At 57.2% G+C, this 57,358-nt stretch carries 53 protein-coding genes, 1 tRNA gene and 1 pseudogene (1 of these 55 cut by a window edge); 24 read left to right on the top strand and 31 right to left on the bottom strand.

What is annotated here, in order from left to right:
• The 5 genes from dptF to rraB form a co-directional block, all read right to left on the bottom strand.
• Window positions 1-407, bottom strand: a 407-nt coding sequence (gene dptF / locus INF86_RS09700; RefSeq protein ID WP_193543464.1) for a DNA phosphorothioation-dependent restriction protein DptF, incomplete at its 3' end; no start/stop codon positions are given.
• A gap of 98 nt (window positions 408-505) precedes the next feature.
• Window positions 506-590: transfer RNA gene (locus tag INF86_RS09705), tRNA-Leu, on the bottom strand.
• Between the two features lie 106 nt (window positions 591-696).
• The gene (locus INF86_RS09710; RefSeq protein WP_193543465.1) at window positions 697-1,419 is read right to left on the bottom strand and encodes a topoisomerase II; all 723 of its coding nucleotides are present in this window, start codon (window positions 1,417-1,419) and stop codon (window positions 697-699) included.
• Between the two features lie 30 nt (window positions 1,420-1,449).
• Window positions 1,450-2,208 (bottom strand): tRNA isopentenyl-2-thiomethyl-A-37 hydroxylase MiaE, encoded by a 759-nt coding sequence (gene miaE / locus INF86_RS09715; protein WP_193543466.1) that lies wholly within the window; start codon window positions 2,206-2,208, stop codon window positions 1,450-1,452.
• Window positions 2,209-2,254: 46 nt separating this feature from the next.
• Entirely contained in the window at window positions 2,255-2,680 is a 426-nt protein-coding gene (rraB, locus tag INF86_RS09720; protein ID WP_017694625.1) for a ribonuclease E inhibitor RraB, read from the bottom strand.
• A 99-nt stretch (window positions 2,681-2,779) separates the two neighbouring features.
• Between rraB and INF86_RS22415 the strand changes: the two genes are divergently transcribed.
• From INF86_RS22415 to xynR, 3 genes are all read left to right on the top strand, one after another.
• On the top strand, window positions 2,780-2,875 hold the full coding sequence (locus INF86_RS22415; protein ID WP_213083700.1) for a hypothetical protein: 96 nt from the start codon (window positions 2,780-2,782) through the stop codon (window positions 2,873-2,875).
• Window positions 2,845-3,849, top strand: a complete 1,005-nt coding sequence (gene argF, locus INF86_RS09725; protein ID WP_032625248.1) for an ornithine carbamoyltransferase — start codon at window positions 2,845-2,847, stop codon at window positions 3,847-3,849. Before INF86_RS22415 ends, argF (INF86_RS09725) begins: the two co-directional genes overlap by 31 nt.
• 450 nt (window positions 3,850-4,299) lie before the next feature.
• Window positions 4,300-5,061, top strand: coding sequence for a DNA-binding transcriptional repressor XynR (gene xynR / locus INF86_RS09730; protein ID WP_038415186.1), 762 nt, complete (start codon window positions 4,300-4,302; stop codon window positions 5,059-5,061).
• Here the strand turns inward: xynR and INF86_RS09735 are convergent.
• From INF86_RS09735 to INF86_RS09755, 5 genes are all read right to left on the bottom strand, one after another.
• Window positions 5,046-6,656 carry a glycoside hydrolase family 43 protein gene (locus INF86_RS09735; RefSeq protein ID WP_193543467.1) on the bottom strand — a complete coding sequence of 537 codons (1,611 nt, stop codon included), beginning with the start codon at window positions 6,654-6,656 and terminating at the stop codon, window positions 5,046-5,048. The two genes, xynR and INF86_RS09735, sit on opposite strands and share 16 nt — an antisense overlap.
• An 11-nt stretch (window positions 6,657-6,667) precedes the next feature.
• Window positions 6,668-8,050, bottom strand: coding sequence for an MFS transporter (locus INF86_RS09740; RefSeq protein WP_193543468.1), 1,383 nt, complete (start codon window positions 8,048-8,050; stop codon window positions 6,668-6,670).
• 226 nt (window positions 8,051-8,276) lie between these two features.
• The gene (gene yagF / locus INF86_RS09745) at window positions 8,277-10,244 is read right to left on the bottom strand and encodes a xylonate dehydratase YagF (protein ID WP_193543469.1); all 1,968 of its coding nucleotides are present in this window, start codon (window positions 10,242-10,244) and stop codon (window positions 8,277-8,279) included.
• Between the two features lie 14 nt (window positions 10,245-10,258).
• Window positions 10,259-11,167: a 2-keto-3-deoxygluconate aldolase gene (gene yagE / locus INF86_RS09750; RefSeq protein ID WP_126314525.1), complete on the bottom strand. Its 909-nt coding sequence runs from the start codon at window positions 11,165-11,167 to the stop codon at window positions 10,259-10,261.
• Window positions 11,168-11,398: 231 nt separating this feature from the next.
• Entirely contained in the window at window positions 11,399-11,851 is a 453-nt protein-coding gene (locus INF86_RS09755) for a YhcH/YjgK/YiaL family protein (RefSeq protein WP_023305334.1), read from the bottom strand.
• Window positions 11,852-12,526: 675 nt separating this feature from the next.
• Between INF86_RS09755 and arcA the strand changes: the two genes are divergently transcribed.
• From arcA to INF86_RS09780, 5 genes are all read left to right on the top strand, one after another.
• Window positions 12,527-13,747 carry an arginine deiminase gene (gene arcA / locus INF86_RS09760; RefSeq protein WP_045620964.1) on the top strand — a complete coding sequence of 407 codons (1,221 nt, stop codon included), beginning with the start codon at window positions 12,527-12,529 and terminating at the stop codon, window positions 13,745-13,747.
• 10 nt (window positions 13,748-13,757) lie between these two features.
• Window positions 13,758-14,669 carry a carbamate kinase gene (gene arcC / locus INF86_RS09765; RefSeq protein WP_022646884.1) on the top strand — a complete coding sequence of 304 codons (912 nt, stop codon included), beginning with the start codon at window positions 13,758-13,760 and terminating at the stop codon, window positions 14,667-14,669.
• Window positions 14,670-14,798: 129 nt separating this feature from the next.
• Window positions 14,799-15,803: an ornithine carbamoyltransferase gene (argF, locus tag INF86_RS09770; RefSeq protein WP_003863360.1), complete on the top strand. Its 1,005-nt coding sequence runs from the start codon at window positions 14,799-14,801 to the stop codon at window positions 15,801-15,803.
• 46 nt (window positions 15,804-15,849) lie between these two features.
• Entirely contained in the window at window positions 15,850-17,253 is a 1,404-nt protein-coding gene (locus INF86_RS09775) for a YfcC family protein (protein ID WP_022646882.1), read from the top strand.
• An 80-nt stretch (window positions 17,254-17,333) separates the two neighbouring features.
• Entirely contained in the window at window positions 17,334-17,813 is a 480-nt protein-coding gene (locus INF86_RS09780; RefSeq protein WP_003863366.1) for an arginine repressor, read from the top strand.
• A 3-nt stretch (window positions 17,814-17,816) separates the two neighbouring features.
• Here the strand turns inward: INF86_RS09780 and INF86_RS09785 are convergent.
• Window positions 17,817-17,934: pseudogene (locus tag INF86_RS09785) on the bottom strand (hypothetical protein).
• Here INF86_RS09785 and INF86_RS09790 point away from each other — a divergent pair.
• The 5 genes from INF86_RS09790 to gbpA all read left to right on the top strand — a co-directional run bounded on the left by INF86_RS09790 (window position 17,914) and on the right by gbpA (window position 21,507).
• Window positions 17,914-18,018, top strand: a complete 105-nt coding sequence (locus INF86_RS09790) for a pyrBI operon leader peptide (protein ID WP_022646880.1) — start codon at window positions 17,914-17,916, stop codon at window positions 18,016-18,018. The pseudogene INF86_RS09785 and the gene INF86_RS09790 overlap by 21 nt on opposite strands.
• Before the next feature lie 34 nt (window positions 18,019-18,052).
• Entirely contained in the window at window positions 18,053-18,985 is a 933-nt protein-coding gene (gene pyrB, locus INF86_RS09795) for an aspartate carbamoyltransferase (protein WP_003863368.1), read from the top strand.
• Window positions 18,986-18,997: 12 nt separating this feature from the next.
• Window positions 18,998-19,459: an aspartate carbamoyltransferase regulatory subunit gene (gene pyrI / locus INF86_RS09800; RefSeq protein ID WP_003863370.1), complete on the top strand. Its 462-nt coding sequence runs from the start codon at window positions 18,998-19,000 to the stop codon at window positions 19,457-19,459.
• Between the two features lie 73 nt (window positions 19,460-19,532).
• Window positions 19,533-19,919, top strand: a complete 387-nt coding sequence (ridA, locus tag INF86_RS09805; protein ID WP_003863373.1) for a 2-iminobutanoate/2-iminopropanoate deaminase — start codon at window positions 19,533-19,535, stop codon at window positions 19,917-19,919.
• 136 nt (window positions 19,920-20,055) lie between these two features.
• Window positions 20,056-21,507, top strand: coding sequence for an N-acetylglucosamine-binding protein GbpA (gbpA, locus tag INF86_RS09810; RefSeq protein ID WP_048966074.1), 1,452 nt, complete (start codon window positions 20,056-20,058; stop codon window positions 21,505-21,507).
• Between the two features lie 108 nt (window positions 21,508-21,615).
• On the opposite strand, the gene INF86_RS09815 is transcribed toward gbpA, so the two are convergent.
• Together INF86_RS09815 and mgtA are read right to left on the bottom strand one after the other, a co-directional pair.
• Entirely contained in the window at window positions 21,616-24,000 is a 2,385-nt protein-coding gene (locus tag INF86_RS09815) for a beta-N-acetylhexosaminidase (RefSeq protein WP_193543470.1), read from the bottom strand.
• 210 nt (window positions 24,001-24,210) lie between these two features.
• On the bottom strand, window positions 24,211-26,919 hold the full coding sequence (gene mgtA / locus INF86_RS09820; RefSeq protein WP_022646877.1) for a magnesium-translocating P-type ATPase: 2,709 nt from the start codon (window positions 26,917-26,919) through the stop codon (window positions 24,211-24,213).
• Window positions 26,920-27,305: 386 nt separating this feature from the next.
• Between mgtA and treR the strand changes: the two genes are divergently transcribed.
• Window positions 27,306-28,253, top strand: coding sequence for a trehalose operon repressor TreR (treR, locus tag INF86_RS09825; RefSeq protein ID WP_022646876.1), 948 nt, complete (start codon window positions 27,306-27,308; stop codon window positions 28,251-28,253).
• An 81-nt stretch (window positions 28,254-28,334) separates the two neighbouring features.
• Here treR and INF86_RS09830 read toward each other — a convergent pair whose 3' ends face one another.
• From INF86_RS09830 to INF86_RS09840, 3 genes are read right to left on the bottom strand one after another with little or no spacing between them, the layout of a single operon-like run.
• On the bottom strand, window positions 28,335-28,814 hold the full coding sequence (locus tag INF86_RS09830; protein WP_023305327.1) for a type VI secretion system tube protein TssD: 480 nt from the start codon (window positions 28,812-28,814) through the stop codon (window positions 28,335-28,337).
• Window positions 28,815-28,851: 37 nt separating this feature from the next.
• On the bottom strand, window positions 28,852-29,040 hold the full coding sequence (locus tag INF86_RS09835; RefSeq protein ID WP_032670905.1) for a hypothetical protein: 189 nt from the start codon (window positions 29,038-29,040) through the stop codon (window positions 28,852-28,854).
• 2 nt (window positions 29,041-29,042) lie between these two features.
• Window positions 29,043-29,735: a hypothetical protein gene (locus INF86_RS09840; RefSeq protein WP_045307830.1), complete on the bottom strand. Its 693-nt coding sequence runs from the start codon at window positions 29,733-29,735 to the stop codon at window positions 29,043-29,045.
• Window positions 29,736-30,119: 384 nt separating this feature from the next.
• On the opposite strand from INF86_RS09840, the gene treB reads away from it, so the two are divergent.
• The 3 genes from treB (at window position 30,120) to INF86_RS09855 (ending at window position 34,126) form a co-directional block, all read left to right on the top strand.
• The gene (gene treB / locus INF86_RS09845; RefSeq protein ID WP_022646875.1) at window positions 30,120-31,538 is read left to right on the top strand and encodes a PTS trehalose transporter subunit IIBC; all 1,419 of its coding nucleotides are present in this window, start codon (window positions 30,120-30,122) and stop codon (window positions 31,536-31,538) included.
• 51 nt (window positions 31,539-31,589) lie between these two features.
• A complete protein-coding gene (treC, locus tag INF86_RS09850; protein WP_193543471.1) occupies window positions 31,590-33,245 on the top strand; it encodes an alpha,alpha-phosphotrehalase in 1,656 nt (551 codons plus the stop codon).
• A gap of 134 nt (window positions 33,246-33,379) precedes the next feature.
• Window positions 33,380-34,126, top strand: coding sequence for an oligogalacturonate-specific porin KdgM family protein (locus INF86_RS09855; RefSeq protein ID WP_048966078.1), 747 nt, complete (start codon window positions 33,380-33,382; stop codon window positions 34,124-34,126).
• A gap of 8 nt (window positions 34,127-34,134) precedes the next feature.
• Here the strand turns inward: INF86_RS09855 and INF86_RS09860 are convergent, their stop codons facing one another.
• A complete protein-coding gene (locus tag INF86_RS09860; protein WP_193543472.1) occupies window positions 34,135-34,794 on the bottom strand; it encodes a MurR/RpiR family transcriptional regulator in 660 nt (219 codons plus the stop codon).
• Window positions 34,795-34,973: 179 nt separating this feature from the next.
• Between INF86_RS09860 and INF86_RS09865 the strand changes: the two genes are divergently transcribed.
• From INF86_RS09865 to nrdG, 5 genes are all read left to right on the top strand, one after another.
• Window positions 34,974-36,371, top strand: coding sequence for a PTS fructose transporter subunit IIC (locus tag INF86_RS09865; protein WP_163347062.1), 1,398 nt, complete (start codon window positions 34,974-34,976; stop codon window positions 36,369-36,371).
• Between the two features lie 10 nt (window positions 36,372-36,381).
• Entirely contained in the window at window positions 36,382-38,979 is a 2,598-nt protein-coding gene (locus INF86_RS09870; RefSeq protein WP_193543473.1) for a glycoside hydrolase family 38 C-terminal domain-containing protein, read from the top strand.
• Between the two features lies 1 nt (window position 38,980).
• A complete protein-coding gene (locus INF86_RS09875; RefSeq protein ID WP_193543474.1) occupies window positions 38,981-39,553 on the top strand; it encodes a PTS sugar transporter subunit IIA in 573 nt (190 codons plus the stop codon).
• Window positions 39,554-39,921: 368 nt separating this feature from the next.
• A complete protein-coding gene (gene nrdD, locus INF86_RS09880) occupies window positions 39,922-42,060 on the top strand; it encodes an anaerobic ribonucleoside-triphosphate reductase (RefSeq protein ID WP_022646868.1) in 2,139 nt (712 codons plus the stop codon).
• Between the two features lie 105 nt (window positions 42,061-42,165).
• Window positions 42,166-42,630 (top strand): anaerobic ribonucleoside-triphosphate reductase-activating protein, encoded by a 465-nt coding sequence (nrdG, locus tag INF86_RS09885; RefSeq protein ID WP_022646867.1) that lies wholly within the window; start codon window positions 42,166-42,168, stop codon window positions 42,628-42,630.
• Window positions 42,631-42,662: 32 nt separating this feature from the next.
• On the opposite strand, the gene INF86_RS09890 is transcribed toward nrdG, so the two are convergent.
• From INF86_RS09890 to pmbA, 12 genes are all read right to left on the bottom strand, one after another.
• Window positions 42,663-44,573 carry a transcription antiterminator gene (locus INF86_RS09890; protein WP_023305322.1) on the bottom strand — a complete coding sequence of 637 codons (1,911 nt, stop codon included), beginning with the start codon at window positions 44,571-44,573 and terminating at the stop codon, window positions 42,663-42,665.
• A gap of 19 nt (window positions 44,574-44,592) precedes the next feature.
• Entirely contained in the window at window positions 44,593-45,729 is a 1,137-nt protein-coding gene (locus INF86_RS09895) for a lactonase family protein (protein ID WP_063163214.1), read from the bottom strand.
• Between the two features lie 118 nt (window positions 45,730-45,847).
• The gene (locus tag INF86_RS09900; protein WP_022646864.1) at window positions 45,848-46,588 is read right to left on the bottom strand and encodes a KDGP aldolase family protein; all 741 of its coding nucleotides are present in this window, start codon (window positions 46,586-46,588) and stop codon (window positions 45,848-45,850) included.
• Window positions 46,585-47,703: a DgaE family pyridoxal phosphate-dependent ammonia lyase gene (locus INF86_RS09905; RefSeq protein WP_045307826.1), complete on the bottom strand. Its 1,119-nt coding sequence runs from the start codon at window positions 47,701-47,703 to the stop codon at window positions 46,585-46,587. The genes INF86_RS09900 and INF86_RS09905 overlap by 4 nt, the downstream gene beginning before the upstream one ends.
• Window positions 47,687-48,820: an amidohydrolase/deacetylase family metallohydrolase gene (locus INF86_RS09910; protein WP_193543475.1), complete on the bottom strand. Its 1,134-nt coding sequence runs from the start codon at window positions 48,818-48,820 to the stop codon at window positions 47,687-47,689. Before INF86_RS09910 ends, INF86_RS09905 begins: the two co-directional genes overlap by 17 nt.
• Window positions 48,821-48,862: 42 nt before the next feature.
• On the bottom strand, window positions 48,863-49,504 hold the full coding sequence (locus INF86_RS09915; RefSeq protein ID WP_003856081.1) for a DUF4310 family protein: 642 nt from the start codon (window positions 49,502-49,504) through the stop codon (window positions 48,863-48,865).
• Between the two features lie 13 nt (window positions 49,505-49,517).
• Window positions 49,518-50,294, bottom strand: coding sequence for a DUF4311 domain-containing protein (locus INF86_RS09920; RefSeq protein WP_006810337.1), 777 nt, complete (start codon window positions 50,292-50,294; stop codon window positions 49,518-49,520).
• Between the two features lie 22 nt (window positions 50,295-50,316).
• On the bottom strand, window positions 50,317-50,616 hold the full coding sequence (locus INF86_RS09925; protein ID WP_006810338.1) for a DUF4312 family protein: 300 nt from the start codon (window positions 50,614-50,616) through the stop codon (window positions 50,317-50,319).
• 2 nt (window positions 50,617-50,618) lie between these two features.
• Window positions 50,619-50,981, bottom strand: coding sequence for an SFCGS family glycine-rich protein (locus INF86_RS09930; protein WP_006810339.1), 363 nt, complete (start codon window positions 50,979-50,981; stop codon window positions 50,619-50,621).
• Between the two features lie 10 nt (window positions 50,982-50,991).
• Complete coding sequence (locus INF86_RS09935; RefSeq protein ID WP_026080657.1) at window positions 50,992-51,330, bottom strand: PRD domain-containing protein; 339 nt, start codon at window positions 51,328-51,330, stop codon at window positions 50,992-50,994.
• A 310-nt stretch (window positions 51,331-51,640) separates the two neighbouring features.
• A complete protein-coding gene (gene cybC, locus INF86_RS09940; protein WP_022646861.1) occupies window positions 51,641-52,027 on the bottom strand; it encodes a cytochrome b562 in 387 nt (128 codons plus the stop codon).
• 42 nt (window positions 52,028-52,069) lie between these two features.
• Window positions 52,070-53,422 (bottom strand): metalloprotease PmbA, encoded by a 1,353-nt coding sequence (gene pmbA / locus INF86_RS09945; protein ID WP_193543476.1) that lies wholly within the window; start codon window positions 53,420-53,422, stop codon window positions 52,070-52,072.
• Between the two features lie 95 nt (window positions 53,423-53,517).
• Between pmbA and yjgA the strand changes: the two genes are divergently transcribed.
• Window positions 53,518-54,069 carry a ribosome biogenesis factor YjgA gene (gene yjgA / locus INF86_RS09950; RefSeq protein WP_003856072.1) on the top strand — a complete coding sequence of 184 codons (552 nt, stop codon included), beginning with the start codon at window positions 53,518-53,520 and terminating at the stop codon, window positions 54,067-54,069.
• Between the two features lie 85 nt (window positions 54,070-54,154).
• Here the strand turns inward: yjgA and mpl are convergent, their stop codons facing one another.
• Window positions 54,155-55,528: a UDP-N-acetylmuramate:L-alanyl-gamma-D-glutamyl-meso-diaminopimelate ligase gene (gene mpl / locus INF86_RS09955; protein ID WP_022646859.1), complete on the bottom strand. Its 1,374-nt coding sequence runs from the start codon at window positions 55,526-55,528 to the stop codon at window positions 54,155-54,157.
• Window positions 55,529-55,707: 179 nt separating this feature from the next.
• Here mpl and fbp point away from each other — a divergent pair, with 179 nt between their 5' ends.
• Window positions 55,708-56,706 carry a class 1 fructose-bisphosphatase gene (gene fbp, locus INF86_RS09960; protein WP_022646858.1) on the top strand — a complete coding sequence of 333 codons (999 nt, stop codon included), beginning with the start codon at window positions 55,708-55,710 and terminating at the stop codon, window positions 56,704-56,706.
• A 39-nt stretch (window positions 56,707-56,745) separates the two neighbouring features.
• Here fbp and INF86_RS09965 read toward each other — a convergent pair whose 3' ends face one another.
• Window positions 56,746-57,358 carry the 3' end of a methyl-accepting chemotaxis protein gene (locus INF86_RS09965; protein ID WP_045307825.1) on the bottom strand. The gene runs 956 nt beyond the window's last position, so only the last 613 of its 1,569 coding nucleotides appear in the window; its start codon lies off the right edge, out of view; its stop codon occupies window positions 56,746-56,748.

Consider the following 57,358-nt stretch of genomic DNA (forward strand, 5'->3'; position numbering starts at 1 on the left):
TCTTTGCCTTTTTCAATATAGTTAGCAATCATACCAATATTGATACCTATAACCAAAGCAATGTAATGATTAGAGTAATTTTGAAATAAATTATCAAGTGTTGCTATAGCATCATATTGTGGCGTTAAAGCATGAGTTGCGTCGAGATGGAACTTTATATTTTTGAATTCTTCTTTTTGGCTATATTTAGTCAGAATAGCCGATTTCCCATCGCCACTACTACCACAAACAAATATAATTTTCCCATCCGGAGAATGGGTTATAATTTTTTCGAAATCTTTTTCCAAGTCTGTTGGAATGTACAGATAATCTTTGAACTTGTTTACATTTCGCTGAGAATGTTCTATCTCAACTGCCTGAGGTGAGGACTTAGACAAAACGCTAAGCGCACTTAAGAAAGCACCCATACAATTTCCACATAGTTAGTATGTCATGTTCGAATAGTATTCGAATGAAAACCAAGTTTCAATTGTTTGCATTGATACTGCAATAGAGGGGATGTACTTGGTGCCGAAGGCCGGACTCGAACCGGCACGTATTTCTACGGTTGATTTTGAATCAACTGCGTCTACCGATTTCGCCACTTCGGCACTGAAGGGGATGCGGAAACGTTGTGGATTATACCTGTCGCGCGCCGCCATGCAAGCGACGACGCGCTAAACCCGCGCTAAGTGCCCAAAAAACCAGCGCCCTTCGTCACTCCAGCTCAGTCACCGCCAGCCGAATCACCCCTGCCGCCTTCTGCTCCGGCAGCGCCAGCACCTTGGCCCACATCTCCTGCACCATATCGCAGGAGAGCTTCTCTTTGCCCGCCGCCTTCTCCGGCATCTGCAGCAGTTGGATGTCCTCGCCGTACTGATCGGCAAGTTGCTTCATAATCGGTCGGACATCCTCGACGGCCGCCTCACGCTCGGCCTGGGTCACGGTGTGGCGGTTTTTGCCGTAGGCCGCGCGCATCATGTCCGCATCGGCCTGCATGCGCCGCGCCATCAAATCTTTATCCAGCATGCGCATCGGGTTGATGCCGCCCTTCACCATCGGGTAGAGGAAGCGGAAACAGGCGTCGTCGCTCGCTTTCTGGATGGCGGCGGTCTGCTCCATGTTGATGGTCATGTAGTTCACCACGTTGGCGTCCGGGGCGTTTTGCAGGCGCGTCATCTGCAGATGCAGGATCTGCGGCTGGATGGTGTCGATAATCTGCTGCTCCGGCTCGCCCGCTTTTTGCAGGGCGGCCATCTGGTCGAGGATGCGCTGATGCAGCGCGGGCTCCTGCTCCTTAATCACCTGCCAGGCGGGCATCGCGTTGAGGGCGTTATCCATCTGCCGTTCCGGGGCGCGCTGCCTGTCGAAAAACACCCAGAACGCCACGGCGGCAGCCGCAATGACGACAATCACAATACGGGTCCACGTTTTATTCATCTCGCATCCTTATCCTTGAGTTATGCCGGTTTACACCGGCACGCCGCTGTGGAAGCGAAACTCGTGGTCCGGTGTCGAGATAAGTGTGGCTTCAATTTCGCCAAAAAGCTGTATGCGCGGTGAGATATCGTCGTCGCTCACCTGCTGAGCCAGCGTCAGGTAGTCCTGATAATGGCGCGCTTCCGAGCGCAGCAGCGAGAGATAGAACTTCTGCAGGTCGTCGTCGAGGAACGGGGCCAGCGCGGCGAAGCGTTCGCAGGAGCGGGCTTCGATGTAGGCGCCGCAGATGAGCTTGTCGATCAGCGTCAGCGGTTCGTGGGTGCGCACGTCCTTCAGCATCCCTTTGGCGTAGCGGCTGGCGGTGATTTTGACGTACGGAATGTCGCGGGCCAGCATCGCCTCGCGCACCTGCCAGAAGTGGTGCAGCTCCTCTTTAATCAGCAGCACCATGCTGTCGATGAGCGCCTGGCCCCACGGGTCGTCGGTTTTGGGCATCACGCTTTTGCCAATCTGCTTGTGCAGGGCGATGAAGTCTGGCTCCGGGCCGTCGCGGAAGGTGAACTGTTCGTAGGGCTTGAGCCAGTCGAGCAGCGCATCGGCACCGCTTTCGTCGGCGACGTATTTACGCACGAGTAATAGCGCAGTCTGGGCGGCCTTGAGCTCGCACACCATGTGGTCGGTGAGCAGCAACGGCAGGTTCGCCGGGTCGCGGGCTTTATCAATCCATGCTTGCGGGGTCGGGCACTGGAGGAAGTTGAGTACGGGGGCGAGTATCTGCGGGTAATCCATGGTTCTGCCTTGAAAAAGCGGTGGCGCGCGCCACCGCCTGAAACGCTTAGTGACGCACGCCGTCGTCGTCTTCGTCGACGTAATCTTCGTCGTCGCCTTCTTCGCCGTCTTCACCGTTCGGATCTTCGAAGTAGGTTCCCCAGCCGTCGTATTCCACTTCAAACTTCTCGGCCAGGTTCATCAGCTGTTCTACCTGCGCGTCGATCAGCTCCGCCTTCAGCGCGCCTTCGCTCAGGATATCGCAGCAGATGACGGTGTCGCCCTCTTCCACTTCCAGCTCTTCCGGCTCGGTCACTTCGTAACCCAGCTTGAAGGCTTCCACGGCCATTTTTTCCAGCGCTTCAAAGTCGTCCGCAGAGAAATGGTGTTCGATGGTGTACAGCGCGTCCGGATCGCTACCGTCTTCCAGCAGTTCTTCAATAATCAGACGCGTCTCTTCGCGTTGCTCTTCCAGTAATTCCGGGTTTGCCATGGGTCAATCCTCTTTAAAGTGCGGCAGATACTTCTATTTTCACACACGGACGGGTTTGCCTCCACCTTTGTTGGAAAGATTTGTGAAACGGGGTTGCAAATGAATAATTACACATATAAAGTGAATTTTAATTCAATAAGTGGCGTCCGCCATGCGAGGATAAAATGTCTGATCTGTACAAGAAACACTTTCTGAAATTGCTCGACTTTACCCCTGCACAGTTCACTTCTCTGCTGACCCTTGCCGCACAGCTCAAAGCCGATAAAAAAAATGGCAAGGAAGTACAAAAGCTTACTGGCAAAAACATCGCGCTCATCTTCGAAAAAGACTCGACCCGTACCCGTTGCTCTTTCGAAGTTGCCGCATTTGACCAGGGCGCGCGCGTTACCTGGTTAGGGCCGAGCGGCAGCCAGATTGGGCATAAAGAGTCAATTAAGGATACCGCACGCGTGCTCGGGCGGATGTACGACGGCATTCAGTATCGCGGCCACGGCCAGGAAGTCGTCGAAACGCTGGCGCAGTATGCGGGCGTGCCGGTGTGGAACGGGCTGACCAACGAGTTCCACCCAACGCAGCTGCTGGCGGACCTGCTGACCATGCAGGAGCACCTGCCGGGCAAGGCGTTTAACGAGATGACGCTGGTCTACGCGGGCGACGCGCGCAACAACATGGGCAACTCGATGCTGGAAGCGGCGGCACTGACCGGGCTGGATCTGCGTCTGGTGGCCCCGAAAGCCTGCTGGCCGGAAGAGAGCCTGGTGGCGGAGTGCAGTGCGCTAGCGGAAAAGCACGGCGGGAAAATCACCCTGACGGAAGACGTGGCGGCGGGCGTGAAGGGCGCGGACTTTATCTATACCGACGTCTGGGTGTCGATGGGCGAAGCCAAGGAGAAGTGGGCGGAGCGGATAGCGCTGCTGCGCGGGTATCAGGTGAACGCGCAGATGATGGCGCTGACCGGCAACCCGAACGTGAAGTTCCTGCACTGTCTGCCGGCGTTCCATGACGACCAGACCACGCTCGGCAAGCAGATGGCGAAGGAGTTCGACCTGCACGGCGGGATGGAAGTGACGGACGAGGTGTTTGAGTCGGCGGCGAGTATCGTCTTCGACCAGGCGGAAAACCGGATGCATACGATTAAGGCGGTGATGGTGGCGACGCTTGGGGAGTGATTGACTCCTCTGCGGTCTGGTGCCCTCACCCCGGCCCTCTTCCACGGGGAGAGGGAGAACACCTAGCCCGTAGGCCCGTGCAAGCGCAGCGCCGCCGGGCGAATCAGGCGACGATGCGGCCTGATGCCCTCACCCCGGCCCTCTCCCACGGGGAGAGGGAGAACACCCAGCCCGTAGGCCCGTGCAAGCGCAGCGCCGCCGGGCGAATCAGGCGACGATGCGGCCTGGTGCCCTCACCCCGGCCCTCTCCCACGGGGAGAGGGAGAACACACAACCCGTAGGCCCGTGCAAGCGTAGCGCCGCCGGGCGAATCAGGCAACGATGCGGCCTTATGCCCTCACCCCGGCCCTCTCCCACGGGGAGAGGGAGAACACCGGCGCCATTTCATTGATTTTTCACCCCGAAAAAGGTACGTTTTCGCCTTCATTCCAGCGTGGACATGCCAGCATTATGCCGATTATTCAGTCTGTTGAACGTGCGTTGCAGATCCTCGACCTGTTCAACGAGCAGGCCACCGAGCTTAAGATCACCGACATCAGCAAACTGATGGGGCTGAGCAAGAGTACCCTCCACTCGCTGCTGAAAACCCTCCAGCTTCACGGCTATATCGATCAGAACCCGGAGAACGGCAAATATCGCCTCGGCATGAAGCTGGTTGAGCGCGGTCATTTTGTCGTGGGCTCCATCGATATTCGCCAGAAGGCGAAAGGCTGGCTGACGGAGCTGTCCCAGCGGACCGGGCAGACCACCCATCTGGGGATCCTGGACGGGCGTGAAGGGGTCTATATCGAGAAGATTGAAGGCAAGCTGGCCGCCATAGCCTATTCGCGCATTGGCCGCCGCCTGCCGGTGCACGCCACCGCCATCGGCAAGGTGTTGATTGCCTGGCTGGGCGAGGCCGAGCTGAACACCCTGCTGGAGGGCTATCAGTACACCACCTTTACACCCGCTACCCTCGCCTCCCGCGAAGCATTAATGGCCGCTCTGGCGCAGACCCGCGAGCAGGGCTACGCCCTGGACAGCGAAGAGAACGAGCAGGGCGTGCGCTGCGTGGCGGTGCCGGTGTGGAACCACGAATCCCGCGTGATTGCCGCCCTGAGCCTGTCGACCTTGACCTCGCGCGTGGACGACGCCGAGCTGGCTAATTTCCGCGAGCAGCTTCAGCAGGCCGGGCTCGCGCTCTCACGCGCACTGGGCTATGCCGGCTCGTAGGTGAAGTAGTCGAAGTCCGCGTGGCAGCCGTCGCCGCTGATGTCCTCGCAGTGCAGTCCCACAAACGCACCAGTGAAGAAACCGCGCCCGCCGATATAGTCGTCCGACAGCTTCCACGCCTCATACGTCACCGGAACGGTGTGCCACGTCTCGTCGTCGAACGAGTAGCTGTAGCGGTAGACCAGTTTATCCACGTCCACCCGCAGCCAGACGCTCTCGGCCTGTTCCGGCACCGGAATCGGCTGCTCGTGCAGCGGCCATGACGGCACGTTGTGGTCGAGTTGGATCACCTTGATGGTTCTCCCCTGCCCCTCCTCGTAGTCCACAAAGCAGTAGCTCCAGTTTTTGCTGTTGTAGTAGCAGGTCAGCCCCGCGCTCTGCTGGAAGTGGACCGGCGAGAACTGCATCCGCGTCTCGGCCCGGAAGGTGAAATGCTGCCAGCGGCGCGCCACGGTCGACTGGGTAAAGGTTGAGTTGAGCGAGTCGTTGCCGTAGAGCCGTAAGTAGCCCGGGCGGGCGGTAAGCGAGCCGAGGGTATCGTCGAACGGAATGCGCAGGGTCTGCAGTTCCGGGTCAAGCGAACTGGCGTCGAAATCGTCCCGCCAGATGCCCGGAACGGCTGCAGGCTGCTCCGCCATCTGCGGGCCTTTCACGGTCAGTTGCGCGTGCCTGCCGCCTTCCACGTAAGGCCAGCCGTCGCGCCATTCAATGCGGGCGATGCCGGTCTCGCGCCCCAGCGGGCAGTATCCGCGCCCGCCGGAGGCCAGCAGCGGCACGCCGGGCAGGCGCAGCGGGCGGCTGGTAAGGTAGGCCATGTACCACTCCCCAGTGTGGGTCTGCAGCAGCGAGCCGTGGCCGCTCTTTTGCAGCGGGTTCTCCGGCAGGTGCCAGCTGGTCATCATCGTCACGTCCGGGTGCAGCTCGTACGGCCCGTCGATATTTTTGGAACGCAGCACCACGACGGCGTGCTCGTAGCTGGTGCCGCCTTCGGCAACCATCAGGTAGTACCATCCCGCGTGGCGATAAAGATGCGCCCCTTCGGTGTAGCAGAGCGGCGTGCCGGTAAACAGCGTTTTGCGCTCGGGCGAGAGCGTGCCAGTCTGCGAATCAAACTCCTGCATCACGATGGTGTTGTGCGGGTTGCTGTGGTGGCGCGGCCCCCACGGGCGGTAGAGGTAGTATTTGCGGCCATCGTCGTCGTGGAACAGGGACGGATCGAACCCGCCGTTGCCCATCGGGATCGGCTCGCTCCACGGTCCCTCAATGGACGGCGCGGTGACGAGGAAGTTGCGGCCGTTTTTCCACGGCGAGTCGACAATCTTCACGTCGGTGTAGAGCAGCCAGAATTTGCCGTCGGCGTAGCTCAGGCACGGCGCCCAGATGCCGCCGGAGTCCGGGTTGCCCTTCATGTCCAGCATCGACACGCGGTCCAGCGGGGTGCTGACCAGCGACCAGTTTTTCAGATCGCGGGAGTGGTAGATGCGCACGCCCGGGAACCACTCGAAGGTCGAGGTGGCGATGTAGTAGTCCTCGCCCTGACGGCACAGGGACGGGTCCGGGTTGAAGCCGGTGAGTATCGGGTTAGTAATTTCCATGTTGCCTCCGGTTATTGGGATGCGGCTGTCGCGGCGTCGGGAACGGCCTCGCCCTGCGACGCGCGGTGCTTGATCAGCTGCTGGCTGATGGCCTCCACGCGGGCGTCGGTGAGCTTGTAGAACGACAGCATGATGAACATGCCCGCGTAGAGCACCACCGGCACCACGCAGAACAGAATTTTGATGGTGGTCAGCACCTCGACCGGCTGCACGCTGCTGCTGGCGGAGTAGTTGACGTACGCCAGGATCCAGCCCACCACCGCCCCGCCAATTGCCAGGCCAATCTTCAGGCTGAACAGGTAGGTGGAGAACACCAGCCCGTCGAGGCGGCGACCGCTACGGCTCTCCTCGTAATCCACCACGTCAGAGGCCATCAGCCACTGCAGCGGCGTGGTGGTGTTAAAGACGAACAGGAACAGAATGTTGAGGGCAAAAATCAGCGCGATGTGCTCCGCCGGGGTGACGAAAATCAGCAGGCTAATCAGCGAGTAAGCGACGATGATCCACTTGAAGGCGGTAACGCGGTCGAAGCGGCCCAGCAGGCGGGAGGAGCAGAGCGAGCCGAACATGGTGGCGAGGCTGCCGTAGAGTAAAAACTGGGTCGCCATCTCCGGGTGATCCATCACGTATTTCACGAAGTAGAGCGTCGCCCCGCCGCGCACCACGTTGGAGCAGGTCGCCATCATCTTGAAGGCACACATGATGCGCCACTGGCTGTTGCCCAGCAGCAGCTTAAGGTCTTTCGCCACCGACGAACCCGGCTGCACCTCAAAGGTGTAGCGCTCTTTGGTGGTAAAGAAGCAGACGTAGAGCAGCACCACGCCGCTCAGGCCCAGTACGCACATGGCGCCGAAATAACCCACCTGCTCGTTGCCTTTGCCAATGATGCTGACCAGCGGCAGCGCGATGCCGCTGATGGCGAGCGACCCCGCGGCGGCGAGGAAGAAACGCCAGGACTGCAGGGCGTGACGCTCTTTCGGGTCGGCGGTAATGACGCCCGGCATGGCGCAGTACGGGACGTTAACGAAGGTGTAGACCAGAGTCAGCAGAATATAGGTCACGCAGGCGTAGATGATTTTGCCCTGCGCGGAGAAGTCCGGCGTGTAGAAGGTCAGCATGCAGACGATGCCGAACGGGATGGCGCCCCACAGCAGGAACGGGCGAAACTGGCCATGCCGCGTGCGGGTGCGGTCTACCAGCAGCCCCATCAGCGGGTCGGTCACGGCGTCGAGCACGCGGGAGACTAAAAACAGCGTCCCCATAATGCCCGCGGAGAGGCCGAAGACGTCGGTGTAGAAATAGGCCAGCAGGAACATCGTGGCCTGCCAGACGAAGCCGCAGGCGGTGTCACCCAGCCCGTAGCCAATTTTGTCTTTCATGGTTAATTGCGTCATCAGAATTACACCCTTATGTAGTGTGCTGAATTACAACATCGTGTTAATGGAGTGTAATGAGCTGTTCAATTAACCAGCAATGCTCATATCTTATTTCTGAATTACGTTATTTCGCTTTTGTGACGTCAACGATATATCGCAACTTATTGTTTAAATTAGTAAATTGCAGGCACGTAAAAACCGCCCGCGGACTATTTTCCGCAGACGATTTTCTCTCACAAAATAATTAAATACCGAGCGCTTTTTTACCGGCGTTAATTACCTCAATGATTTTATCGGTGTCATAAATACAGCCTTTCCAGGTGCCGCCGCTCACGGACTGTAATGCCGCCCACAGCCGGGTATCGTCCGGCAAAAAGTCGTGAGCGTGCAGGTCCGGATGCACCTGCCGCCGTGCCAGCTCGCGCGCGCCCTCTTCCGGCGTCAGCGGGTTGTCCGCGGTACCGATAAAGTTTACGCTGCCTGTTAATGTCAGGCGGTCCACCGCAATCTCAATGATGTCGTTATCGCGCAGCTTGCCTATCGGCCCGCCCGCCAGCGCCTCCGGCGACACGTGGCCGAAACAGGCGCCCGTCGACACGCCCGAGAAGCGCGCATCGGTGATTAACGACACCGTTTTGCCCCACGAGATGTGCTTCAGCGCGGAGGTGAGCTGGTAGGTCTCCTCCATGCCGGTGCCGGACGGTCCACCGCCGATCACCACCATGATATCGCCCTGCTCAATCTCTTCCCGCTTGATGGCCCTGATCGCCTGCGCCTCCGAGACAAACACCCGCACCCGGCCGGTGTGGCGGTAAACGCCATCTTCACCGACGACCGACGGGTCGATCGCCGTGGCCTTGATCACCGATCCTTCCGGCGCAATGTTGCCCGTCGGGAAGCAGACCGTCGAGGTCAGCCCTTTCGCTTTTGCTTTTTCCGGCGGCAGGATCACGTCATCCGGCTCCACGCCGTCCTGCTCGCGCAGGCACTGGCGGAAGCGCTTACGGCGCTCCGAGCTCTGCCACCAGTCGAGGTTCTCGCCCACCGTCTGGCCGGTGACGGTCATGGCATCCAGGTGCAGCAGGCCGAGATCGCGCAGGTGGAGCATGACTTCCGGCACGCCGCCCGCGAGGAACGCACGCACGGTCGGGTGATAGTCCGGGCCGTTGGGCAGCACGCTCACCAGGCGCGGCACCCTGCGGTTGACGCGCGTCCAGTGTTCAACGTCCGGGATCGTGCAGCCCGCCGCGTGGGCGATGGCCGGAATGTGCAGCAGTAAATTGGTGGAGCCGCCGAACGCCGCGTGGATCACCATCGCGTTTTCAATAGCTTTATCGGTAAGGATATCGCGCGTGGTGATGCCGCGGTTATCCAGCTCGTTCACCGCCCGCGCCGACTGGCGGGCGATCTCCAGCCACACCACCTGTCCGGACGGCGCCAGCGCGGAGTGCGGCAACGCCAGACCCAGCGCTTCCGCGACCACCTGCGAGGTGCCCGCCGTACCGAGGAACTGACACCCGCCGCCCGGCGACGCGCAGGCGCGACAGCCCAGCTCGGCGGCCTCCTGCAAGGAAAGTTCATGGTTGGCAAAGCGCGCGCCGATGGTCTGCACCTTGCCCGCATCTTCCCCCACGGTCGGCGGCAGCGTCGCCCCGCCTGGCACCAGAATGGTCGGCAGATCGTGCATCGCGGCCAGCGCAATCATGGTAGCGGGCAGCCCTTTATCGCAGGTTGCCACGCCGATCACCGCCCGGCGCGTCGGCAGGGAGCGGATCAGGCGGCGAAAGACGATCGCCGCGTCGTTGCGGTACGGCAGGGAATCAAACATGCCGTGCGTGCCCTGCGAGCGCCCGTCGCACGGATCGCTGACGAAGGCCGCAAACGGGATCCCGCCGTTGCGCGTGATCTCCTTCGCCGCCGCCTGCATCTGCATGCCGATTTCCCAGTGCCCGGTGTGGTAGCCCAGCGCAACCGGGCGTCCGTCTCCGGCGCGGATGCCGCCCTGAGTACCGATAATCAGCACCTCTTTGCCGGTCAGCTTGTTGGCGTCCCAGCCCATCCCGGCGTTCTGCGTCATGCCGAACAGGTTGCCGCTGGGGGATTCCATCAGCATCTGCGGAGTCAGCGGCAGCGCGCCCTGCGGACCCGCCGCGTGGGTGATCACCGCATAAAACGCGTCGTCCTGTGGGGTGAAAATTTTCTCAATGGTCATCGTTATCGTCCGGCTCAGCAGAGCTTGAGCTGTTGTAGCAGGTTTTTCAGCTGCGCCTTACGCGGCTCGTCCAGCGGCGAGGCTGGTGGCAGGACGTGCGTAGAAATTGGACGACCGCAGAGCACGATCGCCTCTTTAATGACGTTCACAAACGGCGTATCCAGCTGATACATCTGCGGGATTTGCAGCAGGGTCTGATGATACTCAGCCGCTTTCGCCACGTCCTTATCCCGCCAGGCTTTCAGAAGATTTACCGACACCTGCGGAGCAAAGTTACCGCTGGCCGAGATCGCCCCGTCACCGCCGAGCAGCAGGGTATTAAACAGATGATCGTCGTAGCCGCAGAGCACGGTGAAGTGTGGATGGGCCGCTTTAACGGTGTGGATCATGCTGCGCAGGTGGGCGACGGAGTCGATGGTGTCTTTGATGCCGACGATGTTACTGCGCGAGTCGGCGAGGGTTTTCACCAGCGCCGGGGTCAGATCCTGCCCGGTCAGCGCCGGGAAGTTATAGAGCATCACCGGCAGCGTGACGCTGTCGGCCACCTGTTCGAAGTAGCGGATCAGGTTCGCTTCCGACACTTTCCAGTAGTAGGGGTTGATCACCACGATGCCGTCCGCGCCCGCCAGCTGCGCGTGCTGGCTCAGCTCAATGGTTTCCCGGGCGTTGGTGCCGCCGGTGCCGATCAGGACCGGCACACGACGATCGACATGATCGATCGCAAACCGGGCAATGGATTTACGCTCTTCGGCGCTGAGCTGGGAAAACTCGCCGCCGCTGCCCAGGAAGAACAGGCCGTCGACGCCCGCAGCGATCAGATCGTCGATCAGCGCGGCGGTACCCGGTTTATCAAGCTGGCCATCGGCGGTAAAAATGGTGGAGACAGGGGGAATGATACCCGTGAACAACGCGGACTGCGGCATGTGATCTCCTTGCTGAATCATTTTGTTCTACATTATAGAACAGCGTTCATTAATTTAACGATCATACTATGACGGAGAAAAAGCGCAGGTAAATGGGAGATGAGGAGGGAGTGCGGGAAGTTTAAGCTGGATCACATATTGTTCCCCTCACCCTAACCCTCTCCCCAAAGGGGAGAGGGAACTTTAACACCCTCTCCCCTTTGGGGAGAGGGCCGGGGTGAGGGGTAAGGGTTACTCCACCAGCATCTTAACAACCACTTTCCTGACCTTAGCAGGCGCCCCCACCGCGCACAGCGGCTTATGCACCTCACCCGGCCAGAACACCACGAAATCCCCTTCGCTCAGCACCACGGTTTTCTCCTGCTCGCCTTCCGGCAGGAACGCGATGTCTTTGTCCGCCAGCCAGTCGGTGTCCGGTGTGCCGTGCGGCAGGGTGCTGAAGGTCATCCCTTCCTGCCCCTTCAGCACAATCTGAATATCCAGGTAGCGTGCATGGTATTCAGCGCGACGCTCAGCGAACGGCTGGGTCATGTCCTCCGATACCAGATAAAACAGGCTGTTGCCGCTGATGTCGTGCTTGCCGGTCGGCGTCGCGTCGGTGACGTGGGCCTTGACGTGCTCAATGGCCTGGCGCAGCTCTTCTGGTAGCCAGGACTGGAGATGATGAATATTGCCAATAATCATGATACAACCCTCAAATTAAAACATTGTTTCATTTTTATCTTTTATACGAGAATCGCCTCTCCCATACCAGCCCTTTTTAGACAAGATTTGCGCCAGCGCATGTTTATCGGAAAATGTGTTAATTCACTGTTAATTACATAAAGGCATTTATGCAGTCGTTATGCATAACCTCATTTCATAAGCTTTACGCAACTTATCTAACTCGCTGAATTTAAAACGTAACTCACAAAACCTGTTGTTGCATCACACTTTATCACTTCGGTTATTTCCTTTAAAAATCAATAATTATTTATCGATTTCTCTTAAGTGAAAAATAGTTAACTGTCATTATTGCATAGCTATTCTCGAGGCAAAATTTTATTCATTAAAATCAACAGCATAACTAAATATTTCAAAGCATGTAATTCTACAAAACAATAACAACCTCAAATATTGCCACCCGTTCCTGCTTAGCTATTCATCCCGTAATAATATGAAATTAATCATTATCTGATACGAATCATGCAATTGAAAATAAACTGCTCAATATCGGTTTTCGCGTGAGCAGCGTCACAATAACCATTATTTAAGCGCCTACTATGAATCACGAAATCAATTGAGCTTAGCCGCCATGAAATTAAACACATCACATGGCGCATGCCCTTTTTATTCTGAAAAACAGTTAAAGGAATAATTATGGAAAAGCATTACGTCGGTTCTGAAATTGGTCAATTGCGTAGCGTTATGCTGCACCGTCCTAATTTAAGTCTTAAACGTTTAACGCCATCGAATTGTCAGGAGTTGTTATTTGATGACGTGCTCTCGGTTGAGCGGGCGGGAGAGGAGCATGATATCTTCGCAAACACGCTGCGCGAGCAGGGTGTGGAAGTCCTTCTATTGACCGACCTTCTTACGCAAACGCTTGATATTGCGGAAGCAAAAGCCTGGCTTCTTGAAACACAAATCTCCGACTACCGCCTCGGCCCAGCCTTTGCCGGCGACGTCCGCGGCTGGCTGGCGGATATGCCGCACCGGGAACTGGCGCGCCGATTAAGCGGCGGATTAACCTACGGTGAAATTCCGGCGGCTATTAAAAATATGGTGGTCGATACCCACACGGCAAATGATTTTATTATGAAACCGCTGCCGAACCACTTATTTACCCGCGATACCTCCTGCTGGATTTATAACGGCGTATCCATTAATCCGATGGCGAAACCCGCCCGTCAGCGCGAAACCAATAATCTGCGCGCAATATATCGCTGGCACCCCGCATTTGCCGATGGCGAGTTTATTAAGTATTTCGGCGACGAGAATATTAATTACGACCACGCCACCCTGGAAGGCGGCGACGTATTAGTGATTGGCCGCGGGGCGGTATTGATCGGCATGTCAGAGCGCACGACGCCGCAGGGCGTGGAGTTCCTCGCCAACAGCTTGTTTAAACATCGTCAGGCCGAGCGCGTGATCGCCGTTGAGCTGCCGAAACATCGCTCCTGCATGCACCTCGACACCGTGATGACCCACATCGACGTGGACACCTTCTCCGTTTACCCGGAAGTGGTGCGCAAGGACGCCCAGTGCTGGACGCTCACCCCGGACGGACGCGGCGGCCTGCTGCGTACCCAGGAAACCGACCTGCTGCACGCCATCGAGAAAGCCCTCGGCATTAACCAGGTGCGCCTGATCACCACCGGCGGCGATGCCTTTGAAGCCGAACGCGAGCAGTGGAACGACGCCAACAACGTCCTGACCATCCGTCCGGGCGTGGTGATCGGCTACGAGCGCAACGTCTGGACCAACGAGAAATACGACAAAGCGGGCATCACCGTGCTGCCGATCCCGGGCGACGAGCTGGGACGCGGTCGCGGCGGCGCGCGCTGCATGAGCTGCCCACTGGAACGCGACGGAATTTAAAGGAGCCATCATGGAACGAAAACCCACTCTGGTTGTGGCCCTTGGCGGCAACGCGCTGCTCAAGCGCGGCGAGCCGCTGGAAGCGGACATCCAGCGCCAGAACATCGAGCAGGCCGCCCGCACCATCGCTGGCTTAACGGAACAGTGGCGCGTGGTGCTGGTGCACGGCAACGGCCCGCAGGTCGGACTGCTGGCGCTGCAAAACAGCGCCTACGACAAAGTCACTCCCTACCCGCTGGACGTTCTTGGCGCCGAAAGCCAGGGAATGATCGGCTACATGCTCCAGCAGGCGCTGAAAAACAATCTGCCCCAGCGCGAGGTCAGCGTCCTGCTCACGCAGGTGGAAGTGGACGCCGCCGACCCGGCGTTCAGCAACCCGACCAAGTACATCGGCCCGGTCTACAGCGAAGCCCAGGCGAAAGCGCTGGCCGCGGAAAAAGGCTGGGTGTTCAAGGTCGACGGGGCCTATTTCCGCCGCGTTGTGCCCTCTCCGCAGCCGAAGCGCATCGTGGAGAGCGACGCCATTACGGCGCTTATTCAGCGCGACCACCTGGTCATCTGCAACGGCGGCGGCGGCGTGCCGGTGGTGGAAAACGCCAACGGTTATCGCGGCATTGAGGCGGTGATAGACAAAGACCTCTCCGCCGCTCTGCTGGCGCGGCAGATCGAGGCCGATGCCCTGCTGATCCTCACCGATGCCGACGCAGTGTACCTCGACTGGGGCAAGCCGACCCAGCGCCCGCTGGCGCAGGTCACGCCGGAACTGCTCAGAGGCATGCAGTTCGACGCCGGATCGATGGGGCCAAAAGTGGCCGCCTGCCGCGAGTTTGTTGAAGCCTGCAACGGCATTGCCGGGATCGGCGCGCTGGCCGACGGCGCGGAGATCCTGGCGGGCGAGAAAGGCACGTTGATTCGTAACTGAGCACCCATTTCCCCTCACCCTAACCCTCTCCCCAAAGGGGAGAGGGGACGATTACACCCTCTCCCCTTTGGGGAGAGGGCTGGGGTGAGGGGTAAGGTCTTAGACATTAATTTTAAAAAGGATTTACCCATGACCATCAACCTGAAAAACCGCAACTTCCTGAAACTGCTGGACTACACCCCGGCGGAGATCCAGTACCTGATCGACCTCGCCATCGAGCTGAAGGCCGCTAAAAAAGCCGGTCGCGAAAAACAAACCCTGGTCGGGAAAAACATCGCCCTGATCTTTGAAAAAACCTCCACCCGCACCCGCTGCGCCTTTGAAGTGGGCGCGTTCGACCAGGGCGCGCAGGTCACCTACCTCGGCCCAAGCGGCTCGCAGATTGGCCACAAAGAGTCGATGAAGGACACCGCGCGCGTGCTGGGCCGCATGTATGACGGCATCGAGTACCGCGGCTACGGCCAGGCCATCGTTGAGGAGCTGGGCGAATACGCGGGAGTGCCGGTGTGGAACGGCCTGACCGACGAGTTCCACCCCACGCAAATCCTTGCCGACCTGATGACTATGCTGGAGCACTCTCCGGGCAAAACACTGCCGGAGCTGAGCTTTGCTTACCTCGGCGACGCGCGCAACAACATGGGTAATTCGCTGATGGTCGGCGCAGCCAAAATGGGGATGGATATCCGCCTTGTGGCGCCGAAATCCTTCTGGCCGGAGGCCGGGCTGGTTGAGCAGTGCCGCGCCATCGCCAAAGAGACCGGCGCGCGCATCACCCTCACCGACGATGTGGAAGAAGGCGTGCAGGGCACCGATTTCCTCTACACCGACGTGTGGGTTTCCATGGGCGAGCCGAAGGAGGCGTGGGCCGAGCGCGTTAGCCTGATGAAGCCGTATCAGATTAATGCGGACGTGATGAAGGCCACCGGTAACCCGAACGTCAAGTTCATGCACTGCCTGCCGGCGTTCCACAACGAACATACCAAAGTGGGCCGCGAAATCGAGATGGCGTACGGCCTGAAGGGGCTGGAGGTGACGGAAGAGGTCTTTGAATCACCGAACTCCATCGTCTTCGACGAAGCAGAGAACCGCATGCACACCATTAAAGCGGTCATGGTGGCGACACTCGGCGACTAATCACCGCCCGGCGCGCCGCGGGGTGCGCCGGGTTCAGGAGAACATCATGGGCAAGTTCAAATTTCCCTCCGCTTATACCATTCTCTTTTTTCTGATTGCCGTGGTTGCCGTGCTGACGTGGATTGTTCCGGCCGGGCAGTACCATATGGCGATGAACGAGGCGCTCGGCAAAGAAGTGCCGGTTGCTGGCACTTACGCGCACGTGGCAGCGCACCCGCAGGGGCTCGTCTCCGTGCTGATGGCGCCGATTGCCGGGCTGTACGATCCGGAGTCCGGCCAGGCCGGGGCGATCGACGTGGCGCTGTTTATTCTGATCATCGGGGGATTCCTCGGGATCGTCACTAAAACCGGGGCGATAGACGCCGGGATCGAGCGCGTCACCACCCGACTGCGCGGCCGCGAAGAGTGGATGATCCCGATCCTGATGGCGCTGTTTGCCGCCGGCGGCACGATTTACGGCATGGCCGAAGAGTCGCTACCCTTCTATACCTTACTTGTGCCGGTGATGCTGGCAGCGCGGTTCGATCCGGTGGTTGCGGCTTCTACCGTGCTGCTCGGCGCGGGGATCGGCACGCTCGGATCCACCATCAACCCGTTCGCCACGGTGATCGCCGCCAACGCCGCCGGGATCCCCTTCACCAACGGCATCATGCTACGCATCGCGCTGCTGGTGATCGGCTGGATCATCTGCGTGGCGTGGGTAATGCGCTACGCCCGCAAGGTGCGCAAGGATCCGTCGCTGTCGATCGTGGCGGATAAGCAGGAAGAAAATCTCGCCCACTTTCTCGGTAACAAGGGCGAGCAGTCGCTGGAATTTACCCCGGTGCGCAAACTCATCCTGGTGATCTTCGCCCTCGCCTTCGCGGTGATGATCTACGGCGTGGCGGTGCTGGGCTGGTGGATGGCGGAGATTTCGGCGGTGTTCCTCGCCAGTGCCATTATCGTCGGGCTGATCGCCCGCATGAGCGAAGAGGAGCTGACCTCAACCTTTATCAACGGCGCGCGAGATTTGCTGGGCGTCGCGCTGATAATCGGCATCGCGCGCGGTATCGTAGTGATCATGGATAAGGGCATGATTACCCACACCATTTTGCACAGCGCCGAGGGAATGGTCACCGGATTGTCGACGGTGGCGTTCATCAACGTGATGTACTGGCTGGAAGTGGTGCTGTCGTTTCTTGTGCCTTCTTCGTCCGGCCTGGCCGTTCTGACGATGCCGATCATGGCGCCCCTTGCCGATTTCGCTAACGTCAACCGCGACCTGGTGGTTACGGCTTACCAGTCGGCGTCCGGCATCGTCAACCTGATCACTCCCACCTCTGCCGTCGTGATGGGCGGGCTGGCTATCGCCCGCGTGCCCTACGTGCGTTATCTGAAATGGGTCGCGCCGCTGCTGGGGATTTTAACGGTGGTGATTATGGTGGCGTTAAGCCTGGGCGCTTTGTTGTGATTTGCCGGATGGCGCTGCGCTTATCCGGCCTACGGATCGGTGCGGTGCCACCGGTTATTTCGGGAACTGATATGGGAACTATGATGGATTACGAAGAGTACTCTCCCAAAGAGCAACTACAGCTAACGGTCTGCCAGCGTCTGATCGCGGAAAAGAGCTATCTCTCCCAGGAAGAGATCCGCCGTGACTTACAGGAGCGTGGTTTTGAGACCATCAGCCAGTCCACCGTTTCACGTCTGCTCAAGTTGCTTGGTGTCATAAAAATTCGCAATGCCAAAGGGCTAAAGATTTATTCGCTGAATCCCCAGCTGCGCCCGGCCCCCGACGCGGCGCGTACGGTCTCTGAAATGGTGGTGAGCGTGGAGCACAACAGCGAATTTATCCTTATCCATACCGTCGCCGGATATGGCCGCGCGGTGGCGCGTATTCTGGATTATCACCAGTTACCGGAAATTTTAGGTGTAGTGGCCGGGAGCAGTATTGTCTGGGTCGCGCCCCGCGTAGTGAAGCGCACCGCGCTGGTACATAAGCAAATTAATTATTTACTCAGAACGCATTAATATTCACAAAGAACCGTTTGCATTGAGTAAAGCGTGCATTAAATCGCTTGATCCCAAAAGCGAGCTGCGTATAATGCCCGACAATTTGCCGGGAGGAAGCATGGTCAAGCGTGTACGACATAACGTCTTACCGCGTCTGAAATCAGACGCTGGCCTGCCGTTTTTCTTCCCGTTGCTAAACCTATTCCCAGAGCCCCTCATTTGAGGGGCTTTTTTTTGCCCGGCGTCAGGAGATAAACATGAATCCGCTTTATCAAAAACACATCATTTCCATAAACGACCTCAGCCGCGAAGAGCTGGAACTGGTTCTGGAAACCGCGGCAAAACTGAAGGCCAATCCGCAACCGGAGCTGTTGAAGCACAAGGTGATTGCGAGCTGCTTCTTCGAAGCCTCGACCCGCACCCGCCTCTCCTTCGAAACCTCCATGCACCGTCTGGGCGCGAGCGTGGTGGGCTTCTCGGACAGCAGCAACACGTCGCTGGGCAAAAAAGGCGAAACCCTGGCGGATACCATTTCGGTTATCAGTACCTACGTTGACGCGATTGTGATGCGCCACCCGCAGGAGGGCGCGGCGCGTCTGGCGACCGAGTTTTCCGGCGGCATTCCGGTACTGAACGCCGGTGACGGTGCTAACCAGCATCCGACGCAGACCCTGCTGGATCTGTTCACCATTCAGGAGACGCAGGGCACGCTTGAGAACCTGAACATCGCCATGGTCGGCGACCTGAAATATGGCCGCACCGTCCACTCCCTGACCCAGGCGCTGGCGAAATTTAACGGCAACCGCTTCTTCTTTATCGCGCCGGACGCGCTGGCGATGCCGCAGTACATTCTCGACATGCTGGACGAGAAAGGCATCGCGTGGAGCCTGCACGCCAGTATCGAAGAGGTGATGGGCAACGTGGATATTCTCTACATGACCCGCGTGCAGAAAGAGCGTCTGGATCCGTCCGAGTACGCCAACGTGAAGGCGCAGTTCGTGCTGCGCGCCAGCGACCTTGAAGGCGCGCGTGACAATATGAAGGTGCTGCACCCGCTGCCGCGCATCGATGAGATCACCACAGACGTGGACAAAACGCCGCACGCCTGGTACTTCCAGCAGGCCGGAAACGGCATCTTCGCTCGCCAGGCGTTACTGGCACTGGTTCTGAATCGCGAATTAGCTCTGTAAGGGGAGACGACCATGACACACGATAACAAACTCCAGGTTGAAGCCATCAAGCGTGGCACCGTGATTGACCACATCCCTGCGCAGGTGGGCTTTAAACTGCTGACGCTGTTCAAACTGACCGAAACGGACCAGCGCATCACCATCGGCCTGAACCTGCCGTCGGGCGAAATGGGCCGTAAAGATCTGATCAAAATCGAGAACACCTTCCTGACCGACGAGCAGGTTAACCAGCTGTCGCTGTACGCGCCGGACGCCACGGTTAACCGCATCGACGATTACGACGTGGTGGGCAAATCCCGCCCAAGCCTGCCGGATCGCATCGAAAGCGTGCTGGTCTGCCCGAACAGCAACTGCATCAGCCATGCTGAGCCGGTTTCCTCCAGTTTCGCAGTGAAAAAACGCGCCAATGACATCGCACTCAAATGCAAATACTGCGAAAAAGAGTTTTCTCATTATGTGGTGCTGGCCAACTAATTGAGGTTGGTAATGAAATCCCGGCTGTTATAATGGCCGGGAACATTCTTAACGCTGTAATTCTGGAGAAAAAATGAGCAAAGTACTCGCGACGGAAAATGCACCAGCGGCTATCGGCCCATACGTTCAGGGCGTTGATCTGGGCAGCATGATCATCACTTCTGGTCAGATCCCGGTGAACCCAAAAACCGGTGAAGTGCCCGCCGACGTAGCGGCGCAGGCGCGTCAGTCGCTGGAAAACGTGCAGGCGATCGTGGAATCTGCCGGTCTGAAAGTGGGCGATATCGTCAAAACCACTGTTTTCGTGAAAGATCTGAATGATTTCGCGACCGTTAACGCCACTTACGAAGCGTTCTTCACCGAGCACAACGCGACCTTCCCGGCTCGCTCTTGCGTGGAAGTGGCGCGTCTGCCAAAAGACGTGAAAATTGAAATTGAAGCGATTGCCGTACGTCGCTAATTCAATTCAATTAAGAAAGGGCAGCTTAGCTGTCCTTTTTATTTCGACTATTTTTACTCTCCATATAAAATGACAAATCGCACCGTCCATTATTAAGCTTCTCCACCCGGTAATATTCTCTAATAATGGATGAGTAATGAAACTTTCAAAAATTGCACTTGCCCTCGCGACAGTGACCGTTGCATCGTCGGCATTTGCTCACGGCTATATTGAATCACCAGCCAGCCGCGCCTATATGTGTAAGCTTGGCCAAAATATTGATTGCGGCGCTGTACAGTATGAACCGCAGAGCGTGGAAAAAACTTCCGGTTTCCCGACCGGCGCTATGCCGCCGGACGGCCAGCTCGCCAGTGCAGGTATTTCCCAGTATTCTCAGCTGGATAAGCAAAGCCTGAATGCCTGGACCAAAAACCCGATAACAGCAGGCCCGCATGAGTTCGTCTGGCATCATACTGCACCGCATAAAACCACTAACTGGCGCTATTACATCACCAAACAAAATTGGGATCCAAATAAGCCGCTGACTCGCGATCAATTTGAATTAACTCCATTCTGTACGATCAACGGAAATAGTCAGGCACCAGCCGTAACAAAATCTATGACTTGCAATGTTCCTGCGCGTACGGGGTACCAGGTTATTTACGGCGTGTGGGAAATTGCGGACACCTCAAATAGCTTTTATCAGGCCATTGACGTTGATTTCGGGAATGGTGGCAACGTTACCCCGGATGAAACGCCTGCGATTGTTTCCGAATGGAGCAAAACCCTGAGCGGCCAGATTGCCGGTAATAACCTGAACGTGGGCGATAAGGTTATCGCACGCTTCTTCGACGCCAACGGTGAAGTGACCGCCATGCGTACCGAAATGACCATCGGCTCTGCTGAACAAGGCGACGCTAACCAGTGGTCTTACGATCTGGCGCAGAAGATCAACACCGCTCAGAGCGATGTCCGCGTCGGTGTTAAAGATGAAGCCGGTGACATCAGCCCGGTTCACGGCGCCAACAGCGTATTCGTGAAAGACGGCAGCACGCTGAAATCCGTTGCCATCTCCTATGAAGAGCAAAAAGCGCAGGTGAGCGAGACCATCGCCGTTTCCGATCTGCAATACAGCAAAATCGAACATGGCAACGCGACCGTCACCTTCCACGTCAACACGCAGGGTGACGTTAATTTTGAAGCGCACGTGATGAACCACCACGGTGCGGAAAAAGGTTACCTGAAGCAGGACATGAACAACGTCAATCAGGACGTGACCATGACGCTGACTGACGTGACGGCGGGACACCATATGCTGAAATACTACGCGACCAATAAAGACGGCACGATGTTCGCCCAGGACGTGCTGAACCTGATGCTGGAAAGCGATGCGGCTGCGGACAGCACCGGCCACCACGACTTTACCTTCCCGGAGAATATCGCCTCGTACAAAGCAGGCACCGTGGTACTACAGCCAAAAGACGGTAAGACCTACGAATGTAAGCCTTTCCCGTACAGCGGCTACTGCGTGCAGTACAGCCCAACCGCAAACCAGTTTGAGCCTGGCGTTGGCGCGCACTGGAAAGAGGCGTGGGTGTTGAAGAACTGAGTGGAAAAACCTTACCCCTCACCCTAACCCTCTCCCCAAAGGGGAGAGGGTACCGATAGTGCCCCTCGCCCCTATGGGGAGAGGGGTTGGGGTGAGGGGTATTTTTTTCTACTGATTCTGCGTCGCACGCAGCAGCGTTTCCAGCGGGTACACCGCCGCAATCACCACCTCGTCCTGGATTTTCGCCGCGTTATCCAGTTCGCTCTGGATCGACGCGATCTCTTTATCATCCAGCGTTCCCTGACGTGCCACCAGATCCGTCAGCCGCAGGCCAATCGAGGCCAGCTTGTCCACCTCCTGAATCACCGGTTTGATGGCCTTCAACTGATAGCTGTTTTCGCTCAAGGCCAGCACGTCGCTGGTGTTGTTCTGCCAGCGGTTAAAGACGTGGCGCAGCGCGTCGGCGCTCTCCGTGTCTTCCGCGTCGCTCACCAGACGATCAACCCATTTATTCATCTGACGCACGGTCGCACTTTCCGCGTTTAGCGCGTCAGCGAGCCGGTTGAGCGGCTCAAACTGATGATAGTTTCCGGCCTGGAACTTAAGATGCTGACGGGTGTAATACTGCGCCGGTTCAAGCGCCTGGGCGAGGATTTGCAGCGGCAAGGTATCCGCATTGTTAGCGAGGCGCGTGAACTGTATCTGCTGCTGGGTATGCTGCTGTAGCCCAACCGATACCGTGGACCAGCTGTCCATCGCCTGTAGCCGGGTATACATGTTGTCGATGTCGTTGACGTCCTTCGCCGACCAAAGCCGCTCCGCCACCGCAAAGGCGCGCGGCCACAGACGGATATCCAGCACTGGCGCGACCACGTTTTCCGCCCACAGCGCGGCTTCACCGCCGAGCAGATTGGCCTCGTTCGCCGGGTCCGGCACCACCGGCGGAACGCCTTTCGGCACCTCGTCCAGACGCGTGCCGCTAATCGGGTAGCGGGCGTTACCCACCAGGAAATAGCCGCTGAGCTTATCGTTCTCAACAGAAACGACCGGACGCGTTTCACCCATCCAGGTATCAACGGTAAACGTTACCTGATTGTCGTCCCGCCACTGAATGTTATCCACCGCCCGACGCGATTTCCCGGCAAAATCAATGAATCCGCGCCAGCCAGCATCGCCTTTCACCAGCGTAAAGCTGCCTTCCACCGGCTTGCCTTTCAGACGCGGCATGGAGAAAGCCCAGCTCTGGATGCTGTCGGTGTCTGCTATCACATCCACGCCGTTCAACCCCTGCGGCACAATTTCATTGCGGTAGTGGTAGGCGGTGGATTGCGGCTGATCAAGGTAGAAACCGGTAGAGAGAATGCCCTTATAGCCGTTCTGCGCCACCTGCCCCAGCGCGTCCTGTCCCTGCCAGGACTGGATCAGAATGCTTTTCGGCAGATCGGGATGGTAGACCTCATCCCAGCCAACCATCTGCCGGTGGTGCTTCTCAAGGATCGTCTCCAGCTTGCGGTTGAAATACGCCTGCAACGCATGGCTGTCCGCCAGTTTGTTGTCGCGCATGAATCTCTGGATCGCAGCGTTCGCTTTCCACTGGCTGTCGTCAACCTCATCGCCGCCAATATGCAGATACGGATCCGGGAAGATCGCCGCCAGTTCGCTGACCATCGCGTCGGCAAAGGTATAGGTCGCCTCTTTGGTGGGATCCAGCACTGGCTTAAGCACGCCCCAGTGGCGCTCCATGGCGTACGGCCCCGGCGCGCTCATCAGCTCCGGGTAGGCGACGGCAATCGCCGAGGCGTGGCCCGGCATATCAATTTCCGGCACCACGCGTATGCCGCGCTCGGCAGCGTAACGCACAATCTCGCGCATCTGCTCCGGGGTGTAGAACAGCCCATCGCTGGCAAGCTGGGTTAATTTTGGATAACGCTTCGAGGTAAAGCGCCAGCCCTGATCGTCCGTCAAATGCCAGTGCAGGACGTTGAGCTTAGCCGCGGCCATGCCGTCGATCTGGCGTTTGATATCGGGTAACGGGATGAAATGGCGCGCTGAATCGAGCAGCAGCCCGCGCCACGGGAAGCGCGGCGAATCTTCAATGGTAACCCACGGAATCGAGGTGTTTTCGGCGCCGTTCTGCATCAGCTGGAGCAAGGTTTCCATGGCGCGCAGCGCGCCGAAGCGGGTGTTGGCGGAGATATTTACGCCGTTGGCGTCCACCGTGAGTTTATAGCTCTCATCGCTGTCCGGCAGCGGCTGCGGCTTCACTTTTTTAGCGATGGAAATACGGATGGTTGGCTTGTCAGGTTTTTCGGCCTGCGGCTGTAGCGTCCAGCCAGTTTGCAGGGCGATGCGCTGGCGCAGGCGGTTGACCGCATCCCCCAGATCGTCGCCACTGACGCTCACGGTGAGTTGATTGGTAAGCACCAGCGCACCCTGCGTGGTCGGGCGTTCAACCTTCGCAGGCCAGGGCATTAAGGGAAGGTCGCCTGCCGGGGCGGCAAAGGCGGAGGCGCCGAGCATGAGCCCGGCGGTTAAGAGGCTGTACCGTAACATGAATGTTCCTTATCTGACGGGCCAAATAAAGGCAAAACATTCTGTTAACATGCGCTCAAATTGTCGTCAAGCGAATGCGCCGACGGAGATCACAGGTTGTTGAATTTGGGAGGAAAGCCAGTCTCCTCACCCCGACCCTCTCCCCAAAGGGGAGAGGGTGTAATCATCCCCTCTCCCTTCTAGGGAGAGGGTCAGGGTGAGGGTATGTTTTTACTGCCATCCATACCGACGGCTATAGAACCCTTTGACCATCTGCGTCAGCACCATGTAACCCGCGAGGATCGCCACCAGCCACGGGAAGTAGCTCAGCGGCAGCGCCTGAAGTTGCAGGTAACTTGCAAGCGGCGAGAACGGCAGCGCGATCCCGAGCGCCATCACAATGCCCGTCATCACGATCAGCGGCCATGCGGCACGGCTCTGGATAAACGGAATGCGGCGGGTGCGGATCATATGCACAATCAGGGTCTGGGACAGCAGCCCCACCACGAACCAGCCGGACTGGAACAGCGTCTGGTGTTCCGGGGTGTTGGCGTGGAACACAAACCACATCAGGCAGAAGGTCAGAATGTCAAAGATGGAGCTGATTGGCCCAAAGAACAGCATAAAGCGCCCCAGATCGGCGGGGTTCCAGCGCTGCGGCTTCTGGATCTGCTCGTCGTCCACGTTATCAAACGGGATGGCGACCTGAGAGACATCGTACATCAGGTTCTGAATCAGCAGGTGCAGCGGCAGCATCGGCAGGAACGGCAGGAAGGCGCTCGCCACCAGCACGCTGAAGACGTTACCGAAGTTGGAGCTGGCGGTCATTTTGATGTATTTGAGCATATTGGCGAAGGTGCGACGCCCTTCGATGACGCCCTCCTCCAGCACCATCAGGCTCTTTTCCAGCAGAATGATATCTGCCGCCTCGCGGGCGATATCCACCGCGCCGTCCACGGAGATACCGATATCCGCCGCACGCAGGGCTGGCGCATCGTTGATGCCGTCGCCCATAAAGCCCACCACGTGCCCTTCACGACGCAGCAGAGTGACGATGCGTTCTTTGTGCATCGGCGTCAGGCGGGCAAACAGCGTGGTGCGCAGGGCAAGCTCGGCCAGCTCATCGTCGGACAGGTGCTCAATGTCGCTCCCCACCACGACGTCGCCCGCGTCCAGGCCCACTTCGTGGCACACTTTGGCCGCCACCAGCTCGCTGTCGCCGGTCAGGATTTTGACGGTGATCCCGCTCGCTTTCAGTGCTTTCAGCGCCGGCGCGGTGGTCTCTTTCGGCGGATCGAGGAATGCGATGTAACCCTCGAGGATCAAATCGGATTCATCGATACGCTGGTAGTCCCCTTCCCGCGCGGGCAGGAACTTGCTTGCTACCGCCACCACGCGCAGCCCCTGACGGTTCAGGTTATCGGTGACGCGTTTGATGCGGCGCAGCATGGTCTCATCCAGCGGCACGATCTCGCCGTTATGACGCACCTGCGTGGAAACATTCAGGATCTCCTGCAATGCCCCTTTGCAGATCAGCTGATGTACGTCCGGCTGCTCGCTGACCACCACCGACATGCGGCGCCGTTCAAAGTCGAACGGAATTTCGTCCACCTTCTGCCAGCGGCCGGAGAGCATGCGGGCAGACTCTTCATCCACACCTTCCAGCACCGCCACGTCGAGCAGGTTTTTCAGCCCTGTCTGGTAGTGACTGTTCAGCCACGCGCTGTACAGCACCCGTTCGCTGGTCTTTCCGGCGATATCGGTGTGGTTCTCCAGCACGATTTTGTCCTGGGTCAGGGTGCCGGTTTTATCGGTGCAAAGAATATCCATCGCGCCAAAGTTCTGGATGGCGTCGAGGTGTTTGACGATCACCTTTTGTTTAGAGAGTTTGACCGCCCCGCGCGCCAGCGTGGAGGTGACAATCATCGGCAGCATTTCCGGCGTTAAGCCGACAGCCACGGAGAGGGCGAACAGCGCCGCTTCCCACCAGTCACCTTTGGTGTAGCCGTTGATCAGCAGGACAATCGGCGTCATGACCATCATAAAGCGGATCAGCAGCATGCTGACGCGGCCAATGCCTTTCTGGAATGCGTTCGGCTCGCTCTCCTGCTCGCTGACGCGTCCGGCAAGCTGCCCAAACCAGGTGTTGCCGCCGGTAGCGGTGACAATGGCCTGCGCCGTGCCGCTGACCACCGTGGTGCCCATAAAGCACAGGGTGTCGCATTCCAGCGGGTTCATCTGCTGCGGATCGCGGGTCCTCGCCACCTTCTCCACGGGCAGGGATTCACCGGTGAGTGACGCCTGCGCGACGAACAGATCCCGCGCCTGGATGATGCGTAAATCCGCCGGGATCATGTCCCCCGCCGCCAGCTTCACCAGATCGCCCGGCACCAGCTGGTCAATGGGCAGTTCAATCCAGGCGTTTTCGCCGAGGTCGTTAATCACACGCGACACGGTGGCAGTATTGCTGACCATCGCTTTCAGCGCATCCGCCGCTTTGGTGGAACGCGCTTCCTGAATAAAGTTAAGCAGCGTGGAGATCCCCACCATCAGGGCAATTACGCCTGCGGCAAACAGATCTTCAGTGGCGTAAGAGATAATCCCGAGCACCGTCAGCAGCAGGTTGAACGGATTGCGGTAGCAGAGCCACAGGTGGACCCACCAGGGAGAGGGTTTTTGCGCCGGGATCTGGTTATCGCCATGTTCCTCGCGGATTTTTGACACTTCTTGCGCGTTCAGCCCTTCCGGGTGGCCGCCAAAGGCGCGCCAGACTTCGTTTTCATCCATCGCCGCCACGTTCAGGCAGCGCTCGGTCAGGGAAGCGGGGATTTCCGCGCCCGCCAGGGTGTTGGCATTTGGCAGCGGATCGCGCGCAATCAGGCGATGTGGCAGGTGGCGGCTCAGCTGCGCGAACAGCTGCCGGGTGATATTTTTCAGCATAGTCATTCCCCCGCATCCGCAAAGGCGGACGCAGTTTTCCCGCAGGCGTGGCAGAGCCGTACCTGTCAGGCACTTAATTTATCAAGCAGGAACGTATGAACGTTGCTGCCTCACGCCGGTGAGACAGCAAAAGGCTGGCTTACCGGAAAGAAGGTTTTCTCCTGGTCAGGAGAGGTGTGGGATCGGGATCCATGTGGCCTCCGGTAAGTTAAAAATGGGATGTCGTCGCGCAGTATAAGGATTTAACCATACCTTTTGTGACTATTCGGGCGGTATGATACCCCCTCGTAAATAAACCGCACGTAAACCAGACTTTGCCCATAGCGAATTCGCAGGATAGCATTAGGCTCAACTGATTATTTTATCGTTGTTACAGGGAATACAGCATGCAGAACCGCCTTACGATTAAAGACATCGCGCGTTTAAGCGGCGTGGGGAAATCGACCGTCTCACGCGTGCTTAACAACGAAAGCGGTGTCAGCGAGCGCACACGCGAGCGCGTCGAGGCGGTGATGAATCAGCACGGTTTTTCCCCTTCCCGCTCCGCGCGCGCCATGCGCGGGCAGAGCGATAAAGTGGTCGCCATTATTGTCTCGCGTCTGGATTCCCTCTCCGAAAACCTCGCCGTACAGACGATGCTGCCCGCGTTCTACGAGCAGGGCTACGATCCGATCATGATGGAGAGTAAGTTTTCCGCGCAAATGGTGGAGGAGCATCTCGGTATGCTTCAGCGCCGCAACATTGATGGCGTAGTGCTGTTCGGGTTTACCGGCCTTAAAGAGGACATGCTTAAACCCTGGCAGCCGTCTCTGGTGCTGCTGGCGCGCGACGCCAGCGGGTTTGCCTCTGTCTGTTACGATGACGAAGGGGCAATCGTGATCCTGATGCAGCGCCTGTATGAACAGGGCCATCGGCATATCAGCTATCTCGGCGTGCCGCATGCCGACATCACCACCGGCAAGCGTCGCCATGAAGCGTACCTGGCGTTTTGTAAAAAAAACAATCTCCCCGCCGTGGCCGCGCTGCCTGGACTGGGTATGAAACAGGGATATGAGCAGGTCGCCAGCGTGCTGACTGCACAAACCACCGCCCTGGTGTGCGCCACGGATACCCTTGCATTGGGTGCGAGCAAATATTTGCAGGAACAACGCATCGGGGAGTTGCAGTTAGCGAGCGTGGGAAGCACGCCGCTGATGAAGTTCTTACACCCGGAGATTATCAGCGTTGACCCGGGTTATGCCGAGTCTGGCCGGCAGGCTGCCGCGCAGCTGATCGAGCAAATTACCGGGCGTACCGAGCCCCGTCAGATCGTTATTCCAGCCCGCCTGTCGTAGAACGTGTCAGGAAGAAAAGTAAGCGCAGGGAGCAGAAAATCAATTAGCGTATCAATGTCTCCTGCGCCATTTCTTTCGATATTATGCACAACAGCGATCGTTCCATGAATCACGATATAGGATATTGCCTTCCATATACTTCCATGTGATCGCCTCATAGCGCAATTCGAGCGTTTCGAGGTGAGTACTGCTCGTGCCGTTGGGTGACAGATATGGCGCTACCGTTGTGAACTTCACGTTTTCAAGAATGATGTTAAAATACTCGGCTTCGATCCCTGAGTCCAAAATACGGTACATTTTGATTGTCGCTTTCTTCATTGTTCGACCTTCGCACACCGCACGGTACAGAAGGGGAGTTGTCTGATCGAATTCTTTAATTATTGTGATTGGGCGGTGAACACGAGTACCAGTGAGTTTTCCCCAATGGGAGTCAACCGGGATGGTCACACCGTGAGAGAATGATTTTAATTCAATAGAGCCCAGGCGCAGCGGTATCATGCAGCTACCGACAACCGGCGAACCGTTCTCATCTTCAAGCCATAAGTGTGCGGGAGTAGACATATAATTTCCTTATTAGTTGATATCAATATTGGAGTGTTCAGCCTTTTATATAACGGCCAAAAATAATCATTACGGCAATGAAGAAAACACCGACTGGCCAGACTGGGCTTCCTGGAAAGAAATGAGCCTGAATAATGGCGAATATAATTGTTAGCGCGGTTGGGCCGTAAACTGAAAAGAAAGTTCTCCCTTGCCAACGTAAAAAACGTTTTATATAGTTCAGCATGACTATTGGATCATCCTGCTAATGATGTCTGCAATTTGGTCATTCGACGCCCATTGCGCTTTCATCGCGCACGCCCGATGAAATATCGGCTCAATGAGAAAATAGAGCATTTCCAGTCCTTGCGCATAAAGTGCAGAATAATAGGCAGGGAATTGAATATGCAGTCGATAAGCACTGTCTGCAGCTTTCTGCACGACACCATAAAAACCTATAAGGGCAATACCCCGGGATGCCCATGTTCCTGCAATGGCGCTGAGTTCGAGACTGAGGTTTAAACCAAGTCGAACGTAAGAGGCGACAGCTAATGTAAATCCAGCACCTGTGAGAGTAACTGCTGCAACATGAACATTTACGGCCATCAGGCGCTGCTTGATGTATTCTAACTGGTCTGAGGTTTTGTTTTTGAAAATTTCTTCAAAGTAGATTTGTAGCATGTTATAGGCGACATCAACGCCACTGAGCACCTTATAAACGGCATCCCTGAAACGTATATCTTCGGTCTTTTGTCTCTGGCAAACGTCATTGTATTCATCGGTGAAACATGAGGTGTAATACAACAGACGAGTCGCGCCTTTACTTATCGTATCCACATGATTTTTAACTTGCTCACTTACACCTGTAATAGCATGGTCGAGCTTTAACGCAAGTATTTTATTGGCCTGTAGATAACTGATGATCTCGTTGTTTCCGTACATACGCGCCCCAGACTTTTTTAACAATTTGAAAGCAGCCTATGCCTGAACGCGATATGAATGTTCCAACCAGATCACGTTTAGGTCTGGTAAACGTATTTTTAAGATATTGACCCGGTATTTCTTCAAAAATATTAACTATTAACCTCATGAATTTAGAATATTTTTATATCACTCCCCTCACAGCCCGTAAGCTTCAGACATAAATCTCAAAGGGCATACACGCGCTTGAACACATATCAAGAAACGCATCCAGATAGCCCCCGCTAACGGATTATTGTGATCTTCGCCCGATTTCGGGAACGTTCCCATTTTCGCCGTCACGTTGAAGGAGTAGGCTTGCGCACAGGTCATAACCCCTTTCACCATCTGTCATGAGGTTTCATGATGAGTAAAGTCAAACAAGCCGATATCGATCAGCTGATCGTCCTGGTCGGCGGACGCGAGAACATCGCCACCGTCAGCCATTGCATTACCCGCCTGCGCTTCGTGCTGAACGATCCGGCCAAAGCCAATCCGAAAGCCATTGAAGAGTTGAAAATGGTTAAAGGCTGCTTCACCAACGCCGGGCAGTTCCAGGTGGTGATTGGTACCGAAGTGGGCGATTACTATCAGGCTCTGCTGGCGACTACCGGGCACTCTTCCGCCGATAAAGAGCAGGCGAAGAAGGCAGCGCGCCAGAATATGAAATGGCATGAGCAGCTGATTTCCCATTTTGCGGAGATCTTCTTCCCACTGCTGCCTGCGCTGATCAGCGGGGGCTTAATTCTGGGCTTCCGTAACGTCATCGGCGATGTGCCAATGAGCGACGGCAAAACCCTGGCGCAGATGTACCCGGCGCTGCAAAGCATCTATGACTTCCTGTGGCTGATTGGCGAAGCCATCTTCTTCTATCTGCCGGTCGGGATCTGCTGGTCAGCGGTGCGCAAGATGGGCGGAACGCCCATTCTCGGAATCGTACTCGGCGTGACGCTGGTCTCTCCGCAGTTAATGAACGCTTACTTACTTGGTCAGCAAACGCCAGAGGTGTGGAACTTCGGCCTGTTTACCATCGCCAAAGTGGGCTACCAGGCGCAGGTTATCCCGGCATTGCTGGCGGGTCTGGCGCTGGGCTTTATTGAGACGCGTCTGAAGCGCATCGTGCCGGACTATCTCTATCTGGTGGTGGTCCCGGTCTGCTCGCTGATCCTGGCGGTGTTCCTGGCGCATGCCTTTATCGGTCCGTTTGGCCGCATGATTGGCGACGGCGTGGCCTTCGCGGTCCGTCACCTGATGACCGGCAGCTTCGCACCGATTGGCGCCGCACTGTTCGGCTTCCTGTACGCTCCGCTGGTGATCACCGGCGTGCACCAGACCACGCTGGCGATCGATATGCAGATGATCCAGAGCCTCGGCGGCACGCCGGTCTGGCCGATCATCGCCCTGTCTAACATTGCGCAGGCCTCCGCTGTAACCGGCATTATTATCGTCAGCCGTAAGCACAACGAGCGTGAGATCTCCGTTCCGGCTGCTATCTCCGCCTACCTCGGCGTCACTGAACCGGCGATGTACGGTATCAACCTGAAATATCGCTTCCCGATGCTCTGCGCGATGATCGGCTCCGGTCTGGCGGGCTTGCTGTGCGGCCTGAACGGCGTAATGGCAAACGGGATTGGCGTCGGCGGCCTGCCGGGTATCCTCTCCATTCAGCCTTCATTCTGGCAGGTATTTGCGCTGGCGATGGCGGTGGCGATTATCATCCCAATGGCGCTGACTACCGTGGTTTACCAGCGTAAGTTCCGTCAGGGCACGTTGCAGATTGTTTAATTCCCTTTTTCGGGGCGCAGTTGCGCCCCTTCGCATTTGCAGGAACGTACTATGAATACCCTTCCTCACTGGTGGCAGAACGGCGTTATCTATCAGATTTACCCAAAGAGTTTTCAGGATACCACCGGCAGCGGCACCGGCGATCTGCGCGGCGTAACGCAGCGCCTTGACTACCTGAAAACCCTTGGCATTGACGCCATCTGGCTGACGCCGTTTTATATCTCGCCGCAGGTGGATAACGGTTACGACGTGGCGAACTACACTGCCATCGACCCGACCTACGGCACGCTGGACGACTTTGACGAGCTGGTTGCCCGGGCGCATGAACGTGGCATCCGCATTGTGCTGGATATGGTCTTTAACCACACGTCCACGCAGCACGCCTGGTTCCGTGAGTCGCTGGATAAAGCGAGTCCGTACCGTGAGTTCTATATCTGGCGCGACGGTACGCCGGACGCGCTTCCCAACAACTGGCGCTCCAAGTTTGGCGGCAACGCCTGGCGCTGGCATGCCGAAAGCGAGCAGTATTATCTGCATCTGTTCGCGCCGGAGCAGGCGGATCTCAACTGGGAAAACCCGGCGGTGCGCGCCGAGCTGAAAAAAGTGTGCGAGTTCTGGGCCGATCGCGGCGTGGACGGCTTGCGTCTGGACGTCATTAACCTGATTTCAAAAGATCAGGATTTCCCGGACGACACCATCGGGGATGGCCGACGTTTCTACACTGACGGGCCGCGCATCCACGAATATCTTCAGGAGATGAGCCGGGATGTCTTTACGCCGCGCAACCTGATGACGGTGGGCGAGATGTCCTCCACCTCGCTGGAGAACTGTCAGCAGTATGCGTCGCTCGACGGGCGCGAGCTGTCGATGACCTTTAACTTCCATCATCTGAAGGTGGACTACCCCGGCGGCGAAAAGTGGACGCTGGCGAAGCCGGACTTCGTGGCGCTGAAAACCCTTTTCCGCCACTGGCAGCAGGGGATGCACAACAAAGCCTGGAACGCGCTGTTCTGGTGTAACCATGACCAGCCGCGCATCGTGTCACGCTTTGGTGACGAAGGGGAACACCGCGTGGCGGCGGCGAAAATGCTCGGCATGGTGCTGCACGGGATGCAGGGCACGCCGTATATCTATCAGGGTGAAGAGCTGGGCATGACCAACCCGCATTTCAGCCGTATCACCGACTACCGCGACGTAGAAAGCCTGAATATGTTCGCCGAACAGCGGGCTAACGGCCGCGATACGGATGAACTGCTGGCGATTCTGGCGAGTAAGTCACGTGATAATGGGCGCACGCCGATGCAGTGGGACGCCTCGCACAATGCGGGCTTTACCGGGGGCGAACCGTGGATTGGTGTCTGCGACAACTACGAAATCGTGAACGCCCGCGCGGCGCTGGACGACCCCGACTCGGTGTTCTACACCTATCAGTCGCTGATTCGCCTGCGCAAAACCCTGCCGGTGCTGACGTGGGGGGATTATGAGGATCTCCTGCCTGACCACCCTTCCCTGTGGTGCTATCGCCGCCAGTGGCAGGGGCAAACGCTGATAGTGGTGGCGAACCTGAGCCACGAGCGCCAGCAGTGGCAGCCCGCCCCCGCAGAGCGAGCATGGCAGGTGGCACTCAGCAACTATGAAGAGGTTCCCTTCCGACCCGATACGTTGCTATTGCGCCCGTTTGAAGCTATCTGGTGGGTACAGGAATAAACCTCAGGAGATACAGCATGCTGTATCTCTTTTTTTATGTTTAGCGATACGCTAAATGTACGACGATAACTTTTACAATATGGCGCACTCAAAATAAAAATAGCCTGCCAATTAAATAACCTCGGCAGGATATTATGAAAAAGACAATTATTAAAGCAACGTGTATTAGCGTATTATTATTGAGCACGCAGGGATGGTGCGGAAATACGTCCGTCGATCTTCGCTTTGGTCATAATACACGCTCAGATGTAAATGATTCACGTATTAAGGTCATGCATCAGGCGAATAACGGTTTTTACTTTTCCGTTGAAGCCGCACAAAACCATAACGATACGTTTTTTGGTGATACCGACAGATATAATCCCGACGACAAAGGGCTAACGGAAGCGGCACAGGAAATCGAAACGCGCTGGCGTTTTGATCTGGGAAATGGTTTCGCCGTTGCGCCAGGGATGGTAACCGTCTTCACCACCAGCAATACGCATTACCGCCCTTTTATTCAGGGCTGGAAAGCATTCGATAACGGTCTGAATCTCTCCGCCCGCTACCGCTATAACACCGTCAATGACGCGCACAGCGATAAAGAACTCGACGGCAGCGGTTATACCCGCCGCCAGTCACACCAGTTCGACATTTGGTTCGCGTATAACATCGGCAAATTCGGTATGTCCTACAACCCGCGCTTCCGCTGGCAGGATAACGTCGATCAGGGAACCGGGGATGACACCTACTGGGAGCATACCGTCGCATTCAACTACAAGCTCGACGACGGCTGGACGCCTTACGTCGAGCTTGTATCGCTGGATAAAACCTATATCAACGATGACGGCAACCATGAAAATGATTATGCCGTACGTCTGGGAATAGTTAAGCAGCTCTGACGGCCTGACTACACCGTATCGTGCTGTAGCAGCCTGCAGCCGATACGGTCCACGGCGCTCAACAGTTCAAGCTGACCTTCCCGCTGATACAAAGACACTGCGTTAATGTCGATTGGTAACGGCCAGCATAGCGTTGAGATCGACACCAATGTCGACCCCTGACGGGTAATCGCAATAATCTTCAACCCTTTGCGCAGCGCGTTACGCGCCATTTCAATCAGCGACTGCGTCTCCCCGGATTTACTGATCAACACCAGCGTCCCCTTCGATACCCGCGTCAGCTGGTGCATGTCATTCAAAATAAGGTGCGGCAGGCTCGCCAGCGACAAAAAGCGCGACAGGTAGTTGAGGCTGGTGAGCGAGGCTCCCCGTGCGTACAGATAGATATGGCTGGAATGCGTAAGCAACCTGGCCATTTCTGTCACAATATCATCCGCCTGTGACCCCGTGTCGGGGGCGGCAGGTGCAGGCGTAAAATGGTCGCGTAAAAAACGGTACCGAAGCTCGGTATAGCTTTTATAGCCCATTTTTTTACATACACGATTAACGGATGTTGTCGTGGTAAAGGTATCACGGGCAATCTCTTTTGCCGATATATTAGAAATATTACACGCATGATGCTGAATGTATTCAAATATCAAACGCTCACTTCCCTGGAATGAATTCATCTATTACGCCCCGTTTAATCCCGCGATGATATTAACACAACAGAGAAATAGTCTCTGGAAGGCGCTTCACACATTGCATTTACGCGTATCACGATACGTAATTAGTATTAGCAAACATTAAAAACTGTTTTAGGTTCTCTTTATACTTCCCCTGTTTTCACATTCAGGGAATTATGACAATGACGAAACAAAAAGTTGTCGCGGTAACAGCCTGTCCAACAGGCATCGCACACACCTTTATGGCGGCAAATAAAATTATTGCATGGGCTAACGAGCACAATATTGAGGTAAAGGTCGAAACGCAGGGCAGCGATGGCGTTCAAAACCGCTTAACAAAACAGGATATCGCCTCCGCCACGGCCATTATTCTGGCAACCGACGTTCCCATTCAGGATGCCGAGCGTTTTGAAAACCTTCCTCACCTTCAAACCCGCACACAAGAGCTGATCAAACATACCGATCGCTATCTGCGTCGGGCGCTGGCCATGGAAAAAAACGTCACCACTGTCGCACAAGAAGACGATCTCCAGCGTTCGGCTTACCAGATTTTTATTGGCCATATTATGGCGGCCATCAGCTATATGCTGCCGGTCGTGGTGATGGGCGGGCTGATGATGGCGACGGCCAAAATTACCGGGCAGTTTATTAACATCGAACATTCGCCGTTCAGCGTGCTGGATAAAGTGGGCTTTATGACCATTAAGTTCATGTATCCCGTTTTTGCCATGTATCTGGCGTTTTCCATTGCTGGTAAACCCGCGCTTATCCCCGGGCTTATCGGCGGCATCATGTCAGACGAAGTCTATAAGCGCTTCTTTGATATCGAAGGCTTTATGCCATCCGGCTTTTTTGGTGCCATTGGTATCGGCTTTTTTGTGGGCTATCTGGTGCGCTGGCTCAATGATTCGATTCACGTCCGTCAGCAGCTCACCACCATTAAAACCATGCTTGTCGTCCCACTCATCACCGGCATTACGCTGGTGATGGTCATGGAATATTTGATCAACCCGATTTTTGGCTCGCTTAACCAGCTGATGGTGGTCTTTTTTACCTCGGCAGGTGACACAGGACGCGGGTTCTATTCCGCGATGATCGCCGCAGGTACCGCATTCGACCTCGGCGGTCCGGTCAACAAGGCGGCAGGCTCGGTCGCGCTCGGCCTGAATGGCATGAGCGAGACGTTTGATTTAACCGCCCGTGAACTCTCCATCGTGATCCCCTCCATCGGCGTCGGCTTTGCTGCGTTCCTCAACGGTCGCTTTGGATTACCGGATGTCTTTAGCCAGGAGGAGAAAACCGTCGGTAGCACCTCGTTGTTGCTGGGCGTGATTGGGATCTCCGAAGGCGCGATCCCGTTCATCCTGAAAAACCCACGTCTTATCCCGGTGTTCATGACCGGTGCCGTCGCCGGCGCGCTGGTCGCTATTACCCTTGGCGTGAAGCAGACGCTGCCTCTGCCAGCCGTCTGGGGCTGGCCGCTGGCGACTAATGTAGCGGGCTACCTGGCGAGCGTCGTTATTGGCGCATTGATTTGCGCTCTGGGCGTGCTCTATGTCAGCCCAAAGAACGCTAGATAAGGGGAACGTCATGAATCAGATCCACATCATTGCCCATACGCACTGGGATCAGGAGTGGTATTTCACCCGCCAGGACAGCATGGTGCTGGCGTCATCTAACTTTGCGGACGTCATCGACACGCTGGAGCAGGACCCCGCTTACACCTGCTATCACCTTGACGGACAGATGGCGGTAGTGGAGGATTTTCTCGTCATCAATCCCGATTATCGCGCCAGGCTGGAAAAACTGGTCAGAGGAAAAAGGATCTTTGTAGGGCCGTGGTATACCCAGACGGACACCTACAACGTGCATGGCGAATCCATTATTCGCAATCTCAAGTACGGCATCTTCGCCGCCCGTAAGCTGGGGCACGCCATGCAGGTCGGGTATCTTCCGGACACCTTCGGCCACAATGCGCAAATGCCCACGATTTTGCAGGGCTGCAATATCGACAACATCGTCTTCTGGCGCGGCATCGATCACGACAGACAGGCGAAAAGCAGCCAGTTCCTGTGGCGGGCGCCGTCAGGTGCGACCGTTATCGCCTGCGCGATGGCATTCGGTTACGGCGCGGCTAAAAACATCTCCTCTGACGCGAGCCATTTGCAGGGAAAAATCTTCCCGATGGTCAATCTCCTGCGCTCGCGGGCCGAAATAAATGACCTGCTGCTGCCCTGCGGCGGCGATCAGGTCAGTATCGACCCGGCGCTGCCGAAAATTCTACAGATCGCCAGCGCACGCTCCCCCAATGAAGACCGGTACGTTATCAGTTCGCTGGAGCGCTACGTCGACATTCTGCGCGCGCAGCGTGAACAGTTTGAACGCTGGGAAGGAGAGCTGAAATCGCCGCGCTATACCCGCATCCATAAAACGATCGGCTCCGTGCGCTACGACATCAAAAAGAAAAATGATGATGTTGAGCAGTTCATCCTGCGGCGGCTGGAGCCGACAATCGCCATGGCGCGTCATCAGGGGCTGCCGGTGAACCTCTCGGTGGTCGATACCCTCTGGAAAAAGTTGTTGCGAAACCATGCCCACGATTCAATTGGCGGCTGTAATAGCGATACCACCAACCGCGATATTCTGCATCGGCTGGAGCAAACCGAACAGCTGTGCCACAGCCTGTGGAACCTGGTGGTGAAAACCCTGGCCGCCGCCTGCGCTCAGGAAGGCGACCTGCTGATTTTTAACCCGCTGGCTACCCCAACGCAGCGGGTGGTGATAACCACCCTGTATAGCCGGGCTGATAATATCGCCCTGACGTATCAGGGGCTGCCCATCCCGTTCGACGTCCTGAAAAGGGATATTCTGCCCGGCGGAACGGCGATCTCCCTTACCGCCGAGGGCGAGTGCGAAACGCCCATTTCCCCTTATTACCGCTGGCACGTAGCGGTAAAGACACCGGTTCTGCCGCCGATCGGCTATCTCACCGTTAACGTTGTAGATGGCCGTGCGCCTTTTCAGGAGCCTGAAAAGATAAAGGGCAGCGAGATTGAGAACGCGCATTATCGACTGTCGCTGGACGCCGGAACGCTTACCCTGGAAGACAAACGCAGCGGCAGACGCATCCCCTCTTTCTTTACTCTCGAAGACTGTGCTGATGCGGGCGACAGCTACGATTTTTCGCCGCTTGCGGGCGACACACCGACGCGCTGTTCGCATTTTACGCTCGTCGACAGCGTGAAAACGAAGCTTGTCGAAAAGCTAACCGTCGAGGCCACAATGCTTCTTCCGCAGGATCTCGCCAGCCGTCAGGAAACGGCACGAACGCCGTTATCCATTCGTCTGGTCTGTGAATTACGCCATGACGATCCGAACCTGTATGTCGAGGCTTCGCTGGAAAACAGCCACTGCGATCACCGGCTACGTTTACTGATCGGCAGCGATATTCACACCCGTCACGCTATCGCCTCACTGCCCTTCGCAATCATCCAGCGCGAAACGGGATATGACGGTGAAAAATGGCAAGAACGCTATCGTGAGAAGCCCGTGGATATCGAAACCAGCGAGGGCATTATCGCTGTTACGGAACCGGGTAAAGCGCTGGTTGTGACTAGCCGTGGCATGAAAGAATTTCAGATTATCGGCAGCGAACCAGCAGCTATTGCCCTGACGATGTTTAAATCGACGGGCGTGCTCGGACGCAGCGATCTCGAGTGGCGACCGGGTCGGGCCTCCGGCATCAATAATACGGTGGTTGAGACTCCTGATGCCCAGTTGCTGAAACCGTTGCACTTTTCATTCACCGTCGCGCTGGCCGACAACGCCGACCACCTCACGCTGCGCCAGCTGGAAAATCAGGCGGCTGGACAGCCTTTTTCCTATCAACCGCAAGCGTTACACACGCTCGATAGCCGTCTTGAGCGCTTTGCGTTGCGTCTGCCCGAACGCAGGCTTCCGGCAGAATTCTCGCTACTGACCTTGCCAGAGCCGCTCATCCTTTCCGCACTGCCCCATGCGCAGCAGTTGCATGGCACCGTCTTACGCGTATTTAACGCCGGGACACAGCCGGTTCCCGTTCCGACAAGTCTGGCGGGGCTTCGTCAGATCAACTATCTGGAAGAGCCCGTGCAACCGGTAACAGCGATCTCACCTTCCGCAACCTGCGATTTTTTGATTGAGGCTTAATATGAACTTGCTGGCATTGACGCATCCCGATCGGGTGTTTATCAACCCGCCCCAACGTACGCCTGAAGCATTGATCCGCTGGCTCACCGAGCCGCTCGCCAGGCAGAATGTCATCAACGATCGAGAGGCATTTATCGAAAGCGTTTTACAACGCGAAAGTGAAGGTCCTACCGCGCTGGGTGAAGCACTCGCCGTCCCGCACGGTAAAACCGAGGCGGTTCTACAGGCAGCATTTTGTCTGGCGCTCTTTGACGATCCGATATGCTGGCCGGGGCTGGAAGGTGATGAAGAGGTGAGAATGGTTTTCCTGCTCGCCATTCCGCCAGCGGAAGCAGGCAGTACGCATATGCAACTGCTGACGACGCTGACCAGCAGACTAACGGATGAGCGGGTGCGTGAGCAGCTTCTGGCGGCGCGCACCCGGGAAGAGGCATTGTCCGTCCTGAATGCTGAAGAACCGCCAGTACAGGACGATGGCCCCGATCGCTCCTTTCTCATCCCCGTGGTGCTGGGCTGTATTGCTACCGCAGCCTTTTTACAGGCAGGGTTGAGCTGGGTCTGCGGGGTGAGTTAATCGAGCAGCGCTCAGCACAGGCTCTGCTGAGCGCTTGTTTTTGTTGAATAATTAATCAGATTTTTCCTTCGCGTCTTTACAATTGCCCCAGCGCCCGCCGTTTGTACTCTCGTCTTTTTACTTTGTCCTGCATCAAAAAAATCGCAAACATGTTTGATGCAAATCACTATATGTAGCACTTAAAATGCACGCCGACCCAACATCTTGTATTTATCGTCTACTATTCCAACAACAAGACGGCGCTTACGCTGGCCGGAATTGTGGATAACACGGGCTGGGCACGCGGGAAGTCTTTGCCGCGGCGAGGAATACGCCCGGTGAATACTTCTCCACCTCTGTGGATAACCTGTTTTTAAAATGGAGTGATCATGACACCGCATGTGATGAAACGTGATGGCTGTAAAGTGCCGTTTAAATCAGAGCGCATCAAAGAAGCCATTCTGCGTGCAGCTAAAGCAGCGGGAGTCGATGACGCAGATTACTGCGCCACCGTCGCAGAAGTCGTTAGCAGCCAGATGCATGAACGCAGCCAGGTGGATATCAACGAGATCCAGACCGCGGTTGAAAACCAGCTGATGTCTGGTCCGTACAAGCAGCTGGCGCGCGCCTACATTGAGTATCGTCACGACCGTGACGTCCAGCGTGAGAAACGGGGTCGCCTTAACCAGGAGATCCGCGGCCTGGTAGAGCAAACCAACTCGTCGCTGCTCAATGAAAATGCCAATAAAGACAGCAAAGTGATCCCGACCCAGCGCGACCTGCTGGCCGGTATCGTCGCCAAGCACTATGCCCGTCAGCATCTGCTGCCGCGCGATGTAGTCTCGGCGCACGAGCGCGGTGAGATCCACTATCACGATCTCGACTACTCGCCGTTCTTCCCGATGTTTAACTGCATGCTGATCGACCTGAAAGGCATGCTGACCCAGGGTTTTAAAATGGGTAACGCCGAGATTGAGCCGCCGAAATCCATCTCCACCGCGACGGCGGTCACGGCGCAGATCATCGCCCAGGTGGCGAGCCACATCTATGGCGGCACCACCATTAACCGCATCGATGAAGTGCTGGCCCCGTTCGTGACCGAAAGCTTCAACAAACACCGTAAAACGGCGGAAGAGTGGCAGATCCCGGACGCCGACGGTTATGCCCGTTCCCGCACCGAGAAAGAGTGCTACGACGCGTTCCAGTCGCTGGAATATGAAGTAAACACGCTGCACACCGCCAACGGCCAGACGCCGTTTGTGACCTTCGGGTTTGGCCTCGGAACCAGCTGGGAATCACGCCTGATCCAGCAGTCTATTCTGCGTAACCGTATCTCCGGCCTCGGTAAAAACCGTAAAACGGCGGTGTTCCCGAAACTGGTGTTCGCCATTCGCGACGGCCTGAACCACAAGTTTGGCGATCCGAACTACGACATCAAACAGCTGGCGCTGGAGTGCGCGAGCAAGCGTATGTACCCGGACATTCTGAACTACGACCAGGTGGTAAAAGTCACCGGTTCGTTTAAAACGCCAATGGGCTGTCGCAGCTTCCTCGGCGTGTACGAAGATGAGAACGGCGAGCAGATCCACGACGGGCGCAACAACCTGGGCGTCATCAGCCTGAACCTGCCGCGCATCGCGCTGGAAGCCAAAGGTAATGAAGCGGCCTTCTGGGCGCTGCTGGATGAACGTTTACAGCTGGCACGTAAGGCGCTGATGACCCGCATCGCCCGCCTTGAAGGGGTGAAAGCCCGCGTCGCGCCAATTCTCTATATGGAAGGGGCCTGCGGCGTGCGCCTGAAGGCGGATGATGATGTGTCGGAGATCTTCAAAAACGGTCGCGCGTCGATCTCTCTCGGCTATATCGGCATTCACGAAACCATTAACGCGCTGTTTGGCGACAAGCACATCTATGACAACGACGCCCTGCGTGAGAAAGGTATCGCGATTGTGCAGCGCCTGCGCGATGCGGTAGACCAGTGGAAAGAGGAAACCGGCTACGGTTTCAGCCTGTACAGCACGCCGAGCGAAAACCTCTGCGATCGCTTCTGCCGTCTGGATACCGCCGAGTTCGGCATCGTGGAAGGGGTGACCGACAAAGGTTACTACACCAACAGCTTCCACCTCGATGTGGAGAAGAAGGTGAACCCGTACGACAAGATCGACTTCGAAGCGGCCTATCCGCCCATCGCGAACGGCGGTTTTATCTGCTACGGCGAGTACCCGAACATTCAGCACAACCTGAAGGCGCTGGAAGACGTGTGGGATTACAGCTATCAGCACGTTCCGTACTACGGAACCAACACGCCAATCGACGAGTGCTACGAGTGCGGCTTTACCGGTGAGTTCGAGTGTACCAGCAAAGGCTTTACCTGCCCGAAATGCGGTAACCACGATGCAGCCCGCGTCTCCGTGACCCGCCGCGTGTGCGGCTACCTCGGCAGCCCGGACGCCCGTCCGTTTAACGCCGGTAAGCAGGAAGAGGTGAAGCGCAGGGTGAAACATCTGGGAAATGGGCAGATCGGGTAATCCACTGCCACGTTAATGCCCGGTGGCGCTGCGCTTACCGGGCCTACGGACCGCTCTCTTTTGTAGGCCGGGTAAGCGCAGCGCCACCCGGCGTGGTTATTCGCGATGAACTATCACCAGTACTACCCCGTCGACATCGTCAACGGCCCCGGCACCCGCTGCACCCTCTTTGTATCAGGCTGCGTTCACGAGTGCCCCGGCTGCTATAACAAAAGCACCTGGCGCCTGAACTCGGGTATGCCGTTTACCGCTGAGATGGAAGACCGCATCATCAACGACCTGAACGACACGCGCATTAAACGCCAGGGGATCTCGCTCTCCGGCGGCGACCCGCTCCATCCGCAAAACGTGCCGGCGATCCTGAAGCTGGTAAAACGCATCCGCCGCGAGTGCGCGGGAAAAGACATCTGGGTCTGGACGGGTTACAAGCTGGATGAACTGAATGCGCAGCAGAAGGAAGTGGTGGATCTGATTAACGTCCTGGTCGACGGCAAGTTCGTGCAGGATCTAAAAGATCCTATGCTTATCTGGCGCGGCAGCAGCAACCAGGTTGTGCATCATCTGCGTTGAATGAAGGCGGATATCCGCTGTCCGCCTGAACGTCAAAACCGACTCACACTCTCCATTGCCTCAGCCTTAAACGCCGCAAAATCCTCGCACTGGCACAGGCGCGCCATCGCGCGTTCACGCAGGAAAGTGACAAAAATATCGTAAATCGCCATTGCCTCTTCGTACTCGCTTTTGCTGATGGCGAGCAGAAAAATGACATGGGCAGTTTCATCTCCCCACTGAATGCCCTGCGGCGCCAGCACGGTGTAGACCACCGTTTTTTGCGCCAGCAGGCCGAGGGAGTGCGGCAGCGCGATGCCGTCGCCGAGCATAGTGCTGACGATAGCTTCACGCTCGATAACCGATTCCAGAAATTCCGCGCCGACAAAGCCTTCGCTTTCAAGCTGCCCACACAGTTCGCGGAACAGCGTTTGCTGGTCGACAGGCTTGTCGAGAATGCGGAAATGGGCCGCGTCGAAGTATTTCTCCAGCATCCACGGGCGGGTACGGTCCACCAGCACCAGCTTGCCGATCTGCTCTAACTGATAATCGGTCGGGAACGGGGCGATTATCACCACCGGTTTGGATTTTTCGCTCACGCGAGCGGTGGAGATCACGAAGTCTTCGCCGATGGCATCGGCAAGTTCGTACTCGCGCAGGGTGAGCGTGCGCGTCACCTCAATCTGCGGGTATTTGCGCTGAAGCACCGCCTCGATCATGCGCACCATCGCGTTACCAGCGTCACATACCAGCAGCACGCGCGGCTGACGCTGGTAGCCGATGTTGTAGTGGCGCTCCAGACCGACACCGATATGCAGCACCAGAAAACCAATTTCGTTTTCGCTGATCACATACGGCGTGTATTTGCCCCAGCTCGACACCGCCGCGAGGGTCATATCCCACGCCATCGGGTAGTGCTGCTTGATGTTATCCAGCAGCGGATTGGGGATCATGATTTGATACCGCACGCGGGTAATCATGGTTTTGATGTGCGTGAGCAGATCTGCATGCAGTTGCTCGTCGCTCAACAGGTTGTAGTTATAGTGGGTGTTGATGTAGCGCAGGATATAGTTGACCAGGGCTTCGTCGTCGTCAGCATTAATGGCGCTGGGGGCGATCTCCTGGATCTGCCGCGCCGCAATGTGCACGCACAGCCAGCTCTCTTCCGATGGTGAAAGCGCCTTGCCCGCCAGCTCCTGGATAGCCACGGCGATATCTTTCGCCGCCTCGCGTACGTTCTCTTCCACGTCTTCAGCGTGGAATTCCGGCAGCGGATACCCCTCGCTGATGCGCCGTACCGACACCGCGCAGTACAGGCGCAGGAACAGCTCGCCTTCATCGGTCAGGCGAATGTGATGGCGCGTCAGCGCGTCGTGCAGGACAGGGACCATCTTTTCCGCCACGCCCGCGTTGAGCGCCACGTCGGTCACCAGCGGGTTAAGGCTATCCTGCTGCGCCAGCTCCCACAGGAGGTCGGTCAGGCAGGCGCGGATCGCCATCTCGCTGCCAAACAGCTTCATGCCGTGGCGCGGGCGGGTTTCCAGCGTCAGGTTGTAACGGTGAAACCACTCGCGTACTTCCACCATGTCGCTTTGCAGCGTGGCCCGGCTGACGAACCACTCATCTGCCAGATCCTCCAGCTTAAGGGAAAAGGCTGACGTCAGAAAACGCACCACCAGATAGTGCACACGCTCCGGTCCGGTTCGCGGAATACGCAGCGCGCGCGGGTGGGACGACTGCAATTGTTGATAGCGCACCACATCATTGATTTTGAGCTGATAGCCGTTGCCCCGGCTCAAAATGAACTGCGCGCCGTGGCTGGCCAGCAGCGCGTTCAGGGCGGTGATATCCGCCCGGACGGTTCGCGTGGAGACCGACAGCCGCTGCGCCAGCTCGTCCTGCGGCAGCGTCTCGTTTTGCAACAGATCGAAAAGTTGTGCTAAACGTTGGTTCGGAAATCGCACGTCGTTGTCCTCTTACTGCTCAGGGTGAAATGACCATCTGGGATGGGCTGCCGACCGGGGTATAGTCTGACTCGGCGCTCAGCTTGCCGTCCGGCGCCACGCGGAAACGGGTAATGTTGTCGCTGCGCTGGTTCATGACGTACAGCCAGCGCCCCTGCTTATCAAGCGTCAGGGTGCGCGGATAGTCGCCTCGCGTCCAGACATCGTCCTGATGCGTCAGCGTGCCCTCCGCCGTTACGGTAAAGTGCCCGATGCTGTTATGCAAACGGTTAGCGACATACAGCTGTTTCCCGTCGGCGCTTAGCGCCAGCCCGGCAGCAAAACTGGTGCCTTTATAACCGTCCGGCAAGGCTGAAACCGTTTTACCCTCTTTCAGCCTGCCGTTGCTGTCCAGCGCATAATGGGTGAGCGTAGAGGCTTCTTCGTTAATCAGCCACAGGGCATCCCCCTTCGGCGTAAAGACGAAATGGCGCGGCCCGGCCCCTTTTGAGGAGGCGCTTATAAACGGCGGATCGTTCGGGGTCAGCTTTCCGGTTCGATCGTCAAAACGGTACTGATAGATGCGATCCAGCCCCAGATCGGTGGAAAAAACGTATTTCCCGCTCGGATCGGCGGCGATCATGTGCGCGTGAGGGCCGTTATGATCGCTGATGGCGAAACTGCCCTCGACGGCAGCTTCCGGCTTCGCCGCGCCCGGTTCGCCTTTGTCCTGATGGGTGTCCGTAGCATCGCCCAGGCTGCCGTCTGCGTTAACGGGCAGCACCGCGATCGATCCGCTGACGTAGTTCGCCACCAGCAAATGTTTGCCGTTCGGCGTCAGGGAAAGATACACCGGCCCCGCGCCGCCGGAGGCCACCTGATTCAGCTCGCTCAGCGCGCCGTTATCGCCTATTCGCAACGCCTGCACCACGCCCTGCTCCACCTCGCTTGCCAGGTAGAGCGTTTTGCCGTCGTGCGAGACGGTAAGCTGCGCAGCGTTCGGGAGTTGGCTCACCAGCGTTTTGTTATCTAGCGCGCCGGTTTGCGGGTCGACGGTAAAACGGTACAGTCCTTCGCCGTTGGGATTATAGGTACCCACCCAGGCGTATTGCGTCTGGGCGACAGCGGCGGTGGCGAGCATTGAGAGTGAAGCGACAAGCAGGGTACGGGTGTGCATGGTGGCTCCTTCGGGTGTGTGCGGTGTGTTTCCCCTCACCCTAACCCTCTCCCCAAAGGGGAGAGGGGACGATTACACCCTCTCCCCTTTGGGGAGAGGGCTGGGTGAAGGGCAGGTTCTACTTCACCAGCTTCTTCGTCATCGCCAGCAGCGTACGCACATCTTCCGGACGCGTGTCGCCGCTGGCTTTGTCGATAATCGAGCTGTAGATATGCGGGATGATTTTGCTCACGCCCGCGTCCAGGGCGATCTGTAGGATCTCCTCAAAGTTCTCCAGATCGATTCCCCCGGTCGGCTCCAGCCAGAAGTCGTGACGGGCGCAAGCTTCCGCCACCGCTTTATACTCGTCACGGCACTTGAGGCCGCCCATCGGGAAGTACTTGATTGAGCTTCCGCCAAAATCTTTCAGCAGGGCGATAGCGGTTTCAACCGGCACAATGCCGTCCGGCGCGTTGCTGCTCAGCGGGCCGGTGGAAATTTTAACCATGCCGACGGTACCGGTCGGGGAGACCAGGCCATTGACCACCGACTCATTCTGCCCCAGCAGCGCGCGGCTGGCGGCCACGCCGGTAAAGACCTGATTGACGTGCTGCGGCTGTACCTGGCGGGAGATTTCACTCACCATCGCCGACTGGTTCGGATCGCCTGCGCCCAGCCCCACAGATAGCGCGTTATCAATCAGTGCCGCGTACTCGCGCATATCCGCGACGGCGCTCGCCACGTCGGGGTAATTTTTGGAGAGCACGCCCACCAGCACATGACCTTCCGCCGCCTCGTAAATGGCGCTGGCGTTGGCTTTCGATCCTGCCAGCACGTTAAGGCAGACGCGGTCACGGTAAAAGTTGGGGGTCAGTTTCATGCGTTTTTCTCCTGTCCTAATACTTCGCTAATACGGCGGTACACGATGTTCAGCTGATCAGCATTCACGCTGCGCACATCCGCTTCGATAATCCCTTCGTTAGCTTTATAGCCACGGAAGTAAATGGCGTATTCGCCCTGCTTGAGCGCGTTCACCAGTTCACCGGTGCCGACGCCGGTGGTCGCTTCGTCAAACTTAATCTCGGTGCGCGCGATATCGCGACCCGCGCTGTCCCAGACCACGCGGGCGGTGACGCCGTTCAGGGTGTTGAGCGCGTCAATAAACGGCGTCATTTTCGCCACCATCTCGGCCCCGCTCTCCCTGGTGGCCGTCAGGTAGTGTTCGATGGCGCAGGTCAGGCCGAGGATCCCCTCTTTGCCCACCTTCATCGCGCGGCCAATGCCCGCCGTCTGGCGCTTCACCCACTCAACGTACTGGGTTTTGCCGATCACCAGGCCGCTGGTTGGGCCTTCAATCGCCTTCGCGCCGCTGTAGATCACCAGGTCCGCGCCGGAGCGGTAATAGGTATGCAGATCTTCTTCCGCCGCGGCATCAACGATCAGCGGCAGGTCGTGTTTACGCGCCACCACCGCCGCCTGCTCGACGCTGAGCATGCTTTTCTGTACGCAGTGGTGCGATTTAATGTAGAGGATAGCCGCTGTACGCGGGGTGATCGCTGCCGCCAGCTGATCGGCAGAGCATTCGTTGGCGTAGCCCGCTTCCACCAGCCTGCCGCCGCCCAGCGCTACCATGGTGCCTACCGGCGCGCCAAAGTTCACGTTGTGGCCTTTCGGCAGGACGATCTCGTTGTTCTCAATCGGTGTGACGTGCAGGTTTTCCAGCAGCCAGTCGCTGTCTTTCACCAGTACCGCCGCCACGGACTGGGCAATGCCCGCCGACGCGCAGGAGACCACCGTTGCGCCTTCCACCTCCAGCAGCTTCGCGATGTATTCGCCGGTTTTATTGACCAGATCCTTTATCTCGAAGTAGTGATTCATGCCGTCCATCGCCGCCTGCACCACTTCCGGGCGCGGCGTGGAGACACCCAGCGCCGTCATGCGGCCAGAGGTGTTGATAACCTGCTTTAAGTTGTACTTCTCATAAATCGAAGGCATGTTCCGTGCTCCCTTGTTCGGTCATGTAGCCCTTGCCCGCGCGGATCGCGGCAAGCGGCACCAGAATGTGTTCAGCCTGCAGGCTGTCGTTTTCAGCATCCGTCAGCACCGTCGGCTGGCGTTTAAGGGTGAACAGCGTCAGGTCAGCGTCGAGACCAGGCTGAATGCGGCCTTTGCGCGTCAGGCGCAGGCCGTCTGCGGCGTTGGCGGTGACGCAGTCAATCACCTGCGGCAATGACATGCCGATGGCGAGGAATTTCGACATCACGCTGGCCAGCGAGCCGACCGGGCCGTTGATGCGGTTGCGGCAGTAGATATCCGAGCTGATGGTGTGCGGCAGAATGCCCATCGCGATGGCGCGTTTCGCCACCTCAAAGCTGAAGCTCGCCGTGCCGTGGCCGACGTCCAGACGCACGCCGCGCTTCAGCGCAGACGTAATGGAGGCGCGCAGCTCGCCGGAGGGCGTCAGAATGCGGTTGGGCTTGCCGTTGTAGCAGTGGGTAATGATGTCGCCGGAGCTTAACAGCTCGGCAATCTCATCGAGGTTCGGCGGGTTGTTGCCGATGTGCACCATCAGCGGCAGGTCGCCGTTCTCTTTCTGAATCGCTTTCGCGCGCTCCAGCGGGGTAATGCCGTTTTCACCGACCACGCTGCTGCTCATGCGCGCCTTCAGGCCGACGATAAAATCCGGGTAGCGCGTCACCGCCAGCTTCACCGCATCAGCATCAATATTGGCCATATTGGCCAGCTCGTTCTGGGCAATCAGCCCCACGCGGGAGATGTTCAGCAGGGCAAACACCTCGGTGGATGCTTTGCGGGTGATGGCGTAAAAATCATCCACGTCGTCGGACCCGGTACTGCCCGCGTCCACCACGGTGGTGACGCCGGTGGCAATGCCCACGCTGTCCGGCTCGTCGTGGTAAATTGGGGAGTTCGGGTAGCAGTGGACGTGGGAGTCAATCCAGCCCGCGCTGACGAACACGTCACCGTTAAGCTCAACCGTTTTACGAGCGGGAGCGTCAATTTGGCCTGTCGCGGCGATCTTCCCGTCCTGAATGGCGATATCGGTCAGGGTATCGTCGGCGAGGCGCGCACGGCGCAGGAGTAGATCAAACATGGGGTTCTCCTGATAAGGCGGGCACCGAAGCGCCCGCAGGTATTAAAGGGCGACCGGGAACAGCCAGCCCAAAATCATTGCGCCGAGGATGGCGCCACCGGTAATCGGCTTCTGCCAGATGTAGAACAGCAGCGCGCCCACCAGGGAACCGACGCCGATTGGAATGGAGGCGGTCATGGCGCTGAGGATAATCAACGGCCCGAGGAAGCGGCCGGAGGCGTTACCCGCGCCCATCATCACGTCTGCACCGTAGGTGGAGTTACTCTGGTTGATGGTGAACTTACGCGCCAGGATGATGACGTAGCCAATCGCCAGACCAATCACCAGGCCGGTAATCAGCGAGGCAATAAAGTTGGTCACCGGGAACATGATCCCCGCGCCCAGCAGCAGCGCCGGTACGCCGAGGCCCACGCCGGTCTGGATCGCCCCGCCGATGTCGAGAATCCCGACCAGCGACCCTTCGATGATACGGGCGAACAGGAAGCTTGCGCCGAACGCCGCCACCGCGCCGTAAACGCCGGTATCGATTCCCGCTTTCAGCATTGCCACGAAGGCCACTTCGTTAAACGCGCCGATACCGTAGAGGTAGTACATGTGCGTCCCGGCGAAGACGCCGGAGGAGAGCAGGCCAACGAAGATCGGGAACGACCAGTCGGCATACCAAAAACCTTTATTCTGTTCCATTTAGAGGCTCCTGTTATTTACCGCTGAGCGAGTTGTGGATCATGTCGAGCCAGTTCGGCACGGTCAGATGGAAGGATTCGATCATCTTCATGTCGAAGCCGCGGAAGAAGCCGCTCAGCACAAACAGCAGGACGATCGCCGCCATCATCACTTTGGTGACGTGGTTCCAGCCGCTCTCTTCCACGCCTTTACCGATCAGGATCCCCAGCACCAGACCCGGCACGGCGTTACCCATGATCAGCTGCGCTGCGCCGCCAAAGATGGTGGCCCAGAAGCCCGATTTTTTACCCGCGTCGATGGCTGCCAGCCAGAAGATCACCGGCATCACGGTGTTGACCAGCAGGTTCGCGGCAGGCACCAGCACCTTCACGGCGGTGACCTGAAGCGCAGCCGGAACGGAGGAGGCGGTCAGGTTAAGGAAGGTCACGACAATCATGCCGATAATGCCGCAGGCAATCGCCATTTTGCGCGGGTCATGCAGCGTTTCACCGACGTTACGGTTTTTGATCATCAGTGCAGCAGCACCCCAGTTCGGGATGATGCGGTGGTCAACGTCCTGTGTGAAGGCACCTGCGGCCACGGAAGAGGCCCAGGCGTTAAAGAAGAAACCTAACCCAAAGGAGAAGTGGGACGCCGGATCCCCTTCACAGGAGTTCAGTTCCCCCAATGTACGAAACGCGCCCATACCCTGAGTGGTAGGCGCATGAAACATGCGTGCAGCCCCGGCTCCAACACCGACGCCAACCAGGCCGCCAATGATGAGCGATTTTATTAATATAATTAAGAACATCAGTCTGCCCTTTTATGAATAATCAGCGTTGCGTGACGAAATCCACCTGGTCTAGATTGATGGCTGTCACGTTGACGGTCACATCCAGCTCCACGCTGTAGGTGCGTCTTTCCCGGCGCAGAAAGAAGAACAGAAACGCTTCTTTACGCACCGCTTCTTGCGCCTGAACGACCTGCACATCCTGTGGCTCAATACGCAGTAAGATATGCGGTGAGGCTTTCATCACCGCGGCCTGAACGTGGTTGAGCGCGTCGGCAAAGGCGCGCGCTTTGGCATCGCCCTTCCCCTTCACTCTCACCGTGGTTGTGAACTGTTCTTTCATGCTTATGCGCCGTATTTCTTCTGCCACGCCTGTACCAGACGCTCGCCCAGCTCTTCTTTATCCATAAAGCCAAAGCCCAGCACGTTGCAGCCTTCGTTGATAGCGGTCACCCCCTCATCCACGGAGCGCATGCCGTATTTGGCCTTGTAGCCGTATTTGGTCTGGGCGGTGATGGCACCCGCGCCGCCGCTGCCGCAGAACGAGATCCCGAAGGTGGCGTTTTCTGCTTTCATCACGTCACCGAGCTTCATATCCGCTGCCATGCCCGGTACGACAACCGCGCGTCCGCCGGCTTTTTCCACACCCGCAGCCACTTTCTGACCTTTACCCAGGCGATCGCCAATCACGACTGTAATCTGTTCCATGTGTTGCTCCTTAAAGGTTGTCTTTCGCGACTTCGAAGTGAACGGAGAGCAGCCAGGCTTCTTCATCAGGAAGATTGCCAAACTGCGCTACCACTTCACGGGCAAGTTGCATTGAATCTGGTGAAATTTCGTCGAACAGCTCTGCTTCAACCTCCGGCAGCGGCTCGCCGGTCACGGACCGGTGCGCCATTGCGCGAACGTGGGAGGTCAGCATCTGCTCCTGTACCGCGTTGGGGATGATGTTGTGCCGGGCCAGCAGGGCGTAGACCTGCTGAAGCATGGTGTTCGCGAGCTGTTCTGTTTGCACCGCCTGTTCCCCAACGTCGTTCATTACCGCTCCGTTAATCACTCGTCTTACCCCGTTAATGGCTCTGGAATAAAACTAACGTCGAGGGGGCGTTGTTTGTAGCGAGTTGTTTTCCACTTCGAAGTGGAAAGGCGAGCCGCGGCAGTGATCTGTGCCACATAAATGCGGTGAATCTGGAATAATCGCTGGATTTACGTGATGAATATCACGCTATTACGCGGCACTAAACAGGTAAGCGGAGTGGAAAAGATTACGAGCAGGCTCGTAGAAATGTGACGTGGATAAGGTTTTCTTATGGGGAGGGAGAAGAGTGTGAGCGGGGATGCTTAACGCGCCCCGCTCATCCAGACTATCAACGATACTTTTTGTGATACGCGTTGCGGGTCGCCGCAAACTGGTCGGCTGCCGCCTGGGCTTCCTTCACTTTGCCTTCGTTCGCCAGCTTCAGCGCGCCGTCGATCTGGCCGACCAGCACGTCAAAACCGTGGCGGTAGTCTTTCATCTCGGCGCTGTCCGCCGCTTTGCTTTCCAGCTTCGGCGGCGTCGCTTTTTGCGCATCCAGCGCCGCTTCACGCATTTTGGTCAGTGCGTCTTTCATCTCCGCCGCATCGTCGGTTTTCTGCACCACCTTCAGGTTTTGACTGAGGATGTCCATGTTGTCTTCAAGATCGGCAGCAAACGCAGATGAGCCAAGAACCAGCGTTGAAGCCGCGACGATCGCTAACAGGTGTTTACGCATTGCTCACTTCCTTTTTTATTATAAATCACGCTTTTACGGGGATTATTGCCCGGCGATTTTCATCTCCGGCAGTAATACAGAACCACACTGAATATTGCTGCGTGTTTCAATATCGTTACCGACCGTAACAATACTGCGCCACATGTCCTTGAGGTTGCCGGCGATGGTGATTTCGCTCACCGGATACTGAATTTCACCGTTTTCCACCCAGAAGCCCGCTGCGCCGCGAGAGTAGTCGCCGGTGATACCGCTCACGCCCTGCCCCATCAGCTCGGTGACCACCAGACCGGTGCCCATCTCTTTCAGCATCTGTTCAAAATTCAGGCCCTGTCCGGCAATGCGCCAGTTATGAATGCCGCCCGCGTGCCCGGTGCTTTTCAGCCCCAGCTTACGCGCGGAGTAGTTGGTCAGCAGCCACTGGGTCAGAATGCCGTCTTTAACGATATCCCGGCGCTCCGTGCGCACGCCTTCGCTGTCGAACGGCGTGGAGGCCAGCCCTTTCAGCAGGTGTGGGTGCTCTTCGATGGTCAGCCATTCCGGCAGGATCTGCTTGCCCAGCGAGTCGAGCAGGAAGGTCGATTTACGGTACACCGAACCACCCGCAATCGCCCCCACCAGATGACCAAACAGACCGGTTGCCACTTCGTTGGCAAAAATGACCGGGGCTTTCATGGTGGAGAGTTTACGCGGCGAGAGGCGTGACAGCGTGCGTTCGGCGCACTCTTTTCCCACCCACTCCGGAGACTGCAAATCCCCCAGCGCGCGGCCAATGGTATACGCGTAATCACGCTCCATATCGCCGTTCTCTTCGGCGATCACGCAGCTGGAAAGCGAGTGGCGGGTTGAGCAGTACCCCTGCAACATGCCATGGGAGTTACCAAACACTTTGATGCCGTAGTGGCTGTTAAAGCTGCCGCCTTCGGTATTGGTGATGCGTTTGTCAGCCTGCAAAGACGCCTGCTCGGCGCGCGAGGCCAGCTCAATGGCTTCATCCGGGGTCACTTCCGCCGGATGGAACAGATCGAGATCCGGCGCGTCAAACGCCAGCAGCTCTTTATCAGCCACGCCAGCGTAAGGATCCGGGGAGGTGTACCGCGCGATATCCAGCGCCGCCTGTACTGTACGGGCGATAGCATCCGGGCTGAGATCGGTAGACGACGCGCTGCCTTTGCGATTCTGGTGATACACCGTGATCCCCAGCGCGCCATCGCTGTTAAATTCTACATTCTCCACTTCGCCATAGCGGGTGCTCACGCTAATACCGGTGGTTTTGCTGACCGCCACTTCGGCGCCATCTGATTTACCTGAAGCGAGCATCAGCGCGGTGGAGACGGCTTCTTCCAGGATCTTACGCTGCGCTTCAACTTGTGAGGTTACTTTCATCGCAAATGCCATACTGTAAGAGAGAGTTAAGTGAAGTCTAACAGAGAACCGTTTTTCAGTGCGCGTCTTAACTGGTAACATTAGCCTCTTTTTTTAAGGAGCCTGACATGACTAAGCAGCCCGAAGACTGGCTCGACGACGTTCCCGGTGATGACATCGAAGACGAAGATGATGAGATCATCTGGGTCAGTAAAAGTGAAATTAAACGTGACGCCGAAGAGTTAAAACAGCTTGGCGCAGAAATGGTAGAACTGGGTAAGAACGCGCTGGATAAGATCCCGCTCGACCAGGATCTGCGTGATGCCATTGAACTGGCACAGAAAATCAAGAAAGAAGGGCGTCGCCGCCAGCTTCAGCTTATCGGGAAACTGCTGCGTCAGCGCGATGTTGAGCCGATCCGTCAGGCGCTGGATAAACTTAAGAACCGCCACAACCAGCAGGTTGCGCTGTTCCATAAGCTGGAGCAGATCCGCGACCGTCTGATCGAGCAAGGTGATGACGCGGTACCTGAAGTGCTGAACCTGTGGCCGAATGCCGACCGCCAGCAGCTGCGTTCTTTGATCCGTAACGCGAAGAAAGAGAAAGAAGGGAATAAGCCGCCGAAGTCTGCGCGTCTGATTTTCCAGTATCTGCGCGAGCTGTCTGAGAACGAAGAGTAACCCCCTCACCCCAGCCCTCTCCCCAAAGGGGAGAGGGAGAAGAGATAATGTAGGCCCGGTAAGCGCTAACGCCACCGGGCCTTTTTTACTCTGCGGCCGCGGCTTTCTTCGCCAGACCGTCCAGCAGCTTCTGATGGATCCCACCAAACCCGCCGTTGCTCATCACCAGAATGTGATCGCCAGGCTGTGCGGCTTTCACCACCATATCCGCTAAGACATCCACGTCCGCACTCCAGTGCGCTGGCTGAATGCAGGCGTCGGCCACTTCGGCCACCTGCCACGGAATATGCTGCGGTTGCAGGAGGAAGACCTCGTCGGCACGCCCTAAGGACGGCGCGAGATCGTCTTTGCATATCCCCATTTTCATGGTGTTCGAACGCGGTTCCAGCACGGCCAGAATGCGCGCGGTGCCGCCAACTTTGCCACGCAATGCGGCAAGCGTCGCCAGAATGGCGGTTGGGTGGTGCGCGAAATCGTCGTACACCGTCACGCCATTCGCTTCACCACGCAGCTCCAGACGGCGGCGGGCGTTAATGAACGAACCCAGCGCATTGGCGGCATCCGCAGGCAGTACGCCCACGTGACGCGCCGCGGCGATCGCCATCAGGCCGTTGTGCATATTGTGCTCACCCACCAGGCCCCACTTCACTTCGCCCACTTTTTCGCCGTCGAGCAGCACTTCCCATTCGGAAGCATCCGCGTTGAGCTTTTTCGCCTGCCAGTGCCCCTGCTCGCCAACCAGCTCCTGCTCGCTCCAGCACCCCATCGCCATAGTCTGCTTCAGGTTGATGTCGTTCTCCGGCAGGATAATGCGGCCCTGACCCGGAACAATGCGCACCAGATGGTGGAACTGTTTCTGAATCGCTTTCAGGTCGTCAAAGATATCCGCGTGATCGAACTCAAGGTTGTTGAGGATCAGCGTGCGTGGGCAGTAATGCACGAACTTGGAGCGCTTGTCGAAGAACGCGCAGTCGTATTCATCCGCTTCAATCACAAAGAACGGGCTGTCGCCCAGACGCGCGGAGACGTCGAAATTCCCCGGCACGCCGCCGATCACGAACCCCGGCTTGTAGCCGCAGGCTTCGAGGATCCAGGTCGCCATACCGGCGGTGGTGGTTTTGCCGTGCGTCCCGGCAACGGCGACAACCCAGCGGTCGCGCAGGACAAAGTCATGCAGCCACTGCGGGCCAGACATGTACGGGATATTGCGTTCCAGCACCGCTTCAACGCATGGATTCCCACGGGTCATGGCGTTACCAACGATCACCAGATCCGGCTGCGGCTCGAGCTGGCTGGCGTCATATCCCTGAATCAGAGAAATCCCCTGCTTCTCCAGCAGCGTGCTCATCGGCGGATACACATTGGCGTCCGAACCTGTCACTTCATGGCCCAGCGAGCGCGCCAGCATTGCCAGTCCGCCCATGAAAGTGCCACAAATCCCCAATATATGAATGCGCATACGTCACTATCCTTCTTCAATGTGGCGCACATTTTACTCACATGTCAGCGGCTGTGAAACGCATTTCAGGTAAATCCGTATTTTGCTGGCGCGATTCACCTCTGCGCTAATATTTGAATGTTTGTTAAGATTGTTGGACATCAACCGCTTTACTCAACATAAGATGCAGGGAAAGTGTTATGAAAACGTTAGGTGAATTTATTGTCGAAAAGCAGCACGAGTTCTCTCATGCTACGGGTGAGCTCACTGCTTTGCTGTCGGCAATAAAGCTGGGCGCTAAGATCATCCACCGCGATATCAACAAGGCCGGTCTGGTCGATATCCTGGGTGCCAGCGGTGCCGAGAACGTTCAGGGTGAGGTTCAGCAGAAACTCGACCTGTTCGCCAATGAAAAACTGAAAGCAGCACTGCGCGCGCGCGACATCGTTGCGGGTATCGCCTCTGAAGAAGAAGATGAGATCGTCGTATTCGAAGGGTGTGAACACGCAAAATACGTTGTTCTGATGGATCCGCTGGACGGCTCCTCCAACATCGACGTTAACGTTTCTGTCGGTACCATTTTCTCCATCTACCGTCGCGTCACCCCGGTTGGCACACCGGTGACGGAAGAAGACTTCCTGCAGCCGGGCAGCAAGCAGGTTGCTGCCGGTTACGTGGTGTATGGCTCATCCACCATGCTGGTATACACCACCGGCTGCGGCGTGCACGCCTTTACCTACGATCCGTCGCTGGGCGTTTTCTGTCTGAGCCAGGAGCGCATGCGCTTCCCGGAGAAGGGCAATACCTACTCCATCAACGAAGGCAACTACATCCGATTCCCGAATGGCGTGAAGAAGTACATCAAATTCTGCCAGGAAGAGGATAAAGCCACCCAGCGCCCGTACACCTCGCGCTATATCGGCTCGCTGGTGGCGGATTTCCACCGTAACCTGCTGAAGGGTGGTATTTACCTCTACCCAAGCACCGCCAGCCACCCAGACGGAAAACTGCGTCTGCTGTACGAGTGCAACCCGATGGCATTCCTGGCCGAACAGGCAGGCGGCAAAGCGAGTGACGGTAAAGAGCGTATTCTGGATATCGTGCCGGAAAGCCTGCACCAGCGCCGTTCGTTCTTTGTCGGCAACGACCACATGGTTGAAGACGTTGAACGCATGATCCGCGAATTCCCGGACGCGTAACGCGTAAATAGGGGAGCCCGACAGGCTCCCCTATTTTTATCATGCCGTTTGCGCCGTCAGTTTGAAGGATGCCATCGCCTCCATCAGCTCGCGCGATTGTTCCTCCAGGGAACGCGTTGCCGCAGAGGATTGCTGAACCAGCGCCGCGTTTTGTTGCGCCGTTTCATCCATCTGATTGACGGCAATGTTAACCTGCTCAATACCGCGGCTCTGCTCCTGAGACGCCGTCGCAATTTCTCGCATCAGTTTGGTCATACGCAGCACTTCAGTGGCGATCTCGTCCATCGTCTCACCGGCCTGTTGCGCCAGCTCGCTGCCCTCGTTCACGTGGGTTTGCGAATCGCTGATCAGCGAGCGGATCTCTTTCGCCGCATCGGCACTGCGGCTGGCGAGATTGCGCACCTCACCCGCCACGACCGCAAAACCCCGTCCCTGCTCGCCCGCGCGCGCCGCTTCCACGGAGGCGTTCAGCGCCAGAATATTGGTCTGGAAGGCAATGCCGTCGATGACGCTCAGGATATCGGCGATGCGCGCCGAGCTGCCGGCGATGTCGCGCATCTTCTCAATGACGTAGCAGACCATTTCGCTGCCATGATCGGCGGTATCGGAGACCGACTGCGCCAGCTGGTGCGCCTGCCCGGCGTTATCGGCG

The organism is Enterobacter cloacae complex sp. I1M (genome assembly GCF_014982425.1).
GTDB classification, from domain to species: domain Bacteria; phylum Pseudomonadota; class Gammaproteobacteria; order Enterobacterales; family Enterobacteriaceae; genus Enterobacter; species Enterobacter intestinihominis.

What these genes read in the sequence shown, in the direction of transcription:
- INF86_RS09710 (WP_193543465.1), bottom strand. Translation starts at nt 1,419, where the DNA reads ATGAATAAAACGTGGACCCGTATTGTGATTGTCGTCATTGCGGCTGCC.
- miaE (WP_193543466.1), bottom strand. Translation starts at nt 2,208, where the DNA reads ATGGATTACCCGCAGATACTCGCCCCCGTACTCAACTTCCTCCAGTGC.
- rraB (WP_017694625.1), bottom strand. Translation starts at nt 2,680, where the DNA reads ATGGCAAACCCGGAATTACTGGAAGAGCAACGCGAAGAGACGCGTCTG.
- INF86_RS22415 (WP_213083700.1), top strand. Translation starts at nt 2,780, where the DNA reads ATGAATAATTACACATATAAAGTGAATTTTAATTCAATAAGTGGCGTC.
- argF (WP_032625248.1), top strand. Translation starts at nt 2,845, where the DNA reads ATGTCTGATCTGTACAAGAAACACTTTCTGAAATTGCTCGACTTTACC.
- xynR (WP_038415186.1), top strand. Translation starts at nt 4,300, where the DNA reads ATGCCGATTATTCAGTCTGTTGAACGTGCGTTGCAGATCCTCGACCTG.
- INF86_RS09735 (WP_193543467.1), bottom strand. Translation starts at nt 6,656, where the DNA reads ATGGAAATTACTAACCCGATACTCACCGGCTTCAACCCGGACCCGTCC.
- INF86_RS09740 (WP_193543468.1), bottom strand. Translation starts at nt 8,050, where the DNA reads ATGACGCAATTAACCATGAAAGACAAAATTGGCTACGGGCTGGGTGAC.
- yagF (WP_193543469.1), bottom strand. Translation starts at nt 10,244, where the DNA reads ATGACCATTGAGAAAATTTTCACCCCACAGGACGACGCGTTTTATGCG.
- yagE (WP_126314525.1), bottom strand. Translation starts at nt 11,167, where the DNA reads ATGCCGCAGTCCGCGTTGTTCACGGGTATCATTCCCCCTGTCTCCACC.
- INF86_RS09755 (WP_023305334.1), bottom strand. Translation starts at nt 11,851, where the DNA reads ATGATTATTGGCAATATTCATCATCTCCAGTCCTGGCTACCAGAAGAG.
- arcA (WP_045620964.1), top strand. Translation starts at nt 12,527, where the DNA reads ATGGAAAAGCATTACGTCGGTTCTGAAATTGGTCAATTGCGTAGCGTT.
- arcC (WP_022646884.1), top strand. Translation starts at nt 13,758, where the DNA reads ATGGAACGAAAACCCACTCTGGTTGTGGCCCTTGGCGGCAACGCGCTG.
- argF (WP_003863360.1), top strand. Translation starts at nt 14,799, where the DNA reads ATGACCATCAACCTGAAAAACCGCAACTTCCTGAAACTGCTGGACTAC.
- INF86_RS09775 (WP_022646882.1), top strand. Translation starts at nt 15,850, where the DNA reads ATGGGCAAGTTCAAATTTCCCTCCGCTTATACCATTCTCTTTTTTCTG.
- INF86_RS09780 (WP_003863366.1), top strand. Translation starts at nt 17,334, where the DNA reads ATGATGGATTACGAAGAGTACTCTCCCAAAGAGCAACTACAGCTAACG.
- INF86_RS09790 (WP_022646880.1), top strand. Translation starts at nt 17,914, where the DNA reads ATGGTCAAGCGTGTACGACATAACGTCTTACCGCGTCTGAAATCAGAC.
- pyrB (WP_003863368.1), top strand. Translation starts at nt 18,053, where the DNA reads ATGAATCCGCTTTATCAAAAACACATCATTTCCATAAACGACCTCAGC.
- pyrI (WP_003863370.1), top strand. Translation starts at nt 18,998, where the DNA reads ATGACACACGATAACAAACTCCAGGTTGAAGCCATCAAGCGTGGCACC.
- ridA (WP_003863373.1), top strand. Translation starts at nt 19,533, where the DNA reads ATGAGCAAAGTACTCGCGACGGAAAATGCACCAGCGGCTATCGGCCCA.
- gbpA (WP_048966074.1), top strand. Translation starts at nt 20,056, where the DNA reads ATGAAACTTTCAAAAATTGCACTTGCCCTCGCGACAGTGACCGTTGCA.
- INF86_RS09815 (WP_193543470.1), bottom strand. Translation starts at nt 24,000, where the DNA reads ATGTTACGGTACAGCCTCTTAACCGCCGGGCTCATGCTCGGCGCCTCC.
- mgtA (WP_022646877.1), bottom strand. Translation starts at nt 26,919, where the DNA reads ATGCTGAAAAATATCACCCGGCAGCTGTTCGCGCAGCTGAGCCGCCAC.
- treR (WP_022646876.1), top strand. Translation starts at nt 27,306, where the DNA reads ATGCAGAACCGCCTTACGATTAAAGACATCGCGCGTTTAAGCGGCGTG.
- INF86_RS09830 (WP_023305327.1), bottom strand. Translation starts at nt 28,814, where the DNA reads ATGTCTACTCCCGCACACTTATGGCTTGAAGATGAGAACGGTTCGCCG.
- INF86_RS09835 (WP_032670905.1), bottom strand. Translation starts at nt 29,040, where the DNA reads ATGCTGAACTATATAAAACGTTTTTTACGTTGGCAAGGGAGAACTTTC.
- INF86_RS09840 (WP_045307830.1), bottom strand. Translation starts at nt 29,735, where the DNA reads ATGTACGGAAACAACGAGATCATCAGTTATCTACAGGCCAATAAAATA.
- treB (WP_022646875.1), top strand. Translation starts at nt 30,120, where the DNA reads ATGAGTAAAGTCAAACAAGCCGATATCGATCAGCTGATCGTCCTGGTC.
- treC (WP_193543471.1), top strand. Translation starts at nt 31,590, where the DNA reads ATGAATACCCTTCCTCACTGGTGGCAGAACGGCGTTATCTATCAGATT.
- INF86_RS09855 (WP_048966078.1), top strand. Translation starts at nt 33,380, where the DNA reads ATGAAAAAGACAATTATTAAAGCAACGTGTATTAGCGTATTATTATTG.
- INF86_RS09860 (WP_193543472.1), bottom strand. Translation starts at nt 34,794, where the DNA reads ATGAATTCATTCCAGGGAAGTGAGCGTTTGATATTTGAATACATTCAG.
- INF86_RS09865 (WP_163347062.1), top strand. Translation starts at nt 34,974, where the DNA reads ATGACGAAACAAAAAGTTGTCGCGGTAACAGCCTGTCCAACAGGCATC.
- INF86_RS09870 (WP_193543473.1), top strand. Translation starts at nt 36,382, where the DNA reads ATGAATCAGATCCACATCATTGCCCATACGCACTGGGATCAGGAGTGG.
- INF86_RS09875 (WP_193543474.1), top strand. Translation starts at nt 38,981, where the DNA reads ATGAACTTGCTGGCATTGACGCATCCCGATCGGGTGTTTATCAACCCG.
- nrdD (WP_022646868.1), top strand. Translation starts at nt 39,922, where the DNA reads ATGACACCGCATGTGATGAAACGTGATGGCTGTAAAGTGCCGTTTAAA.
- nrdG (WP_022646867.1), top strand. Translation starts at nt 42,166, where the DNA reads ATGAACTATCACCAGTACTACCCCGTCGACATCGTCAACGGCCCCGGC.
- INF86_RS09895 (WP_063163214.1), bottom strand. Translation starts at nt 45,729, where the DNA reads ATGCACACCCGTACCCTGCTTGTCGCTTCACTCTCAATGCTCGCCACC.
- INF86_RS09900 (WP_022646864.1), bottom strand. Translation starts at nt 46,588, where the DNA reads ATGAAACTGACCCCCAACTTTTACCGTGACCGCGTCTGCCTTAACGTG.
- INF86_RS09905 (WP_045307826.1), bottom strand. Translation starts at nt 47,703, where the DNA reads ATGCCTTCGATTTATGAGAAGTACAACTTAAAGCAGGTTATCAACACC.
- INF86_RS09910 (WP_193543475.1), bottom strand. Translation starts at nt 48,820, where the DNA reads ATGTTTGATCTACTCCTGCGCCGTGCGCGCCTCGCCGACGATACCCTG.
- INF86_RS09915 (WP_003856081.1), bottom strand. Translation starts at nt 49,504, where the DNA reads ATGGAACAGAATAAAGGTTTTTGGTATGCCGACTGGTCGTTCCCGATC.
- INF86_RS09920 (WP_006810337.1), bottom strand. Translation starts at nt 50,294, where the DNA reads ATGTTCTTAATTATATTAATAAAATCGCTCATCATTGGCGGCCTGGTT.
- INF86_RS09925 (WP_006810338.1), bottom strand. Translation starts at nt 50,616, where the DNA reads ATGAAAGAACAGTTCACAACCACGGTGAGAGTGAAGGGGAAGGGCGAT.
- INF86_RS09930 (WP_006810339.1), bottom strand. Translation starts at nt 50,981, where the DNA reads ATGGAACAGATTACAGTCGTGATTGGCGATCGCCTGGGTAAAGGTCAG.
- cybC (WP_022646861.1), bottom strand. Translation starts at nt 52,027, where the DNA reads ATGCGTAAACACCTGTTAGCGATCGTCGCGGCTTCAACGCTGGTTCTT.
- pmbA (WP_193543476.1), bottom strand. Translation starts at nt 53,422, where the DNA reads ATGGCATTTGCGATGAAAGTAACCTCACAAGTTGAAGCGCAGCGTAAG.
- yjgA (WP_003856072.1), top strand. Translation starts at nt 53,518, where the DNA reads ATGACTAAGCAGCCCGAAGACTGGCTCGACGACGTTCCCGGTGATGAC.
- mpl (WP_022646859.1), bottom strand. Translation starts at nt 55,528, where the DNA reads ATGCGCATTCATATATTGGGGATTTGTGGCACTTTCATGGGCGGACTG.
- fbp (WP_022646858.1), top strand. Translation starts at nt 55,708, where the DNA reads ATGAAAACGTTAGGTGAATTTATTGTCGAAAAGCAGCACGAGTTCTCT.